Origin of the sequence: Pseudomonas sp. 37 R 15 (assembly GCF_900004865.1) — a bacterium.
Lineage (GTDB): Bacteria > Pseudomonadota > Gammaproteobacteria > Pseudomonadales > Pseudomonadaceae > Aquipseudomonas > Aquipseudomonas fluorescens_AM.
Genome location: NZ_CVTV01000046.1, coordinates 228,653 through 277,546 on the forward strand (window position 1 = coordinate 228,653; position 48,894 = coordinate 277,546).

A 48,894-nucleotide genomic window follows, 5' to 3' on the forward strand; every position below is an offset into this window, starting at 1 on the left:
TTATATGACGCAGCGCAAAATCATCCACGTCGACTGTGATTGCTTCTACGCCGCCATCGAGATGCGCGACGACCCGAGCCTGGCGCAAAAACCCTTGGCTGTCGGTGGCTCGGCAGATCGGCGGGGGGTGATCGCTACGTGCAATTACGAAGCGCGGGCTTACGGGGTGCGCTCGGCGATGTCATCGCGTCACGCGTTGAAGCTGTGCCCGGACCTGACGATCGTCAAGCCGCGTATGGATGCCTATAAAGAAGCGTCGAAGGAAATCCAGACGATCTTTCGCGACTACACCGACCTGATCGAGCCGTTGTCGCTGGATGAAGCCTACCTCGACGTCTCCGACAGCCCGCATTTTGGCGGCAGTGCCACGCGCATCGCCCAGGACATTCGCCGGCGTGTGTCCAATCAGTTGCACATCACCGTGTCTGCCGGCGTGGCGCCCAACAAGTTTCTGGCCAAGATCGCCAGCGATTGGAAGAAACCCAACGGCCTGTTTGTGATTACCCCGGACCAGATCGAAGATTTTGTCTCGCAGTTGCGGGTGAGTAAATTGCATGGAGTGGGCAAGGTCACCGCCGACAAGCTGGCGCGCCTGGGCATTGAGGATTGCCTGCAATTGCGTGAGTGGAACAAGCTGGCGCTGGTGCGCGAATTCGGCAGTTTCGGGGAGCGTCTCTGGAGCCTTGCCCGTGGGATCGATGACCGCGTGGTGCAGAACGACAGTCGGCGGCAATCTATCAGTGTCGAAAATACCTACGATGTGGACTTGCCGGATCTTTCCAGCTGTCTGGCCAAGCTGCCTGAGTTGATGGAAACCCTGGCTGGGCGCATGGCGCGTATCGACAGCAGCTACCGGGCAGGCAAGCCGTTCGTGAAGGTCAAGTTCCATGACTTCACCCAGACCACCCTGGAGCAGGCCGGGGCAGGTCGGGATCTGCAGAGTTATGAACAGCTGATGACCCAGGCGTTCAACCGTGGTGGGAAACCAGTGCGATTGTTGGGGATCGGGGTGAGGTTGCTGGATTTGAGCAGCGGCAACGAACAGCTCGAGTTGTCCTGGTAGAACCCCTGGTAGAACCCGGGATTAAAAAATGAGAGAGATCCAAATGTGGGAGGGGGCTTGCCCCCGATAGCGGGGTGTCAGTGTCAGATGTACTGACTGACACACTGCAATCGGCGGCAAGCCCCCTCCCACATTTGGATCTTTGAACGGTCTGAAAACTCAGCGTGGGCCAGGATCTGCGACGAGTCGCCCCGCATCCTTGGCCAGTGCCTGCAAAAACTCCTGCTGCAATTCCGGATCGTTGCGCGTCAGTTCAATCAGGCTTTGCTCAAGCTCGCTGGCTTCTTCTTCCAGGCCCAGCTCCGAGAGGCGCTTGACCCGGTGCACCCACTGGTTGACTTCGTCGTCTTCCAAATCGTCATAGATCAGGCCATGGGCTTCCAGCAATTTGCCGCGCAGGGTGTTGCTGATCGCCAGGGTCGAATCCGTGTGCACATCGTCCTGGCCGTCTTCCACGCTGATCTTCAAGGTGGTGACGCGGTTCAGGTCCTGCTCGGCAAACGGACTGTCCAACAGGTTCAGGCGCAGGACGCCGTCGCGGTCAGTGGTCAGTTCATGGGTCTGTTTGCCGGCGGTGACCTGTACCGGGCGTTCGCTCCAGGGCAGGCTCGAATATTCCAAGCGCTTGTCACGCTGCACTTCATCGATAGCCGCGAGGTTCTGCTGCGCACGACCGTGGGATTGCACGTTCATGAACGGGTTGATGCCGTCCACGCCGTAGCTCAGCCAATCGTGCGTCATGCTGGCAGGCAGGTTGCCGAGGGCGAAGATATTCGCCACATTGGCCCCCGCGCCGGCCACCAACGCAACGGCACCCAGTGGCATCTCATAGAGTTTGCGCCAGGGCTGGTAGGGCGTGTAGCGGTCGTAACGTCTTGTGACTTCGAATTCGGTGACCTCGAAAGTCTTTTGCTCGTGAATCCGAACCCGACGTTGCGGCAGCTCCAGCACTTTGGGCTCACCCACATCGATCTGCAGGCTGTGGTCGAGCAACTTGCGCTCGACCCGCTCCTCGTGCTCACTGCGTTGCGACATCTGGTTGGCGCAGCCGCTGACCAGCAGGGCGCCGCACAAGGCGGCGCCCCCCAGGGCTCTGGTGTTTCGCTTGAACATGACTTCTCTTGATCTGGTTTTCAGCGACGAATACGCGCCTGAAGGAAAGACAGCACGTCAGCCACCGGCAACGGTTGGGCATCGGCTTCGGTCCGGCTCTTGTATTCCAGATTGCCATCGGCCAGGCCGCGGTCACTGACCACGATCCGGTGCGGGATGCCAATCAACTCCATGTCGGCGAACTTGATGCCCGGGCTGGTTTTCTTGTCCCGGTCATCGAGCAGCACTTCAAAACCGGCGGCCGTCAGTTCGGCATACAGTTTGTCGGTGGCTTCGCGTACTTGCTCGGTTTCATAGCGCAACGGCACCAGCGCAACCTGGAACGGCGCCAGCGCGTCGCTCCAGATAATGCCTTTCTCGTCGTTGTTCTGCTCGATGGCAGCGGCGACCACACGGGAAACGCCAATGCCGTAGCAGCCCATGTCCAGGGTGATCGGCTTGCCGTTCTCGCCCAGTACTTCGCACTTCATCGCCTTGCTGTACTTGTTGCCCAGCTGGAAGATGTGCCCGACTTCGATGCCGCGCTTGATCTCCAGGGTGCCCTTGCCATCCGGGCTCGGGTCGCCGGCCACGACGTTACGCAGGTCAGCCACCGTCGGAACCGGCAGGTCGCGCTCCCAGTTCACGCCGAAGTAGTGCTTGTCGTCGATGTTGGCGCCGATACCGAAGTCGCTCATCAGCTCGACGGAACGGTCGATGATGATCGGCAGCGGCAGGTTCAGCGGGCCGAGGGAACCGGCGCCGGCGCCAATGGCGTCGCGCAGTTCGGCATCGGTGGCCATGACCAGCGGACTTGCCACGCCAGGCTGCTGGGCCGCCTTGATTTCGTTGAGCTCGTGGTCGCCACGGATCACCAGGGCGATCAGCTTGCCTTCTTCTTCGGCACGCACGATCAGGGTCTTGATGGTCTTTTCAATCGGCAGATTGAATTTTTCCACCAGGGCCGCGATGGTCTTGGTGTCCGGGGTATCGACCAGGCGCAGCTCTTCAGCCGGCGCCGGGCGCGAGGTTTCGCGCGGTACGGCTTCGGCTTTTTCGACGTTCGCCGCGTAGTCCGAACCATTGCTGAACGCAATGTCGTCTTCGCCGGATTCGGCCAGCACGTGGAACTCGTGGGAGCCGGCACCGCCGATGGAGCCGTTGTCCGCTTCAACCGGGCGGAATTTCAGGCCCAGGCGCGTGAAGATATTGCAGTAGGCCTGGTGCATGCGGTCGTAGGTCGCCTGCAACGACGCCTGGTCGGCATGGAACGAATAGGCGTCCTTCATGATGAATTCACGGCCGCGCATCAAACCGAAGCGTGGGCGGATCTCATCACGGAATTTGGTCTGGATCTGATACAGGTTCAGCGGCAATTGTTTATAGCTGCTCAACTCATTGCGCATCAGGTCGGTAATGACTTCTTCGTGGGTCGGGCCGGCGCAGAAATCGCGGCCATGACGGTCCTTGAAGCGCAGCAGCTCGGGGCCGTACTCTTCCCAGCGTCCGGATTCCTGCCACAGTTCAGCCGGTTGGGTGCTCGGCATCAACACTTCCAGAGAGCCGGCGGCGTTCATTTCTTCACGAACGATGGCTTCGACCTTGCGCATCACCTTCAAGCCCATGGGCAGCCAGGTGTACAGGCCCGAGGCCAGTTTGCGGATCATGCCGGCGCGCAGCATCAGCTGATGGCTGATCACAACCGCGTCGGAAGGCGTTTCTTTCTGTGTGGCGAGCAAATATTGACTGGTACGCATGGTAGGCCGTTGTCGGTTGCTTGGACTTGAAATGACTTGGGATTGTACGGGCGGTTGCTGCTGGAGTACAGGCGTGACATTGCGGGGGATCTGACTGACTGTAGAAGATCCGAATGTGGGAGGGGGCTTGCCCCCGATAGCGGTGTTTGAGCGACGAGATACTCAGCTGTCCCACCGCAATCGGGGGCAAGCCCCCTCCCACATTTCAGTCTTCTGCAGGTGGATTCAACCGGGCGCGGCGGTTTTCCTGGAACCAGTGCAGCGCAATCAGGAACAGCGTCGGCACCCCCAGCAGGCAGGTGATCATGAAGAAGTTGTGATAGCCGAACTTCTCCACCATCACCCCCGAATACCCGCCGATCAGGCGCGGCAGCAACAGCATGATCGAGCTGAGCAGGGCGTATTGGGTGGCGGAGAACTTGAGGTTGGTCAGGCTCGACAGGTAGGCGACAAATGCCGATGTGGCCAGGCCCGAGCTGAAGTTATCCAGGGAAATGGTGACAATCAGCATCTGCAGGTCGGGGCCCATGTCGGCGAGCATCACGAACAACAGATTGGTGCCGGCCGAGGCCACGCCGCCGATGAACAGGATCGGCAGGATACCGAACCGCACGATCAACAGGCCACCCATACCGGCGCCGATCAGGGTCATGATCAGGCCGAAGATCTTGCTGACCCCGGCAATCTGGTCCTTGGTGAAACCCTGGTCGATATAGAACACGTTGGCCATCACGCCCATGACGGTGTCGGACATGCGATAGGAGGCGATCAACCCGAGCAGCAGCAACGCCTGCCAGCGGTAGCGCAGGATAAAGTCGTTGACCGGCGTCAGCACCGGCGCCAGGCCGCGCCGGCCCATGGCGGAGAGACACATCGCAGTCAGCAGGATATAGAGGATGGCGCGCAGGAATGCGCGGTCTTCCATCAACAATTCCCACAGGCTCACGCCCTCGAACAGCACGCTGGCGAAGTCAGTGTTGTACAGCTGGGTAAACATCGCCGGCACGGACACCAGCAGCACGATCAGCACGAACACCGACACCAGCTGATGCGCGAAGCTGTAGCGCCCGGCCTGCAACTGGGTGCGCAGCGGCACGTTGGGTTCGCGCATGAACAAGGTGGTGAGCAGCGCCGGGACCATCAACACGCCGAACAGCACATAGGTGCCGGTCCAGGCCGAATGTTTATAGTTGAAACCGGTGGAACCGAAGCCCTCTGCAAAGAACAGCGCACCGGCCGTGGCCAGCAGGGCGGCGATGCGATAACCGGACATATAACTGGCGGCCAGGGCGGCCTGGCGGTTGTCGTCAGCGATTTCCAGGCGGTAGGCATCGACGGCGATGTCCTGGGTGGCCGACGCGAATGCAACGACGACGGCAATGGCGATCAACCAGGACAAGTGTTTTTGCGGGTCACAAAAGCCCATGCCGATCAATCCGAGGATCACCAGCGACTGGGAGAGCACCAGCCAGGAACGCCGGCGCCCGAGTTTTCCGAGCAATGGCAGGCGCCATTGGTCGAGCAGCGGCGACCAGACCCATTTGAAGGCGTAGGCCAGCCCGATCAGGCTTGCATAACCGATGGTCTCGCGGGCAACGCCTGCTTCGCGCAACCACACGGAAAGCGTCGAGAACACCAACATATAAGGCAGGCCGGCAGCGAAACCGAGCAACAACAGCACTAACGTCGAGGGGCTGGCATAGGCGGCGAGCGCGGCGCGCCAGGTTTTACGGGGCATGGGCTGGAGTCTGCCTCAGATTTGCGGAAACAAAGCGCGCACTCTAACCGCTGTGCTCTACCGGACGCCAGCCATGGCGCTGAATATCAACACGATTGTTCAGGATAGTGACGCCTTCGCTACGTAAACGCGCACGTTGCTCGTCACCGGATGCACTGCCCAGCGGCAGGCTTATCCGACCACCGGCACCCAGCACACGGTGCCAGGGCAATCGGGTATCTGCGGGGAGCTGGCTCAAGGTGCGTCCGACCCAGCGCGCGGCGCGCCCCAAGCCTGCCAGGTGCGCCAACTCGCCGTAACTGACCACGCAGCCTTCAGGCACCTGCGACAACGTCAGGTAAAGTGCGGTGCGGCGCATTTCGGCGGGGTTTTGCGGGGTGTCGGCGGGTTCATTCACTGCGAGGCTGTCCGTTGAGAACATCGGTGTTTTTGTGAGAAACGTCTGTAAGCTTGGCGTCGAGCATGGAACTCAATATAAATAGTTGAGTCAGTTCAGGCTATCTAACACGATAGCCTCTTCTTTTCGCCAACCCCGAGCCCCGTATCCGCTTATGTTGTCCAGAACCCTGCTGTGCCTCGCTGTCCTCAGTGCTTCCACGCCCCTGCTCGCCGATACCGTCTGGTTGAAAAACGGTGACCGCCTGACCGGCAAGATAAAAGTCTTCGACGGCGGCAAGCTGCTGATCCAGACCAGCTACGGCGGGGCGATCCCGGTGGACTGGAAGCAGGTGAAAACCCTGGAGAGCGATCAGGAGTTGCTGGTCAAGCAGGACGCCTACGACGGCGAAAAGGCCAAGTCCCTCAAGCCTGCAGAGGATGGCAAAGTCGTGCTGGCCAATGGCGAAGCGCCCAAGACTGTGGACTTGGCCAGCATCCAGCAGATCCTCAAGCCCAAGCCTGTGATCGAAGATCTGGTCTGGAAGGGCAACATCGACCTGGCGCTGGACTACAAGCGCGCCGACAAAGACACCAACGACTACGACATCGACTTCAAGACTTCAGCCCGTCACGGCCAGTGGCGCCACACGGGTAAGGGCGAATACAACCGCGAGTTCCAGGACGACGTCACCACCACCGACAACTGGGCGTTGGAATACGACCTGGACCGCTTTATCACCGAGCACTGGTTCTGGCAGGGTCGCCTGACCTACAAGCGAGACAAGGTCGAAGACCTGGCACGTCAACGCACCGTCGGTACGGGCCCTGGCTATCAGTTCTGGGACGATGAACTCGGCGCGTTCTCCCTCGGCTCGCTGGTCAACCGCACCGATTACGAATACGCCGATGGCGGCAAGGACAACTTCTACTCCCTGGCCATGAAGTGGAACTACAACCGCTACCTGGTGGGCAAGACCGTTGAGTTCTTCACCAACGGCGAGCTGGGCAAGCCGCTGGACGGTCCGGCCGACTATTCCCTGGATGCCGAGATGGGCCTGCGCTACAAAGTCACCGAGTGGGCGTCGCTCAATCTCAAGGCTGAACGCGATGTCATCAGCGGCGACTCCGACAGCAGCTTGAGCAAGACCCGCTACACCGCAGGCTTTGGTGTGGCCTGGTAAAGCGACACGCTGGCAACCTGCGTGGATATTGATTACCTTGTGTTGAGATCCATTCCCATATGCCATGGGCGGCGGAACAACCCAGGAGTCATACAGTGAGCGCGCACGTTGCCAGGAACGCCCGAGAGCTGTTGCTCAAGGAATACCGTGGGGCCTTGGCCACACTGTCCAAAGCCATGCCCGGTTTTCCCTTCGGTTCGGTCGTGCCGTACTGCCTCGACGCGCACGGCCAGCCGCTGATCCTGATCAGTCGCATCGCCCAGCACACGCACAATTTGCAGAACGACCCCAAGTGTTCGTTGCTGGTCGGTGAGCGCGAAGCCGACGATGTGCAGGCCGTCGGGCGCCTGACCTACCTGGCGCAAGCCGAAAAGCTGGAAGACGCCGCCAGCATCGAAGCCGCTGCCGAGCGCTACTACCGCTACTTCCCTGACTCGGCCAATTACCACCAGGCCCACGATTTCGATTTCTGGGTGCTCAAACCGGTGCGCCACCGTTATATCGGTGGGTTTGGCGCGATCCACTGGGTCGATCAACTGACCCTGGCCAATCCGTTCGCGGGCAAGGCCGAGCGCAGCATGATCGAACACATGAACAGCGATCACGCCAAGGCCATCGCCCATTACGTCGACCTCGCCGGTTTACCGACGACCGAGACTGCGCAACTGGCCGGCATCGACAGCGAAGGCATGCACCTGCGCATTGGCCAGTCCCTGCACTGGTTGCCGTTTGCCGAGTCTTGCAACACACCGACACAAGTACGCGAAGCCCTGGTTTCATTGGCTCACGCGCAGACCTGGCCGAAAAAATCAGACGTTCGCGCTTGAATTCACGAAAAGGCGACGTCATCTAAGGTGAACTAGCAAGGCATTCTTGCGTTGAGGAACCATTTGATGCGCCCTTTTTTGTTGCTTTTTCTATTGTTCCCGGTGCTGGAGCTGTTCGTATTCGTTCAAGTCAGCGGTGCGATCGGATTTTTCCCGGCACTGTTACTGATCATTCTCGGCTCGATGCTCGGCGTTCTGGTGCTGCGCGTCGCCGGCCTGGCGACGGCCCTGCGCGCCCGTGAAAGCCTGAACCGCGGTGAGCTGCCCGCCCAGACCATGCTTGAAGGCCTGATGATGGCCCTGGCCGGTGGCCTGTTGATCCTGCCGGGCTTTATCAGCGACGTGGTCGGTCTGGTGATGCTGCTGCCGGTCACGCGCAAACTGCTGGCCGGCAAGATGCGCCAGCGTGCCGAAGAAGCGGCCATGCGCCAGCGCGCGTTTGCCGAAGACCTGCAACCCCGTGGCGGTCCGGCCCCGCGCCAGCCCCTGGGGCGGGAAGGCGATGTGATCGAAGGCGAGTTCGAACACCGCGACAGCAAATAAAGACCTCACCGGCACGGCACCTTCGGGTGCCGTGTTGCATTCATTCCTGATCAACACACAAAAAAAATTCGTTCGCTGCCCCTTGTAATAAGCCTGGGCGCCCTTATGTAACGGTCACCGCAAGGTTTCTGGTGGTGACACTAGACAGACTTCCGCGGTTCGCCCAGCGAGCCGCGACCGGCACCGCCGGAATTTAACCCGCCGGAATTGATACCGGCCGATGAAAAACACAATTAGGAGAGATCGACAATGAGCAAGCTTCGTCCTCTGCACGACCGCGTCGTCATCCGTCGCAGCGAAGAAGAAAAGAAAACCGCCGGTGGGATCGTCCTGCCAGGTTCGGCTGCTGAGAAAGCCAACCACGGCGTGATCGTCGCTGCTGGCCCAGGCAAGACCCTGGAAAACGGTGAAGTACGTGCGCTGGCCGTGAAAGTGGGTGACAAGGTTGTTTTCGGCCCTTACTCCGGCAGCAACACTGTGAAAGTCGACGGCGAAGACCTGCTGGTAATGGCTGAGAACGAAATTCTCGCTGTACTGGAAGGCTGATTTTCCCGCTCATTTTCCCGTTACTACAAAGTATTTAAGGAATATCGATCATGGCTGCTAAAGAAGTTAAATTCGGCGATTCCGCCCGCAAGAAAATGCTCACCGGTGTCAACGTCCTGGCTGACGCAGTAAAAGCGACCCTGGGCCCGAAAGGCCGTAACGTGATCATCGAGAAAAGCTTCGGCGCTCCGACCATCACCAAGGATGGCGTTTCCGTAGCCAAGGAAATCGAACTGGAAGACCGTTTCGAGAACATGGGCGCGCAGCTGGTCAAAGACGTTGCCTCCCGTGCCAACGATGACGCCGGCGACGGCACCACCACCGCTACCGTCCTGGCTCAGGCCATCGTCAACGAAGGCTACAAGGCCGTCGCTGCCGGCATGAACCCGATGGACCTCAAGCGCGGTATCGACAAAGCGACCATCGCGATCGTTGCCGAGCTGAAAAACCTGTCCAAGCCATGCGCTGACACCAAGGCTATCGCTCAGGTAGGCACCATCTCCGCCAACTCCGACAGCTCCATCGGCGACATCATTGCCCAAGCCATGGAAAAAGTCGGCAAGGAAGGCGTGATCACCGTTGAAGAAGGCTCGGGCCTGGAAAACGAACTGTCGGTTGTAGAAGGCATGCAGTTCGACCGTGGCTACCTGTCCCCGTACTTCGTCAACAAGCCGGACACCATGGTTGCCGAGCTGGACAGCCCGCTGATCCTGCTGGTCGACAAAAAGATCTCCAACATCCGCGAAATGCTGCCTGTACTGGAAGCCGTTGCCAAAGCCGGCCGTCCGCTGCTGATCGTCTCCGAAGACGTTGAAGGCGAAGCCCTGGCGACCCTGGTTGTGAACAACATGCGTGGCATCGTCAAAGTCGCAGCCGTCAAGGCTCCAGGCTTCGGCGACCGTCGCAAGGCCATGCTGCAGGACATCGCCGTATTGACCGGCGGTACCGTTATCTCCGAAGAGATCGGCCTGAGCCTGGAAAGCGCCACCCTGGAAAACCTGGGTAGCGCCAAGCGCGTGACCATCTCCAAGGAAAACACCATCATCGTTGACGGTGCTGGCGTTGAAGGTGACATCGAATCGCGTATCGCTCAGATCCGTACCCAGGTTGCCGAGACTTCCTCGGACTACGACCGTGAAAAACTGCAAGAGCGTCTGGCCAAACTGTCCGGCGGCGTTGCAGTGATCAAGGTTGGCGCCGGTTCCGAAGTTGAAATGAAAGAGAAGAAGGCCCGCGTTGAAGACGCCCTGCACGCAACCCGTGCAGCCGTTGAAGAAGGCGTGGTACCTGGCGGTGGCGTTGCGCTGATCCGTGCTCTGGAAGCCCTGACCAATCTGACCGGCGACAACGCTGACCAGAATGTCGGTATCGCTGTACTGCGCCGTGCCGTTGAAGCACCGCTGCGCCAGATCGCTGCCAACTCCGGCGACGAGCCAAGCGTTGTGGTCAACGAAGTCAAGAACGGCAAAGGTAACTACGGTTACAACGCTGCGACTGGCGTCTACGGCGACATGATCGAAATGGGCATCCTGGACCCAACCAAGGTGACTCGTTCCGCACTGCAGGCAGCTGCTTCCATCGGCGGCCTGATCCTGACCACCGAAGCTGCCATCGCTGAGAAGCCAAAGGCTGAAGGCGCAGGTGGTGGCGGTATGCCAGACATGGGCGGCATGGGTGGCATGGGCGGCATGATGTAAGCCAGCCTCACCCGGCTACTGAAAAACCCCGCCTGCAGTGATGCAGGCGGGGTTTTTTGTTGTTTCGGCCTTCTGGCCGCCCCGTGAGGGGGGCCGGTGTACTCGGTTAAACAATGTGGGAGGGGGCTTGCCCCCGATGACGGTGGGTCAGTTAAACATTTATCAACTGACCTACCCTCATCGGGGGCAAGCCCCCTCCCACGTTGATCTTCATTTCAATGGGCGATGATTTTCCACGCACTGGCGTAGCGAGTCTGTGAAGTTATAGTGAAAATCTCGTTCAATATAAATATCGGTTGAAAACCTATATCGATGACCTGTGCAGGTCTATCCCTGAGCGACACTTGGCCTTAAGCTGCGCGAGCCAACACGGCTGTTACCGCGTACGGAGCACTGCCCATGCGAATTTTATTGGTTGAAGACAACCGCGATATTCTGGCCAACCTGGCCGATTACCTGGGGCTCAAAGGCTACACAGTGGATTGTGCGCAGGACGGTCTGTCGGGCCTGCACCTGGCGGCCACCGAGCACTACGACTTGATCGTGCTCGACATCATGCTGCCTGGCATCGATGGCTACACCCTGTGCAAACGCCTGCGCGAAGATGCGCGCCGCGACACGCCGGTGATCATGCTGACTGCCCGTGACCAGTTGGACGACCGGCTGCAGGGCTTCAAGTCCGGCGCCGATGACTACCTGCTCAAGCCGTTCGCCTTGTCGGAGCTGGCCGCCCGTATCGAAGCGGTGTTGCGCCGTGCCCAAGGTGGCGGGCGTCGTGCCCTGCAAGTGGGCGACCTGAATTATGACCTGGATACGCTGGAGGTGACCCGAGAAGGGCGCCTGCTGAAACTCAACCCGGTCGGCCTGAAGTTGCTGGCGGTGCTGATGCAGAAAAGCCCGCACGTATTGCGTCGGGAAATCCTCGAAGAAGCCTTGTGGGGCGACGATTGCCCGGACAGCGACAGCCTGCGCAGTCACGTTCACCAACTGCGCCAAGTGATCGACAAACCTTTCGCCAAGCCGTTGCTGCAAACGGTACACGGTGTGGGCTATCGCCTGGCCGAGGGCCGTGATGGAGTTTAAGCAAAGCCTTGCCCAGCGGATCATCATCGCCTTTGCCTTGATGAGTGCGTTGGTGGCGGGGGCCTTCGCCATGGGCATTGTCGCGACCGTGCACCTGGTGGAAGAGAAGTTGATTTCGGCAGGCCTGGGCGGCGACCTGCAACGTCTGCTGTTGATGGACAGCATGGAAGACTGGCGACATCGGCCCGAGCCTGACCAGTTGTTCTATTTCAGCGGCGGCCCCGGCGATTTCGAGCTGCCCAAGGATTTGCGGCATCTGGACCCGGGCTTTCATGAGGTGTTTCGCGAGTCGCTGTCCTACCATGCCATGGTCGAAGTGATCGATGGCCGGCGTTATGTGCTGCTGCAGGACCAAAGCGATTTCGAAGAGCGCGAGCGTGTGCTGTTTGCCGTGGTGCTGGTGGGCTTTGTGCTCAGCCTGGCACTGGCGGTGTTCCTGGGTTGGGTGCTGGCGCGCAAGGTGATGGCGCCGGTGGTGCGCCTGGCCCGCCAGGTGCGCCATCGCGACCAGTTGCTTGGACTTGCGCCACCGTTGGCGCCGGATTATGCGGCCGACGAAGTGGGCGAATTGGCGGTGGCGTTCGACGCCACCCTGGGTCGCTTGCGCCAGGCGCTGTCTCGCGAACAGTTGTTTACCAGCGATGTGAGCCATGAACTGCGTACACCCTTGATGGTGTTGGCCAGTTCCTGCGAATTGCTGCTGGAGAATCCGGCGATCGATCAGCGCGGGCGTAATCAGGTCCAGCGCATCGCCCGGGCCTGTGAAGAGATGCGCGAACTGGTGCAGACTTTTCTGATGCTGGCCCGCGCCAAGCATGACGATGCCGCCATGTCGGCCCAGGTCAACCTGACCCAGGTTGCCGAGGACCTGCTCGGAATCTGGCGCGGGCCCATCGAGCAAAAAGGCCTTGAGTTGATCTACTGCCCAGGTACCCCGCTGGAGACACGCTACAACACGACGTTCCTGCATGCGGTGATGGGCAATCTGTTGCGCAATGCACTGCATTACACCGAGCAAGGGTTTATCCGCCTGACCCTGGAGCCCAGCGGCTTTGTGGTGGAGGACACGGGTGTGGGCATTCCTGAAGACAAGCGCGAAGCGATGTTCGAGCCGTTCGTGCGTGGCAGCGAGAAGCGCGGCGAGGGTCTGGGGTTGGGCTTGTCACTGGTGCAGCGTATCTGTGAAAGCCAGGGCTGGAGCGTCACCCTGAGCACCATGGAGCCCAATGGCTGCCGTTTTCATGTGGAACTGGGTCAAGTCAGAACCTGACCGTTCAGTCTGTCAATTTGCTGCTGCACGACGCCTGCTTTTCGGCGAAGATGGCCCGATGCTACTGAATGTTTCTGTAAAGTCTTGAAATGTATGGGATTGGACAGGACAAGTTTTTCACAACGAGTTGACCTGTTGATCACAGTTCGCTGCTTAGGGTTGTAGGCATCAGTTACCGGAGACTCAAGATGCCTTCCCCGATCAAGTTGGAATTTTCAGAAAAGTACGACGATCAACACGCGCGGCAATACCTGCTCAAGCATCGGGACAATCTGGCTCGCCGGTTGTCCCACAAGCGCGATGAGCAACTGGCGCGTGGTGCGCTGGCCATGGCCGGTGAGCCGGGCCTGGTGTTGGACTTGCCGTGTGGTGCCGGACGCTTTTGGCCATTGCTGGCCGAGAAACCCAATCGTGTGATCATCGGGGCCGACAATTCGGCGTCGATGCTGAAGGTCGCCACGGCGGCCCAGCCGGCGGAAGTGGTAAAACGGGTACGCCCTTTGCAGACTTCCGCCTTTGATATCGATTTGCCAGACAACTCGGTCGACAGTATTTTCTGCATGCGCTTGATGCACCACATCGGTGACCCGGCGCACAGGATGACAATACTTCGGGAGTTTCAGCGGGTTAGCCGTGACAGCGTGATTATCTCGCTGTGGGTGGATGGCAATTTCAAGGCCTGGAAGCGTAGGCGCGCCGAGGTGCGGCGTCGTAAGAAAGGTGAGCAGGAAGGTTACCAAAACCGGTTTGTGTTACCGGCTGCTACTGTCGAGGCAGAATTCGAGCAGGCCGGTTTCCGAGTTCAGGAATCCCTGGACTTCATGCCGCTCTACGCCATGTGGCGAGTCTATGTATTGCGTAAGAGGTAACAGGATGGCAGTTGAGTGCGTAGTCGGCAGTCATATAGCTCCCGAAGAACGATTTGATTTTTTCTGGCGTCAGCAGGGTGAGTGGGTGGAAGAGCCCAACCGTCGGCGTGGCGGTGAAAGTGGCGTACAGCGGGTGATCAGTCCCAACGGGCGATTGCTCTATTGCAAACGCCAGACGGGTCATATCTACCGCAGTTGGTTGCATCCGTTTGGACGTCCGACCGTGTTGCGTGAGCGTGATGCCCTCAAGGGCCTGCGCTTGCTGGATGTACGGGTGCCGGAGTTGGTGTTCTGCGAGGCGCGACGCGACCCCGAGCATCAGTGGAAAGCATTGCTGGTCACCGCTTCGCTGGACGGTTTCGATGAAATCGAAAACTGGTACGCCGCCGGTGGCCGTGAGCAATATGGTGAGGCGGTCCACGAGCGCTTGCTCGAGGAATTGGCCGCTACCCTGGCGCGTATGCACAAAGGCCGCTGGCAGCATGGTTGCCTGTACATCAAGCACATCTTCGTCCGGGTAACCGGCGAGGGCGATGCGGTGAACGTTGAAGTGGCACTGCTGGACTTTGAAAAATGTCGCCAGCGTTTGACCGCTTATCGAGCCGCCTCCCATGACATGCTGCAATTGCGCCGCCATTCGTCGTGGAATGATACCGACTGGAAAAAACTCAGCTACTTTTACGAGACGGCGTTTGGCAGCGCTATCAAGGGTTTAACCAGATGAAGCTAGAAATAGCACGAGGTTTGTTCCTGGTCGGGGCGCTAGGGGTTACAGCCCTGGCCCTGGCTGCCTGGGAACAGCCTCGCACACAGGTACTCAGTGCGCCCCAAGGCGGTGGGCAATGCCTGCTGCCACGTGTGGCCAAGGTCAGTGTGGCGGCCAAACCCGATCATGAGTTGCTGTTATTCATGTTCGGGATGTCTCAAGCGATGAGGCCGCAGAGTTGAAACGATTGAAACCCCCGGAAAAGGCCTCGCGATGCGAGGCCTTTTTTTTGCGCTATCGGGTCAGTGCCCTGGTGGTGTTGTCCGCTTTGGTCAGTGTCGTGTACACCGTGGGCAGGACGAATAGGGTGAACAAGGTACCGATCGACATGCCGGTGGCGATCACCATGCCGATATCGAACCGACTGACCGCGCCCGCGCCGCTGGAGAAAATCAACGGCACGACACCCATGACGGTGGCCAGCGTGGTCATCAGAATCGGCCGCAGACGGATCGCGGCAGCTTGCTCGACCGCAGCCCGCGCGGACAGGCCTTGTTGCTTGCGCAGTTGATTGGCGAACTCGACGATCAGAATCCCGTGTTTGCTGATCAAACCGATTAACGTGACCAGGCCGATCTGCGTGTAGATATTCAGGGTGGACCACCCCAGAAACAGCGCGATCAATGCGCCGCCTATCGACAGCGGCACCGTCACCAGTATCACCAGGGAATCACGCAGGCTTTCAAACTGCGCCGCCAACACCAGCGCGATGATGGCAAGTGCCAGGCCGAACGTGCCCCATAGCGCATTGCCCTCCTGCACAAACTGGCGTGTAGCGTTGCGGTAATCGAAGGTGTAATCCGCTGGCGCTTCCTCCTGTGCGATGTTTTGCAAGGTCTGCAATGCGTTGCTCATGCCGACGATTGGAAACGCCGATACCGTGACTGAATTGAGCTGCTGGAACTGATTCAACCGCTGTGGCCGAACCTGAGGGCTGGACACGGTGACCAGCGTCGACAAGGGTAATAATTGGCCCTTGGCGTTTTTTACCGCGTACTGGTTCAGCCAGTCGGGGTTGTCTCGGTAGTCGCGCTCGACTTGCGCAATCACTTTGTAGAGATGACCGTCGATACTGAATCGATTGATTTCCGCTTCAGCCAGGAGGGTGGTCAGGGTCAGGTCCAGATCCTCCATGGATACGCCCATCTGGGCGGCCTTGGTCCGGTCAATTTCGACCATGACTTCAGGGCGGTCGAATGCCAGGTCGATATCCACGTAGGCAAACTTTCCCGAGTCGATCGCGCGTTGTTTGATGCGCTCGGCTACGCTCATCATCGAACTGTGGTCCTGCTGGGAACTGATGACAAAGCCAAAGGGCAGGCCTTCACCGGTACCCGGCAGGGAGGGCAAGTTGAATGCGAAAACTTGCAGGCCGGGGTTGTTGTCGAGTTTTTCGCGCAGTGGCTCCAGCACTTGCATCTGTGTGCGCTCACGTTCCCCCCAGGTTTTGAGCAGGAAGCCGCCGACGCCTGAATGTACGCCATCCAGCCCATTGATCTGGAAGGATGCCTGGTATTCGGGCAGGGTTTTGAACGGTTCGATAAAGTCCTGGGTGTAGCGGTTCAGGTAGGCCAGGTTTGTTGCCTGGGGGGCATTGGACAGGATGAAAATCAGGCCTTTGTCCTCGTCGGGCGCCAATTCCGAGAGGGTGAACGTGAGCATGGCCGGGATCAGGCAGAGCACCAGCGAGGCGAAAACCATTACCACCGACTGCGCTTGCATGATCTGGCGCAGGCGGCGCTGATAGCGTTTTTTCAAGGCATTGAAGAAGCGCTCCAGAACCCGCGACAGGCCCTTTGGCTGTTCTTCAGGCAGCAGCAAAATGGCGCACATCATCGGTGACAGCGTCAACGCCACGATCCCGGAAATCACTACAGCGCCAGCCAGTGTCAGGGCAAACTCCTTGAACAACGCCCCGGTCAAGCCCTGCATGAAGCCAATGGGTGCAAAAACCGCGGCCAGCGTGATGGTCATGGACACCACCGGAATGCAGACCTCTCTTGCCCCCTTGATCGCGGCTTCAAGCGGGGATTTGCCTTTTTCGATGTGCCGGTGAATGTTTTCCATCATCACGATGGCGTCGTCGACCACCAGGCCGATAGCCAGGACCATGGCCAGCAGCGTCAGCACGTTGATGGAATAGCCCAGCAGTTGCATGAGGAACAACGTGCCTAGCAGCGACAGTGGAATGGTGATGACTGGAATGATCACTGAGCGTAAGGAACCCAGGAACAAAAACACCACCAACACCACAATCAGTACGGCTTCGAGCAGGCTGGACAGCACCTGGTCGATCGAAGCGTTGATATACAGCGTCGAATCGTAAGCAATATCCGTGTGCAGGTCGGGTGGCACCTGCGTCTGCAATTGGGGCATCAATTGGCGGACGCGCTTGCCCAACTCCAGTGGGTTGGCATCGGGCGTGGCTTGAATGCTGATATAAACCGCCGGGATACCGTTGAACGTGCTGAAACTGTCGTAATTTCGCGAGCCCAATTCCACGCGCGCCACGTCTCCCAGACGTACCTGGTTGTCGCCGTCGGTTTTCACCGGGATCGCACTGAATCCCTCGGCCGATTGGAGTTCGGTGTTGGTGGTCGCGCTGGTGACGACATATTCGCCGGTCAGGTCCCCCGCGACAGGTTGTACGTTGTAGCGCCTGATGGCCTGGGTTACGTCACTGGCGCTCAGGCCAAACCCCGCGAGTTTTATCGGGTCGAGCCACAGGCGCATGGCGAAGTTCTGACTGCCGATAATCTGCGCTTGCGCCATGCCCGGCAGTGTCACCAGCCGAGGCTGGACGACCCGCTGCAGATAGTCGGTGATCTGCGCATTGTTCATGGTGTTGCTGGAAAAACTCAGGTACATCAGCGCAGTGCTATCCACTGCAACCTTGCTCAGTACCGGTTCTTCGATGCCACTGGGCAACTGGTTTCTGACTTCATTGGACTTGGCCAGCAGTTCGGTAAACAAGCGGTTGCTGTCGGCGCCGACCCGACTATAGATGGAGATGATCGATATATTCTGACGACTGGACGACGTCATATAGTCGATGCCTTGCGCGCTGGCCAGGCTTTGTTGCAAGGGTTGGGTGATGTAACTCTGGATGGTTTGCGCACTCAGGCCCGGGGCGACCGTGGTGACCGTGATCAGCGCGTTTTCCATTTGTGGAAACTGGCGCAGTTGCAGTTTCTTGTAAGCCTGGCATCCAAGCAGCACGATCAGCAGGCTGACGACCACCGCCAGTACCGGGCGACGAATGAACAGGTCGGTGAAGGTCATTGCGTGCCCTCCCGATCAGGCATCGGCCGCGGCCCATCCGCCTGGCTTCGGTCGATACTGATGCGCACAGGGGTGCCGTGTTTCAGTTTGAGCTGGCCGGCAGTGACCACCTGTTCGCCCTTGTTCAGCCCCTTGGAAACCACCACCAGGCCATGGCGACGCTCACCCGTTTCGATCAGGCGTTGCTCGGCGATCAGTGGCGGCGTATCGCTGGCATCGGCGGTCTGCGGCTCACCGTTGTTATCAGGTGTTATTACGAAAACGTACTGACCATAGGGGCTGAAGGCGATCGCACTTTCCTGGATGACGGTTTGTGCCGTCGGTTCGTCCAGCAGCACCCGTAGATTGGCGAACATTCCCGGTAGCAGATCGTCGCGAGGGTTGGGCAGCGTCGCACGTACCAGCACGTTTCGCGTGCTGTCATCGACGATCGGGTTGATGGCGCTCACCTTGGCGAGGCTGAAGTTGCCGGGGCGTGCCGAGACTTCAACCTGAACCGACTGCCCGATCCTGATCAGCTGAACGGCTTGCTCGGGCACATAAAAGTCAACATAAAGCTGGCGTCTGTCCTGCAAGCTGGCGATGACCTGGGTACTTTGCAGGTAATCGCCCACATTGACCTGGCGGATGCCAATGGTGCCGGTGAAGGGGGCAACGATGTGCTTCTTTTCCAGCGCTGTAGTGCGCTGTGCAACGACGGCAGTGTTTCGATTGAATTCAGCGCCGAGCCGATCGAATTCGCCTTTGGAGATGGCGCTGATCTCCACCAGTTTCTGGCCGCGCTCGAAGTTCTGACGGGCCAGGCGTTGGTCGGCCTTTGCCACGTCCAGCTCGGCCTGCTCGGTCTGGTGCTCAAGCTGCAGCAAGGGCTGTCCAGCTTCGACCATTTGCCCGGACTCAAAGTGCAGCTGTGTCACAACGCCGGGCACCTCAGTGCTCAGGTCGATACCTTGCAATGCCTTGAGCGTGCCCGCCGCCGGCATTTGGCGCTGCCAGGGTATTTCAAAGGCATTGGACGTCGCCACGCTGACCGGTGGTTTGGGCCCATGCAAAAGCTGCAACTGCTGATAAATCCAGTACGTCTTGTAGCCGGCAAGCATCAGGACGACTGAAAGAACGAGGCTGAGCATGATAATCATCCGGCGGGCCGGCATGGTCATAGTGGGGTCCTTGTGAGACGTGTGCAGATTGTGAACGGCGCGCGAGCACGCAAGAGCAAGCGGCGCGGCACGGAGCGCCGCAGTCTTGATCAGGACAAGGACGGGGATAAGTAGTCGTTTCGCAAGTTGTTGTGAGAATACTGGAAGGCGATTGAGAGACAGTTCTACAGATTGTGTGGGGGAATGTGCCAAGCAGCTGTCGGCGAATAGGCTCCTGGGTGTCAGCCCAGGAGCGTTGAGATCTAAGCGGGAGGTTACGTCATCAGATGCAGGTGGTTATCCCACAACCCTGCGGGCAAGGTCAGCGGCGTCGCTACTGGCTGTTTCTGGCGGCAATCGTAGAGGCGGCAGCGCCCCTGGCCCGAGGTCACGACAAACCCGTCCGCCACCGCGCCCACTCCGGCGCAATCGGGCAGCGGGCCGTCCAGGCGCAACTCGCCATTGTCCATGTCCCAGATAAAGAAGCGATTACCCCGCGGCGCCGTCAGCGCCACCAGCCGCAGCTCGCTGTGTACCGCAACACTGGCGGTGTAGTGCCCCATTGCCTGCCATTGTTCATCGGCCACCGGGAACGCCACGAAAGGCTGACCCGGACGCTTGATGGCGAGCAATTCGGAATGCTCCTGTGACGGTCCCATGAACTGTTGCCCGGTGAGGATGGTGCCATCGCTGGCGATCCCCATGTGGCGCACGCTGTTCATCTGCTGGCCCAGGGTTTCCTTGCTGATCAGGCTGCCGTCGCGGTGCATCAGCACCAGGCTCGGCTCCATGGCGTTGAGGTTCATCTCCACGCGGCTTTCGGCTTCGGTGCGGATGCCGCCGTTGGCCACCACCAGGGTTTCGCCATCGGGCATCCAGGACACCTGGTGCGGGCCGATGCCGTGGGTGGAGATCTCGCCGCTGTGCACCAGCCGCTCGCCTTCGAACTTATACACACCCAACAGGCCACGGCCGGGGTCGGAGGTGTCGTTCTCGGTGGCATACAGCCAGTCGCCGCTCTTGTGGATCACCGCGTGGCCATAGAAGTGGCGATTGGCGTTCGAGGTGATGGTTTGCAGGAGCGCGCCGTCACGCAGGTCGATCAGGTAGCTCTCGGTGCCCGGGCGGCGGGCGACAAACAACGCAATCGGCAGCGTCGGGTGGTTGATGATGTCGTGGCAGCGCTGGCCGACCTGGGTGGCGAACACCTGCTTGCCGTCCAGGCGATAACCGACGGCGTAGTGCCTGCCGTCTGCGTCATCGCGCGCCGACAGCAGCAGCGGGCTCTTGTCCTTGTGCTTGAACAGCGTCCAGCCGCCCAAGGTGAGTGCGCTGAGCAGTGCGCTGCCAACCGCCAAAGCCTGTCGCCTGAGCATCATCAGTCACCGTCGTTGGCGTTGAAGCCCAGCTGGATGCCCAGCGCCTTGGCCAGCTCGCCTTCGTGCAGGCGATGGACCACGTTGAGGCTGTCGTAGAGGTCGTTGAGCTGCTGGCGCCCGGCGTCGTCGTTCAACAGTTCGTTGAGGGTACGCTGGTTGCTGGCAAACAGTTTGAGAGACGCGGCATAGGCGGCGTCGATCTTGTCGGCCAGGGCTTTCTGATCGGCCGGCAACAGCCCGCGCAGGCCTTTGTTGTCAACGCCCACCCACACGGTCTGGGCCGCCGCGAGGCTGGCTTCCAGGCTTTGCAGGGACGACTGGCTGCGCCATGCATCGGCCTGGAACGGCTGCGGGATGCCCTTGGTCTGGCGACCCATCGGCGTGCCGAGTTTTTTCTTCAGGGTATCCAGGGCGGTCACTTGCACGCGCAGCAGATCAGCGATGGCTTCGTGGGAGTCGGCGTAACGCTGGTTCGGGAACTTGGTCATCTGCGCAAGCATGCCGTCAGTGCTGTTCCAGCTCGCCAGGATCTCTTCGGCCAGGGCTTTCTGGCGTTCGCCGATGGCCATCAACAGCGGGCAGTAACGGGCTTTCTGGGCCGCGTCGGCAACGTCGGGCTTGGCGTCGTAGAGGATATATTCGTAGGCCGACAGGCCTTGCACCACCACGCTGGATTTGGCGAGGGCGGCCGCATCGATCTGCGGCTGGGCGCTGACCAGTTGCTCGACCTGACGACCCACCAGGTTTTTCTTGTCCGGCCAGAACTGGATCTGCCAGGCGCGGTTGCCTTCGGCCAGCGGGCCGATCAGCAGCGGTTGCAACTCGGCCCAGGCTTTTTGCGCGTGGAGGAAGTCGGCACGGGCGGTGTCCAGGCTTTCTTTATCCTGGCAATAGGCGAGGGCGCTGACGGCCAACTGACGGTCGGCCTCGACCCACCGGCTGTAGGTCGGCAAGATGACTTGCTTGGCGATGGCGGCCGAGGTCACCGCTTGCGGGTCCTGGGGCGAGCAGGCACCGAGGGCAAGGGCGGCCAGGCTGGTGAACAACAACTTGGGACGGAACATGTCGAGCTCCCTTCTGTAATTGGGGCAAAGCTTATAGAGAATTCAGGAATGCCAGCAACGCGGCACGCTGCTCGGCGTTGAACGACAACACATGCTGCTGCGCCGCTTGCGCTTGCCCGCCATGCCAGAGCACGGCTTCAAGCAGGTTGCGGGCGCGGCCGTCATGCAGAAACTGGGTGTGACCACTCACGGTTTGCGTCAGGCCGATGCCCCACAACGGCGGGGTACGCCAGTCGCGGCCACCGGCCTTGAATTCAGTACGGTTGTCGGCGAGGCCTTCGCCCATGTCGTGCAGCAGCAAGTCGCTGTAGGGGCGGATCACCTGATTGGCCAGTTCGGGTTCGGAGGCGTTGGCCGCCGTGGTGAACGTTGGCTTGTGACAGCCCTGGCAACCGGCCTGGTAAAACAGGTTCTTGCCGGCCAGCACCTGTGGCGCGTTGACGTCGCGGCGCAGCGGCACGGCGAGGTTACGCGTATAGAACAGCACCAGGCGCAGAATGTTGTCGCTGACTTCCGGCTCGCCCTCGGGGCCGTTGCCGTTGGGTGCCTGTTTGCAGGCCACCTGGGCGTCGGTGCAGTCATCGAAGGGTCTCAGGGAAGTGGTGAGGCCCATATCACCCGAAAATGCGTGAACATTTTGTTGATTGAGGTTGGGTTGCCCGGCTTTCCAGCCAAAGCGCCCTAAAACAGTCTTTTGCTCGGCGTCATCCCATACCTGGTTCGCCCGGCCGATGATGGCTTCGCTGTCGGCGGTTTTCGGGTCGGTGTTGCGCAGGATGTCGGCGTCGCTGATGGCTTCAAGCAAACCCAGGCCAATCATCGGCGGTGCGATGCGCGCAGAAAAGCGGGTGTCGGGGTGCATCGGGCCATAGCCAAGCTGGGTGATCTGCAGCGCGGGCTTGCGCAACTCGACCACCGTGCCGTCCGTGAACCTGACGTTGACCGGCGTGTAGTCGACGCGCACCTTGCCCTCCGGTGCCACGCCCGGCACGGCCATGTCCTGCAGTTGGCCGCCGTACACTGGCTCGGGCACCACGCCAAGCTGTTCGATGAGTTTGGCGTAAGGCGCCAGCTCTGCATCTGGGGGGGAGATGGACAGGCGCACCAGCATCGACACGGCATTGGGCGCATCGGCCAGCGGTGGGTGGCCCCGGCCGTCCTTGATATGACAGTTCTGGCAGGCGTTGGTATTGAACAGCGGGCCCAGGCCGTCACGCGCAGTGGTGGTCGAGGGCGCGATCACCCAGGGGCTGCGAAAGAAACTGTTGCCGACGCTGAAGTCCAGGCGGCGGGTAGGCGCCAGATTGGCCGAGGGCAGGGAAAACGCGTTCTGGTCGCGCTTGTTCACGGTCGCCGCGCCGCCGGCCCGCGCTTCCCCCGGCTCAGCCTGGGTAAACCTTGGGGCGTCGTCGCAGGCAGTCAGGCCCAGGGCCATCAATGCTGCGCACAGGCGTAGTAGCGAACGGAACATCGAGTTTCCTGAACGAAGGCGAAAAATCCGGTGGCAAAGTCTAACAGGGCAGGGCAGTTTGAATAAGAGCAATTATCGTTTGGTGGCATCCCGATGCATTCCGCTAGAATGACCGCACATTTTTTTCTGGAGGTGGCCAATGCAGGCTCTCGACGCTTTGCTCAACCGTGTTTCCGTGCCGCGCTTGCTGGAACCGGCACCGACCCAGGAGCAGCGCGACGTGCTGTTCGCCGCCGCCATGCGCGCGCCCGACCACGGCCAGTTACGCCCGTGGCGTTTCCTCACCGTGGAAGGCCCGGCCCGTGAGCGCATGGGCACGCTGTTGGCCGAAGCGGCGCGTTTGCAGGATGCGGATGCCCCGCAAGCGGCTATCGACAAGGCCCAGAACGGCCCGTTGCGGGCGCCGCTGGTGGTGGTGGTGATCGCCCGCCTGCAGGAGCATTTCAAAGTGCCGAAGTCCGAACAATTGCTGGCAGCCGCCTGCGCGGCCCATGGCATTCTGTTGGCGGCTTATGCGCAAGGGATCGGCGCGGTGTGGCGCACGGGCGAGTTGTCTTACTCGGCTCATGTGGCCAAAGGGCTGGGGCTGACCGCAGATGAAGAAGTGATCGGCTTCCTGTACCTGGGCACGCCGCAGAACCCGCCGCGTACGGCGCCCAAGGAAGATGTTGCGGCGTTCGTCCAGGCCTGGACCGGTCTTTAAGCGGTGCGCGGTCAAAATGTGGGAGGGGGCTTGCCCCCGATAGCGGTAAAGTCAGCTACAGATAAGTGACTGACACTCTGCCATCGGGGGCAGGCCCCCTCCCATATTGGACCTGCAGTGTGTCTTAAACCCTGAACTGATCCATCAACTTCATCTGCTGGCTGGCCAGGGCATTGAGCTGGCTGCTGATGGCCGCCGACTCGGTGGCCTGGCCGGTGAGGGTTTCGGTCACGGTGCGGATCGCCGAGACGTTGCGATTGACCTCTTCGGCCACCGCGCTCTGCTCTTCGGCGGCGCTGGCGATCTGCAGGTTCATGTCGCTGATCACGGTCACGGCGTCGCTGATCTTGCCCAGGGCCTGCACCGCTTGATGGATCTGCCCGGCATTGCTTTGGGCCTGTTGTTGGCTGGAATGCATGGTCGCCACCACGTCCCGGGTGCCGCTCTGGATCCGTTCGATCACCAGACGAATTTCCTCTACCGAATCCTGGGTGCGTTTGGCCAGGTTGCGCACCTCATCGGCCACCACCGCAAAACCGCGTCCGCTTTCCCCGGCACGCGCCGCTTCGATCGCCGCGTTCAACGCCAGCAGGTTGGTCTGTTCGGCAATGCTGCGAATCACTTCCAGGACTGAACCGATCTGTTCGCTATTGACGGCCAACGCCTCGACTTCGCCGACGGCCTTGCTGACTTCCTGGGCAAGCGAGGTGATATCGCGGGTGCTTTGCTCGATGATCGACATGCCTTCGCGCGCCGACTGATCCGCGCCGCGTGCCGCGCTGGCGGCATTGGAGGCGCTGTTGGCGACGTCATGGGCGGTGGCGCTCATTTCATTGGACGCGGTGGCCACCTGGTCGATCTCGCGAAATTGCACCTGCATGCCTTCACTGGTCTGGCGCGCGATGGCCGAGGACTGGTCGGCCGTGCCGCGCGCCTCGGTGATGCTTTGCTTGATCTGCGCGATGGTCGGTTGCAGTTTGTCGAGGAAGCGGTTGAACCAGTTCACCAGCTCGCCCAGTTCGTCTTTTTTGGCATAGGCCAGGCGCTGGGTGAGGTCGCCGTCGCCGCTGGCGATGTCCTTGAGCATGGCGGCCACACTGTTGATCGGACGCGTTACGCCGGTGGCGGTCAGCCAGATCAGCAGCAGGCCCAGCAGGGCCGCGGCGGCGGCGACCAGCAAGGCTTTGAGGGTGCCTGTCGCCTGGGCTTGGTCAAGCACAGCTTGCAGTTTCACGTTATCGGCCAGCATCACCGATTTGGGCAGCTTGATCACCACGCCCCAGGATTTGGCGTCGGCAATCGGCTTGACGGGGTATACGGCACGAATGGTCTCGCCCTGTTCGCGGATCATCGGGCGATCATCGGCGAGCAGTTGCACGATCTCTTTGCCCTCGGCGCCAAGCGTGTCGATCAGGTTCTTGCCCACTTTGGCCGGCTCACCGCTGTAGGCGGCGATCACCCCGGTGCTGGACAGAACCTCCACGTGTGCGGCGCCGTTGAACACGCCCTTCTGCGCCGCATCGGTGTCGGCTTGCAGGGCGTTGAGGGCGATATCGACACCGACGACGCCGATCACCTTGTTATCGACGATCAAAGGCAGGGAGATGGTGGTCATCAGCACGGGCTTGCCGGCCACGGTGTCTTCGTACGGGTCCAGCAGGCACGTAGTGCGCGTGTCGCGCGGGCAGGTGTACCAAATGTTGTAGGGCGTACCGCTGAGGTTGAGGGTGGTCTTGGTCAGGTCAGCCTCGACCATGACCGTGTTCAGGCCTTCGCCGCCGGCCCGGCTCCAGTAACTGGAAAAACGGCCTTTTTCGTTGGAGACGCGGGCCTTGTCGTCGATGAACTCGCTGTCCTTGCCGTCCAGTGCGTTGGGTTCGAACGACAGCCAGATGCCCAGCACCTTGGTGTTACGGTCGAAAGCGGTTTTGACGCTCTGGTTGAGTTCTTCGCGCAGGGCGCCGGCTTCCAGGGAACGCTTGGCCCCGAGGTTGCGCAGGTCTTTGATCTGGTCGGCGAGGGCGGTGACCGCCAGCAGGTTTTCGTTGAAGGTTTTCTGCAACTGCACGGCCTGTTCGGCCGCCTTGGCTTGCAGCAACTGTTCCACGCCGGCAGTCAGCATGCGTGAGCTTGAGTCACTGACCAGTTGATCGTTCTGGTTGGTGTTGTAGATGTTGATGCCGACCACCAGTGCAATGACCCCTACCAGGCAGAGGCCGGACAGCAGCACGATTTTCAGGCGGATGGAGAGGGTGTCGAACATAGGTTCACTCACGAATGGACTTGTTGAGATGCGCGCAGCAGAGCCAAGTCCATTCGGCGCCATGTCTGAAACATCGGCTTAACAAATCAATTCATGAGCGACAGACGATGAGCGGTAGGAAAACGCCTACGCGCATTGTTACACGGGCGGTGCAAGCTGCTCGGGGCGAGACCAGATCCACAGATTGCCCAGGCCCATGCCGGCGATTGCCAGGTAGATCGGCCAGCCGTGATCGAGCATCACCAGCATCAGGACGGCGCACAGCAGCATGCTGACGGTGGCGCTGACTTTGGCCCGACGCGCGATGATCTTGCCGTTGCGCCAGTTAAACAGGATCGGCCCGAACAGGCGGTGGTTTTCCAGCCAGGCGCTCAGGCGCGGCGAGCTTTTAGTCGCGGCCCAGGCGGCCAGCAGGATGAATTCGGTGGTGGGCAAACCCGGTATGACAATCGCCACCAGGCCGATCCCCAGGCTGACGTAGGCCAGCAGGCCGTAGAGGATCTGCGCGATTCTGGAGGTGGATTGGGTTTTGCCGGTCATAGGTAGGGTTATCACAGAAAAACAATGTGAAATGCGTTCCAACTGTGGGAGGAGGCTTGCCCCCGATAGCGGTGTATCAGTCAATAAATTCTTTGCTGACACACGGCATCGGGGGCAAGCCCCCTCCCACTTGATTGCATTTCAATCAGTAGGTCAGGCCAATTCAGGGGCCGTAGCGTACGCCTGTTCCAGCAATACGGTGAAGCGTACAAACGCATCGATTGCGCCTTTTTCTACCGCGGCTTCTTCTTCGGCGCTGAACGGCAGGCCGTCGAGAATGCGGGTGAAGCGCTTCCAGCCTTCGGCGCGTCCACCGACCGGCTCGGCCAGGTGGCGCGCGCCGAAGGTCTCGCTCAGGCCCAGGCCCACGGCCCGTTTGATCAGGAAGGCAGCGCCCAGTTTGGAGCCTTCCGAGACGAACAGCCAGCCCAGGGCTTCGGCCTGGCTCGGGTTGCTCACGGCACCGGCGACCGGCGCGGGTACGTCGGTGTCGAGGTCACCCAGATCGAGCCTGGCTGCTTCTGCGCGGCAGCGCTCGGCCAGGTCCGGGATGATCCGGTTCAGTTCGGCATCGTTGTACAGCGCGACCAACTCCGATTGGAACAGGTACTGCGCCACCACGAAGCGGGCGAAGTTGGCCTGGGTCTCAAACGGGGCGTGCGCCTTGACCAGTGCGTCGAGCTTGGTGTGCGGCTCGTTGGTGATCTGGTTCAGGCGCTGGGAGCGCAGGCCTGGACGTTCTGCAGTAGGAGAAGCGGTCATGACAAAATCCTTGAGGGGGGAGCGCCTTGTGGCTCTAAAGAGAGCCGTTATCAACTAGACGAACAGGAAGACGCGGCACAGTAAAAAATCCTCACCTCGCCGCACGATCATTGCGGCGAGGTGCGGCAGGGCGCGTCAGATGTCCCAGATCAGGTTGATCGCGAAGTTGCGCCCCGGCTGGGTCAGTCGATCGAGGTTGGCCGGGCCGGTCACTGCGGCTTCGCCGACGCTGTCGTAGCTGCGCACGTCATCCCAGTTCCAGTACTTTTTGTCGGTGAGGTTGTAGAGGCCGCCGTTGACGGTCACGTCGTGGGTGACCTTGTAGTAGGCGGTCAGATCAAGAATGCCGAAGCCCGGCGTCTTGAACGGGCCGCGGGTGTCGCCGTCGGGGGCGTGGAAGGTGCTGCTGTCGACGCGGTTCTGTTTCTTCACCAGGGTCCAGCTCACCAGGCCCCCGTAGTTGTCCTGGTCGTAGCCCAGGCCGAATACGCCCTTGAGCGGGTTGACGCTGTTGAGCGGCTCGCCGTTGTCGTCGTTGCGGCCATGGGCGTAGGAGACCGCGCCTTGGGTATAGAGACCTTGCGGCGCGCCGAACGCATCCAGGTTCAGCCGGCCCTTGGCCTCGGCGCCCTTGATGGTGGCGCGTTTGATATTCACCGCCTGGAACTGCTCGACGGTGCCACCGACCACTGCGTTGTCCTCGTCGATGAAGTCGCGGTATTTGTTGTAGAACACGGCGATTTCGAACGAGCCTTCGTCGAACTTGCCGCGCAGCCCGGTTTCGATGCCCTTGCTGGTTTCCGGCTTGAGGTCGGGGTTGGGCTCCACGGTGTAGCCCAGGTTGAGGTTTTCGAAGCGGCCATACAGCGCTTTGGCGGACGGTGTGCGGAAACCCTCGGCGTACTGGCCGAACCAGGTGTATTGATCGGTCAGGGCATAGGTCAGGCCGAACTTGGGCGTGACGCGGTGCCAGGTTTTGTCCTTGCCGTCGACCGCGTACTCTCCGGTGGGGTTCACGGTGCTGAGGAATTCCTCGGTCAGCTTGGGCTTGAGCCGGGTGTAGTCGTAGCGCACGGCGGGCAGGAAGGTCCAGTTGTCCCAGGTGATCTGGTCCTGGGCGAACAGCGAATAGGTGTTGATGGTCGGGTCGGGGAAGTCGCTGGATTTCTTCACGCTGTCGCTGGCCGATGGGCTGGGCGCGCCGATGGCGGTGCAGCCGCTGCCGACCGCCAGGCAGGTGGCGCCGCCTTCACGCGAACCGGTGACTTTCTGCTGCTTGAGGGTGGTGCCGTAGGTCACCTGGTGATCGGTGGCACCGAGGCTGAAGGCCTTGTCCAGCTGTGCATCGAAGACCCACTGTTTTTCTTCGTACAGCGTGTCGCGGGTGCGCAATACACGGCGGCCGGACTGATAGATTTCGGCGGTCGTCTGGTCGGTCTTGGCGATCTGGTAATTGAGGCTGGTCTTGATGCGGTCGGCGATCGGCGACTCGAGGGCAAAGCTGTTTTCCAGGCCGAAGCGTTCACGGGTGATGGTGTCGTTGCCGCGACGGTCACGGTACAGGTTGAAACCACGGCCACCGATGAACGGGCCGCCCACCGCATTCTTGAGGTTGACGTCGCGATCATCCTTGTACTTCTCGTAGGTCAGGCCCAGACGGTTGTCGTCCCCGTAATTCCAACCCAGTTTGGCCAGCACGTTGGTGGTGCGGGCGTCTTCCGGGTTGGCGCCGGTGCGGGCGAGGCCAGTGGCGTTGTTGCCATCATAGGATTCGGTTTCGTGGCCGTTGCGCTGGCTCAAGTGCAGCAAGCCGTCGACATCCTGCACGCGGCCGGCGACGGTGGCGGAGGTCAGCCAGCTTTCGTCGGCGGAGCTGTAGCCGGTTTTCAGGCGTGCGCCAACGTCCTGGCCGGGCTTGATGATGTCATCCGGGTCGAGGGTGAAGTAACTCACCGCACCACCGATGGCGCTGCTGCCGTACAGGGCCGAGGCCGGGCCGCGCAGGATCTCCACGCGCTTGACGATTTCCGGGTCGACGTAGTTGCGCCGGGTCTTGGCGTAGGGGCCGTTGAAGAAATTGTCCGGCACTTCCACGCCATCGACCTGGGTAAGAATGCGGTCGCCGTCGATCCCGCGAATGTTATAGCCCGCGTTGCCCGAGCGGGTGCCGGCGCCGCCCACGGACACGCCCGGTTCGTAACGCACCAGCTCACGGGTGTTGTTGACGTTCTGGCGGTCCAGTTCCTGGCGGTCGTGCACGCTGACCATGCTCGGTACGCTGTCGACAGCCTGCTCGGTGCGGGTGGCGCTGATGGTCACTGGCTGCAGGTTGAGGGCGCTGCCGGCGGCACGTTTCTCCAGGACGATGGTGTTGTTGCCCAGTTTGCGGTAGCTCAGGTTGGTCCCCACCAACAGCCGCTCCAGCGCCTTCTCCGGCGACAACGCCCCGCGCACGCCCGGCGACGACACACCCTGGCCCAGCTCGGCCGGCAGGCCGACTTGCCAGCCGGTCACGCCGGTGAACGCGTTCAGCGCCGCCACCAGCGGCTGCTGTTCGATGCTGAAGTTGTAGTTGCCGTGGCTGCGCGGCGCGGGTTCCGCGGCGGTTGCGGCCATTGCCGCCGGCACGCCGGCCATCAGTATGGCAGCGGTCAGCAAGGACAGAACGGGCGAACAAGACCGGCGGTTGAAACGAGAGGACATCGAGAGCGCTCCGGAAATACGAATCTTATAGTTGCGAACCGAAATCAAATAGGAATCAGTTGCATTGGCTATAACGAGACGTATCGCCGGTTAATATCGAGTAAAAATATTTCTCATTCAGTTCAAAATCACCAGCGCCGGGTATTCCGACAGCTTGGCCGAGGTGATGTGGGCCAGGGAACGCACCACGTCCAATGGTTGGTCGAGGCGGTAGTTACCGGTGACGGCGACGCTGGCGAGCTTGTCGTTGGTGTTGACGATCCAGCCCGGATAATAGCGGCGCAACTCCGCCAGCACTTCGCTCATCGGGCAGTTTTCGAACACCAGCCGGCCCTGGACCCAGGCCAGGTCCTTGCCGGCGTCCAGCTTGGCCGGCTGGCCGAAGCCCCTGGGGCCGATGCGGATGCTTTCGCCGGCACTCAGGCGCACCCGGGCGTCGTCGAAGGTATTGCTCAGGTCGACATCACCGCGTTGCACTTGCACCTGGGCTTCGCCGTTGAGATAGCGCACGGCAAACGCAGTGTCGCGCACGCTGGCGCGCACCGGGCCGGCGTCGATTTCCAGCGGCAGGCCACGGGCGGGGGCGATGTCGAAAAACGCTTCGCCCTGGTAGAGGCGGGCGATGCGCTGGTGGTCTTGGATGCGGCTGGAAAACGCCGAATGGGTGTTCAGCAGGACATGGGAGCCGTCATCCAGTTGCAGACGCTGGCGCTCACCGACCACAGTGAGGTGGTCGGCCTGCAGGCGTACCGGCAGGTCGCTGAAGCTGAACAGACCGAGCAGCAGCACGGCAGCGGTGGCCAGGGGTTTCCAATGCGGTTTGACCCGGCGCCAGGCGCTCGGTCTGCGCGGCGCGGCCAACGCCACGGCGGCGCTGTGCACCGGCGCGCCACCCCAGGCGGACTGGGCCTTGCTGAACGCGTGGGCATGCGCCGGGTCCTGCGCCAGCCAGGCCTGGAAGGCGGCTTGTTGGCCGGGTTGCGGGCACTGCAAGGCGATCAGCCAATCGAGCGCTTGGTCCATGGCCGTGTCTTGCAGCACCTCATGAGCCAGCTCATGGGGGCGCAGTCTATTCGGGTCCGTCACGGTGTTCCTCGGGTCTTCGCCACGTTTTATTCATTATTTCCTACAGGCTGGATCGATAACCTCTGTCTGATGGAGCTTAAGGCTGATCCAACCGCTCGGCTACACCTACACAGATGGCCATGATCAATTTCAGTTCCTTCTGCACCGTGCTCAAGGACACTTGCAACTGATCGGCAATCTCCTGGTAGCTGCAACCGTGCAGGCGGCTGAGGATGAAGATCCGTTGCTGGCGCGCGCTCAACTGGCCCAGGCTGACGCTCAGGTGCTCAAGCAATTGCTCGGCCTGGGTGGCGTCTTCGGGCGTGCTGATGGGGGCGGCGACGCTTTGCAGGATATCCAGCGGGACATCTTCCTGCAGGGTGCGGGCCTGGATCCTGCGCGAACGCAAATGGTCCAGCGCCAGGTTGCGCGCGGTCTGGTAGACGAAGGGTTCAAGGTGGTCGATCGGCCGCTCACTCAAGGCCCGAGTCACCCGCAGGTAGGTTTCCTGCAACAGGTCCTCGGCGGTGCTGTGGTTATTCACCATGCGCTGCAGCGTGCGCAGCAGGATCACCCGTTGGGCGAGAAAGACGTGGTTGAAGCGAGATAGGCTCACAGTGATACCAGATCGACATGCAGTTAATGATAATGCTTATCATCAACTGAAATGGCAAGTGGCACTTTGCTAAGCGTTAATCCTGTAGGAGCGAGCTCGCTCGCGAAGGTCGTCAACGATAACGCTGGCAGCCTGAATGAACGCGGTGTTTATGCGTTCTTCGCGAGCAAGCTCGCTCCTACAGTCCGAGGATTACTCGGCGTTACACAGCGCCAGGCAGTTATCCAGCATCCGGTTCGAGAAGCCCCACTCGTTGTCATACCACGCCAGTACCTTGAGCAGCTTACCGCTGACCTTGGTGTGGTTGGCATCGAAGATCGACGACAGCGGGTTATGGTTGAAGTCACTGGAAACCAGCGGCAGGGTGTTGTAGCCGAGGATTTTCGAGTGCTGGCTGGCCTGCTTCAACAGTGCGTTGACTTCGTCGGCGGTGGCTTCTTTTTTCAGCTGTACGGTGAGGTCCACCAGCGACACGTTGATCACCGGCACGCGCACGGCCATGCCGGTCAGCTTGCCCGCCAGCTCCGGCAATACCAGGCCGACGGCTTCGGCGGCGCCGGTCTTGCTCGGGATCATGTTCTGGGTGGCCGAACGCGCGCGGTACGGGTCGGTGTGGTAGACGTCGGTCAGGTTCTGGTCGTTGGTATAGGCGTGAATAGTGGTCATCAGGCCGCTTTCGATGCCCAGCTCCCGGTGCAGCACCTGGGCGACGGGTGCCAGGCAGTTGGTGGTGCACGAAGCGTTGGAGATGATCTGGTGCGATTGACGCAGAATGTCATGGTTTACGCCATAGACCACGGTCGCGTCCGCGCCCTTGGCCGGTGCGGAGATGATCACCTTGCGCGCGCCGGCGCTGATATGCGCGGCAGCCTTGTCACGGTCGGTGAACAGGCCGGTGCATTCGAACACCACGTCGATCTTGTGCGCGGCCCACGGCAGGTCGGCCGGGTTGCGAATGGCACTCACGGCAATCCGGTCACCGTTGACGGTCAGGCTTTCCTGATCGTGGGCGACCTCTGCGTCGAATGTGCCATGTACGGTGTCGTATTTGAGCAGGTGGGCATTGATCGAACTGTCGCCCAGGTCGTTGATGGCGACGATCTGCAGATCCTGGCGATAGCCTTGGGTATACAGTGCGCGCAGGACATTACGGCCGATACGGCCAAAACCATTGATTGCGATACGTAGAGTCATTGGAAAAGTGCCTGTCGTCGATTTGTTGTAAGAATTACAAGATTATTCGCATAAAAATAGAAAACAAGCCTTTTTAGTGGCAATATTTTGTTCAATCTACAACGAGTGACCTGAATCAACTGGTCCGATGATTCAAACGACCCCCTGCCATCCCATGAGCCGTGGGCGTTTGATCAGCATAGACTCTCAGGTCGCCACATCCGTTAGCCTGGAGTTCTATACATGCATCCCCGCGTTCTTGAGGTCACCGAACGGCTTATCGCCCGCAGCCGCGCCACCCGCGAGGCCTACCTTGCGCTCATTCGCGGCGCCGCCAGCGACGGTCCGATGCGCGGCAAGCTGCAATGCGCCAACTTCGCCCATGGCGTGGCCGGTTGCGGCACCGAGGACAAAAACAGCCTGCGCATGATGAATGCCGCCAACGTGGCAATTGTTTCTTCATATAACGACATGCTCTCGGCGCATCAGCCGTACGAACATTTCCCTGAACAAATCAAGAAAGCCCTGCGCGAAGTCGGCTCGGTCGGCCAGTTCGCCGGCGGCACGCCCGCCATGTGCGACGGCGTCACCCAGGGCGAGCCGGGCATGGAGCTGAGCCTGCTCAGCCGTGAAGTCATCGCCATGTCCACGGCGGTAGCGCTGTCCCACAACATGTTCGACGCCGCGTTGATGCTGGGCATCTGCGACAAAATTGTTCCCGGCCTGATGATGGGCGCGCTGCGCTATGGTCACCTGCCAATGATCTTCGTGCCCGGCGGGCCGATGCCGTCGGGTATCTCCAACAAGCAGAAGGCCGATGTGCGCCAGCGCTACGCCGAAGGCAAGGCCAGCCGCGAAGAGTTGCTGGAGTCGGAGATGAAGTCCTATCACAGCCCCGGCACCTGCACCTTCTACGGCACCGCCAACACCAACCAACTGTTGATGGAAGTCATGGGCCTGCACCTGCCTGGCGCTTCGTTCGTCAACCCGTACACGCCGCTGCGTGACGCATTGACCCGCGAGGCCGCGCACCAGGTCACGCGCCTGACCAAGGCCAACGGCAACTTCACGCCCATCGGCGAGATCGTCGACGAAAAATCCATCGTCAACTCCATCGTCGCCCTCAACGCCACGGGCGGGTCCACCAACCACACCCTGCACATGCCGGCCATCGCCATGTCGGCGGGTATCATCCTGACCTGGCAGGACATGGCCGACCTCTCCGAGGTGGTGCCGACCCTGTCTCACGTGTACCCGAACGGCAAGGCTGACATCAACCACTTCCAGGCGGCGGGCGGCATGTCGTTCCTGATCCGCGAACTGCTCGAAGCCGGCCTGCTCCACGAAGACGTCAACACCGTGGCGGGTAAAGGCTTGAGCCGCTACACCCAGGAGCCGTTCCTGGTCGATGGCGAACTGATCTGGCGCGACGGCCCCATCGAAAGCCTCGACGAAACCATCCTGCGCCCCGTGGCCCGTGCGTTTTCGCCGGAAGGCGGCTTGCGTGTGATGGAAGGCAACCTTGGCCGTGGCGTGATGAAAGTGTCTGCGGTCGCACCGGAGCATCAGGTGGTCGAAGCGCCGGCGGTGGTGTTCCAGGATCAACAGGACCTGGCCGATGCCTTCAAGGCGGGCCTGCTGGAAAAAGACTTCGTTGCGGTGATGCGCTTCCAGGGCCCGCGTTCCAACGGCATGCCGGAATTGCACAAGATGACCCCGTTTCTCGGCGTGTTGCAGGACCGTGGTTTCAAAGTGGCGTTGGTAACAGACGGGCGCATGTCCGGCGCCTCGGGTAAGATTCCCGCCGCGATCCACGTCAACCCCGAAGCCCAGAGCGGCGGGCCGCTGGCACGGGTCCGGGATGGCGATATCATTCGCGTCGATGGCGTGACCGGCACCCTGGAGCTTAAGGTGGATGCCGACGTATTTGCAGCGCGCACGCCTGCCACTGGCCTGTTGGGCAATAACGTGGGCGCTGGTCGCGAGTTGTTTGCATTCATGCGCTTGGCCGCAAGCTCCGCAGAGCAGGGCGCCAGCGCCTTTACCTCTGCCTTGGAGACGCTTAAGTGAAGTTAGCGCTGGTCGGTGATATCGGGGGTACCAACGCCCGTTTTGCGTTGTGGCGGGATCAGGCACTGCACTCGATTCGTGTGCATGCCACGGCGGACTACCCCAGCCCTGAAGACGCGATCAGGTTCTATCTGGCGGAAGAAGGCTTGAATATCGGCGATATCGGGGCAGTTTGCCTGTCGGTTGCCGGGCCGGTGAGCGGCGATGAATTCAAGTTCACCAATAATCACTGGCGCCTGAGCAAGACGGCGTTTTGCCAGGCGTTGCAGGTGGACGAACTGCTGCTGGTCAACGATTTTTCGGCCATGGCCCTGGGCATGACCCGCCTGCAGCCCGACGAATTCCGGGTAGTCTGCGAAGGCACCCCGGAGCTGTTGCGCCCGGCAGTGGTGATCGGCCCCGGCACCGGCCTGGGCGTCGGTACCCTGCTGGACCTTGGCGCAGGGCGCTTTGCGGCATTGCCGGGGGAGGGTGGCCATGTTGACCTGCCCCTGGGCAGCCCGCGCGAAACCCAGTTGTGGCAGCACATCCACAGCGAGATCGGCCATGTCAGCGCCGAAACCGCCTTGAGCGGCGGCGGCTTGCCGCGCCTGTACCGGGCGATCTGCGCGGTGGACGGGCACACACCGGTGCTGGACACGCCCGAGGCCATCACGGCAGCGGGCCTGGCGGGCGATCCGGTGGCGATGGAAGTCCTGAACCAGTTCAGCATCTGGCTGGGCCGCGTGGCGGGCAACAACGTGCTGACCACCGGCGGGCGTGGTGGCGTGTACATCGTGGGCGGGGTGATACCGAGGTTTGCCGACTTCTTTATCAACAGCGGTTTTGCCAAGAGCTTTGCCGATAAAGGCTGCATGAGCGACTATTTCAAAGGGATTCCGGTGTGGCTGGTGACCGCGCCGTATTCCGGGTTGACCGGGGCGGGTGTGGCGCTTGAGCAGGCATTTGCTTAGGCTGTGATGGCCTCATCGGGGGCAAGCCCCTCCCACCTATCGATTTGTGAATACCTTCAAATGTGGGAGGGGGCTTGCCCCCGATGAGGCCCTCAAGAACACCCCACAACAACAAGGAGGCCCCGTGAGCGTAATCAGTAAATCCATTCTCCTCGTCGACGACGACCAGGAAATCCGCGAATTGCTGCAGACCTACCTCAGTCGCGCCGGCTTCCAGGTGCGTGGCGTGGCCGATGGCGCGGGGTTCCGCCAGGCGATGGGCGAGGCGCCGTGCGACCTGGTGATCCTCGATGTGATGTTGCCGGACGAAGACGGTTTCAGCCTCTGCCGCTGGGTTCGCCAGCACCCGCGCCAGGCGCAGGTGCCGATCATCATGCTCACCGCCAGTTCCGACGAAGCCGACCGCGTGATCGGCCTGGAGCTGGGCGCCGATGACTATATCGGCAAGCCGTTCAGCCCCCGCGAATTGCAGGCGCGGATCAAGGCGCTGTTGCGTCGTTGTCAGTTCGGCCAGGAGCGCAGCGGTGCCGGCGAGGTGCTGGTGTTCGACGAATGGCGCCTGGATACGGTCAGCCACCGTCTGTTTCATGTGGACGGCGAAGAGGTGATCCTCTCCGGTGCCGACTTTGCCTTGCTCAAGCTGTTTCTCGACCACCCGCAACAGATCCTCGACCGCGACACCATCGGCAATGCCACCCGTGGCCGCGACCTGATGCCGCTGGACCGCATCGTCGACATGGCCGTCAGCCGCCTGCGCCAACGCCTGCGCGATACCGAGAAACCTCCGCGGCTGATCCGCACCGTGCGCGGCAGCGGCTATCAACTGGCAGCCAGCGTGGTTGCCGGCAATGCCCACTGAACACCTGAGCGAACGCCGCCGCCGTTTCCCCGTGCCACGCTCGCTGCTGGGGCGCATGTTGCTGCTGACCTTGCTCGCCGTGTTGTTCGCCCAGGCGCTGTCCAGCGTGATCTGGGTCTCGCAGCTGCGCGCCACGCAGTTGGAAGGCCTGGTCACCAGCGCCCGTAGCCTGGCGCATTCGATGACCGCCAGCGTGAGTTACTTCCGTTCATTGCCGGTGGCCTATCGCCCACTGGTGCTCGACCAGTTGCGCAGTATGGGCGGCACGCGTTTTGTGGTGACCCTCAATGATCGTCCGCTGGACATGCAGGTATTGCCCGAAACCCCGCGCAAGCAGGCGGTGCTGGTGGCTGTGGACGACGTGTTGCGCCAGACCCTCGGCGCCGATGTGCATATCTCGGTGGAGTTCGTCAGCGCCGAAGACCTGCGCATCTTCAATGCCGGCCTCAAGCTCGACGAACTGCCGCGCTCCTGGGCCCACTACGCGTTGACCCTGGAGCCGGTCAACCCACCGGTACTGGTCACCCAGATTCAGCTGGCGCCGGGTGAATGGCTGTACATCGCCTCGCTGTTGCCCGAACCCTACACCAGCCTTGAAGAGCAGGGCCTGCCGGCCCAGCAGGTGTGGTTTATCGTGTTGACCAGCGGCTTCCTGCTGCTGTTTATCGGCCTGCTGGTGCATTGGCAAAGCCGACCGCTCAAGCGCCTGGCGCGGGCGGCGCGGGACATGTCCCTGGGGGCGGACGTGGAACCGGTTGCCGAGGGCGGCGGCAGTGAAGTGGTGGAAGTGGGGCGTGCGTTCAATGCCATGCGTGAGCGCATCAGCCGCTACCTGACCGAGCGCAGCCAGCTGTTCAGCGCGATCTCCCACGACCTGCGCACCCCCATCACGCGCCTGCGCCTGCGCGTGGAATTGCTCGACGATGAGAACCTGCAAAACAAATTCGGGCGTGACCTGGATGAGCTGGAATTGCTGGTCAAGGGCGCGCTGCAGTGCGTGAAAGACACCGATATCCACGAGAACATCCAGCCGGTGGACCTCAACCACGTGCTCGAATGCCTGGTGGAACCCTACCTTGCGCCCAACGGCAACGGACGAGTGACCCAGCATGGGCAGGCCCTGGCCACCTATCCGGGCAAGCCGCTGGCGCTCAAGCGCTGCATCGGCAACCTGATCGACAATGCGTTGAAATACGGACAGAACGCGCATTTGCACATCGAGGACGATGGCGCCGAGTTCATCCTGCACGTGGACGACGAAGGCCCCGGCGTGCCGGAACAGCGCCTGGAGCAGGTGTTCGAGCCACACTTTCGCCTGGCCGGGCAGCAGCAGGGCTACGGTTTGGGATTGGGCATTGCGCGCAATATCGCCCATAGCCATGGGGGCGAAGTGAGTTTGCAGAACCTGCGCGAAGGCGGCCTGCGCGTTACCTTGCAGCTACCGCGCGGATTGGACTGACCGGATACGGACCAATGTGGGAGGGGGCTTGCCCCCGATAGCGGTGTATCAGTCAGCTCATTTGCAACTGGCCCACCGCAATCGGGGGCAAGCCCCCTCCCACATTTTGAAACTCATTGAGTCAGATGCTTTGGCGCAAGCGGGCCAAGTCGCGTAAAGGCGGCGCGCCAAACAACCGGCTGTACTCCCGGCTGAACTGCGACGGGCTTTCATACCCCACCCGATACCCCGCCGCCGAGGCCTCCAGCCCTTCGGCAATCATCAGCCGCCGCGCTTCCTGCAGGCGCAGTTGTTTCTGGTACTGCAGCGGGCTCATGGCGGTGATCGCCTTGAAGCGGTGATGCAAGGTCGACACGCTCAGGTTCACTTCCCGGGCCAGGTCATCGATGCGCAGCGGCTGTTCGTAGTTGCCGTTCAACCACTTGATCGCCTGGCTCACCCGGTGACTCTGGCTGTTGGCGACGGCGATTTCATACAGGCGATAGCCTTGGGGACCACGCAACAAGCGGTAGAGAATTTCGCGGTTGATCAGCGGCGCAAGCATCGCGATGTCTTTGGGCGTGTCCAGCAGGCGGCTCAGGCGCAGCACGGCATCGAGCAGTTGATTGTCGATGCGGTCGACGTACATGCCACGGGACGTAGGACGCGACGGCACGCCCATCGGGCCGGCTTCGGCAATCAGTGCGGTGAGTTGGGCCGGGTCGATATTGATGCGCACCGACAGGTTGGGGTCTTCCGGGGTGGCGTCGATAATCCGCCCGGCCACCGGCATGGCCACCGAGAACACCAGATAGTTGAGCGGGTCATAGGCGAAGATTTCGTCGGCGAGGCGCACTTCCTTGCTGCCACTGGCGAGGATGCACAATGCCGGTTCCACCAGCACCGGCATGAAGTCGCGCGGCGTGTTGTGGCGGTTCAGGTACAGCGAAGTGATCGCCGTACCGTAGGAACCGTCTTCCCAGGTATGGCGGTGCACGATGCTGGCCAGTTCGGCACGCTGCTTTTCCATCTCGGCATCGAGGGGAGTGGGCTTGAGGTCAGGCGACGACATGAGGCGTCCTCTACACGCAGGTTTGATGGGGCTCAGCTTAGCGGTGGAGTTTCAAACAGTGTTATGTCAATTCTGCACAATCCTTGCCTGATCCTGCGCCCTGTCGTGAATCAGGCAAGCAAAGCCGCTGTCATCTCCCTGAAACACGCCGCTTGGGCGTGGAATAAAACGGCTGCGCGAACGTCCTGCCTACGCTTCTGGCAGGATTGTGCAAGAAGCCTGCAGGAATCGACTAACCGCGCCCAACCCTGCGCCGCTATCTTTGATCCTGTGGCAACACGCCCTCACCGTGGTTGCCGAGCATCACTTCTCAACGGGAGAGTCGAACATGTCCACCCCCATTCCCGCGAGCCATATGGCCTTTATCCGTGCCCGTACCGGGTGCAGCACCGAGCTGGGTGCACGCTTGAGCAGTTTGATCGAACCGGGCCGACAGGCTCAGGGTTGCCTGCAATTTTCGTTGCAGCATTCCCAGGTCGACCCCGATGTGTGGTTGGTCACGGGTGTATGGAGCAGCGAGCAGGCGATGAGCGCCTACTTCAATTCCCCGGCCCTGATGATCTTCACCGAGTTGTTGAACGACAGGGTCGTGCGCAGCATGGACTTCCAGACCTTCACCGACGCATCCGCCGTCAACGCCTACGGCGAGTACCTGCAACTGGCCGGTTAGGGGTTAGAATGGCCGACTTTTCATTGGCCAGGACCTGCAACATGGCACGTAAACAATTTGCCCACCACGAAGCCGTTTCCGCCGTCGTACCGGGAGAGAGTGGCTACAGCGCCGCCGTTGCCGTCAAGGCACTCGATGGCATGGGCGCTCCGCGATTTCACAAGATCCTGGACGGTCAGACGTTCAAGACCGCGTCCGATGCCGATGATGCGGCGGCTGTGCAGCTTGAGTGCCTGGTTGATGTGGATGCAGACGGCCAACTGGTTTGGGCGCCTGCCGCTGACTAAATGGGTGAGGGGGCTTGCCGCCGATAGCGGTGGGTCAGCCAGCAAATTTGCAGCTGATACACAGTCATCGGGGGCAAGCCCCCTCCCACATGTTTGATTGCATTTCAGTCAGGGTTTTGTGGCGCCTGGCCGGTACATCTTGAACAGCGCTTCAGGGCCTAACTGGAAATAATCCGCCGGGCCGCCACCGCGCAGAATCGGCTCGGCGGCGGCCGTGTCGTAGATCCCATCCTTGAGCAGCCATTTGGCGATGTGCACCGCGACCACTTCGCCCAGCACCAGCCAGCTGGGGACCAACTGCTGGTCGGCGCGTTGCAGCTGGATAATCTGCGTCACCTTGCATTCGAACGACACCGGGCTCTCGCCCACCCGCGGGACGCCGACGATTTTCGAAGCCATCGGCGTCAGGCCGGCCAACTCGAATTCATTCACGTCCGGCGAAACAGCCGCGCAACTCTGGTTCATCTGCTCGGCCAGCGGGCGGGTCGCCAGGTTCCACACGAACTCGCCGGTCTGTTCGATATTGTTCAGGCTGTCTTTGCGCCCGACGCTGGAAAACCCAATGATCGGCGGAATGTAGTTGAACGCGTTGAAGAAGCTGTAGGGCGCCAGGTTCAGGCGACCTTCGCGGTCGTGTGACGAGATCCAGCCGATCGGGCGCGGGCCGACGATGGCATTGAACGGATCATGGGGCAGGCCGTGGCCGTTGGCGGGTTCGTAGAAGTGGATATCGTCGGACATAGCCTGTCTGCTCTCAATTCTGGAGCCCACATCATATCCAATGTGGGAGGGGGCTTGCCCCCGATATCGGTGGTTCAGTCACTGTATAGATGACGGATACACCGCTATCGGGGGCAAGCCCCCTCCCACATTTTTAGTCGGTGGTAATCCGCGAATGCTTGCGGGTGTCCTTCATGGTCACATAGACCAGCAACGACACCGCGATACACGCGGTCACGTACCAGTAATAACCGGTCTCCATGCCGATGCTCTTGAACCACAGGGCAATGTATTCAGCGGTACCGCCGAAGATCGACACGGTCAGGGCATACGGCAGGCCCACGCCGAGGGCGCGGATTTCAGTCGGGAACAGCTCGGCTTTGACCACCGCATTGATCGAGGTATAGCCGCTGACGATGATCAGCGCGGCCATGATCAGGAAGAACGCGCCCCACCAGGTCTGGATGGTGTGCAGGGTGGTGAGGATCGGCACGGTAAACAGCGTGCCGAGGACGCCGAAGGCGATCAGGATCGGGCGCCGACCAATCTTGTCCGACAGGCCGCCCACCAGGGGTTGCAGGCACATGAACAGAAACAGCGTCGCCGCCGAGATGGTGGTGGAGTCGGAGATGCTCATGCCGACGGTGTTCACCAGGTATTTCTGCATGTAAGTGGTGTAGGTGTAGAAGGCCAGGGTGCCGCCCATGGTCAGGCCCACCACGGTGAGCAGTTCCTTGGGGTGGCGCATCAAGGTGCGCATCGCGCTTTCCTTGGCTTTTTCCTTTTTGGTGAACGACTCGGTTTCTTCCATGCCGCGACGCAGATAGAGCGCAACCACTGCGCACAGGGCGCCGATGGCGAACGGAATGCGCCAGCCCCAGGCGTACAGTTGCTCGGTGGTCAGCAGTTGTTGCAGCACGATCAGCACCGCCAGCGCGATGAGCTGGCCGGAGATCAGGGTCACGTACTGGAAGCTGGAGTAGAAACCGCGACGTTCCTTGGTCGCCATCTCGCTGAGGTACGTGGCGGAGGTGCCGTATTCGCCACCGACCGACAGCCCCTGCAGCAACCGGGCAAACACCAGCAGGATGGGTGCACCGATACCGATGAGTTCATAGCTTGGGCTCAGGGCAATCAACAGTGAGCCGAAGCACATCAGGTAGACCGAGGCCATCAGGGCTTTTTTACGCCCGACTTTGTCGGCGTAAAGGCCCATCAGCCAGCCGCCGATAGGACGCATCAAAAAGCCCACGGCGAAGATCGCGGCGGTGTTGAGCAATTGGGCGGTGGTGTCGCCTTTGGGGAAGAAGGTTTTGGCGAAGTACAGCGAGAATGCGGCATAGACGTACCAGTCATACCACTCGACCATGTTGCCGACGGAGCCGCTGAAGATCGATTTGATCCGGCTGGAGGTCGTGCGTTCTTTCGCCGGCGCAGCTGCCGACCCCAGAGGCAAGGTATTGGAGTTATCCATTGAAGGATCCTTCATCTAGTTGTTTTTATGGAGCGTGCTTGAGCACTGCCTGACTTGGGCTATAGCAGAAGCTGTGCCAGGTGGATGAAGGCCCGGGGTAGAAGGGTTTCAAGGTTTTTTTGAGCGGAAAATTGCTGATGGTTCTGGGGTGATGAGCGGAAATCCGCTTATGGCTGCGGGCGTCATCGGGGGCAAGCCCCCTCCCACATTTTGATTTGTGAACACATCCAAGTGTGGGAGGGGGCTTGCCCCCGATAGCGATCGGAAGGCCGCTAAAGAAACATCTCCCTTGCCAACCCATGCCGTTGCATCTTTTCATTGAAGGTGCGGCGGGGCAGTTGCAGTTCCGCCAGCACCGCCTTGATATCGCCTTTATGTCGGGTCAGCGCAGCTTTCAGGCAATGCGCCTCGAAGGCTTCCTGTTGCGCCGCCAACGATTGCCCGACCTCGACACCCTCAGGTTCAGGCTCTCCAAGCCCCAGTACCTGGCGTTCAGCGACGTTGGCCAGTTCACGCACATTGCCCGGCCAGTCATGGCTGAGCAGGCGCCCCAACTGCGGCCCGCTCAAGGGTTCGACCTGGCGGCCCAAACGCTCGGCGGCGCTTTGCGCAAAATGCTCGTACAGCAACGGGATGTCTTCGCGCCGCTCGCGCAACGGTGGCAAGCGCAGTTGCGCGACGTTCAGGCGATACGCCAGGTCTTCGCGAAAACGCCCGGCACGGGCCTCTTCCAGCAGGTCCGGCTTGGTGGCGGCAATGATGCGTAAATCCACCTGGATACTTTGATTGGAACCCAACCGCTCAAGCTTCTGCTCCTGCAGCACCCGCAACAATTTCACCTGTTGGGCCAGGGGCATGCTTTCGATTTCATCAAGGAACAGCGTGCCGCCGTGGGCATATTCCAGCTTGCCGATACGCTTGCCCTGGGCGCCGGTGAACGCGCCGCTTTCATGGCCGAACAACTCGGCCTCGAACAGCTGTTCGGGAATGGCCGCGCAATTGAGCGCGACAAACGGTTTCTTCGCCCGCAGGCCGAAATCATGCAGGCAGCGGGCCACCAGTTCCTTGCCGCTGCCGGTCTCGCCACGGATCAACACATTGACCGGCAGCGCTGCCAGGTCCAGCACCTGGCGGCGCAGGTGCTGCAAACTGCGGGACACCCCCAGCAGGCTGGATTCCAGTTGGGCGCGGTGATCGGCCTGCTGATGCAGGCGGCGGTTTTCCAGGACCAGGCCGCGTTTGTCGAGCGCTCGACGCAGGCTATTGAGCAGGGTATCCGGGCTGAAAGGTTTTTCCAGAAAGTCGTAGGCGCCGTCGCGCATGGCTTCGACGGCCATTGGCACGTCGCCATGGCCGGTGAGTAAAATCACTGGCAAGTCGGCATCACGACGCTGCACTTCGGCCAGCAACTCCAGGCCGCTGAGCCCGGGCATGCGCACGTCGCTCAGGATCACGCCGGGGAAGTCCCTGGGCAACTGCGCCAGGCATTCTTCGGCACGGCTGAACAATTGCACCGCGAAACCCGACAGGCTCAACCATTGTTCGACGGCCGTGCGAATGCTGGCTTCGTCATCCACCACAATCACCGCGTTCAACATAGGTCGGGCGTCTCCAGCGCGACGGGTAAGGTCAAGGTAAACACTGCGCCGTCGCCCCGGTTGCCGGCGATCAGGCGTCCGCCCAGTTCATGCACGATAGCGTAGGACACCGCCAACCCCAAGCCGAGCCCGTCACCCACTGGCTTGGTGGTGAAGAAGGGGTCGAATACGTTGTTCAAGTGTTCTTCGGCAATCCCGCCGCCGCTGTCGCTGACGCTTAACTGCCAGAGCTGCTGGTCGGCGTGCAAACGGATCTCCAGGCGTTTGCGCGGTTTGTCGGCCATGGCATCCAGGGCGTTACGCAGCAGGTTGATCAACACTTGTTCGAGGCGAATCGCGTCGCCCCGTACCCAGGCAGGGCGGGTCAGGTCCAGCGCTACGCCGATGTGTTCATCGCGCAGGCGCGCATCGAGCAGATGCAGGGACTGGTCGACCACGGTGGCCAGGTCCAGGCGTTCGCGCAGGCCGCTGGGGCTTTTTCGGGCGAAGGTCTTGAGGTGGCCCGTCAGCGCCGCCATGCGCGTGAGCATGTCATCCAGCGGTGTGAGTGCCTTGTAGGCATCGTCCACGCGGCCGTGGTCGAGCAACAGTCGCAGCGTCGCCAATTGCATGCGTTGCGCGGTCAGTGGTTGGTTGATTTCGTGGGCAAGGGCGGCGGACATCTGCCCCAGTGCCGCCAGTTTGGCCGACTGCACCAGGCCATCCTGAGCGGTGCGCAGGGCCCGGGTGCGCTCCTCCACCAATTGTTCGAGCTCTTCGCGGCTGCGTTGACGCAGGCGCGCCAGGCGCCAGCGTTGGCTCAGGAACAGCACAAGGAACACCAGGGCCAGCCAGGACCCGGCGGCGGCCAGGCCGGCATTGCGCTGGTCTTCAAACGGGAACTGGGGTTTGCGCAGCAGGTGCAGGGTCCAGCCTTCGGCTTTGAGCGGCAGCGACTCCCAGATGTAGTTGGCACTGCCGTCGGGGCCGTTGACGCGCATTAAATGGCTGTTGTCGTCAAAGCGTTGCAGGGTGCTGGTCTCCAGCGGCTGCAGTTGCTTCTTGTCGTATTGACGAGTGGCCTTGAGTTCAGCCAGGTCGCTCCCTGACAGCGGCCGCAGGTTGCGATAGCGCCAGCCCGGCTGGTTGGCGATGAACACAATGCCGCGTGCATCGCTGACCAGCAGCAAGTCATTGCCCTGGGCCCATTCGCGTTCCAGTTCGGGAAACTCCAGCTTGACCACCATGGCGCCGAGGAACTGCTCGTGTTCATCGACCACTGCGCTGGAAAGGAAGTAGCCCGGGATGCCGGTAGTCACCCCCACGGCATAAAAGCGCCCGGTGCCCTGGCTCAAGGTCTGGCTGAAATAGGGGCGAAAGGCGTAGTTGTGCCCCACGTAACTGCTGGGCAGCTTCCAGTTGCTGGCGGCCACGGCCAGGCCGGTGCGGTCCATCAGTTCCAGGGTGGACGACTGCGCGGCGCTGTTGATGCGTTCCAGCTTGCGGTTGAGCAGGTCCTGGGTGCTGGCATCCAGCGGGCCTTTCAAGGCGTTGATCATCTCCGAGTCCAGGGCCAGCACGGCGGGCAGGGCGCGGTAGCGTTCGATCAGGGTGTGCAGCGAGTTGGCATACAGCGCGAGCTGCTGGTTGGCGCGGGCGGCATCGTCCACCAAAGCCTGGCGTTCGGCATGGCGCGTAGCCAGGGCGGCAGCCAGTACTGCACCGGCGATGATCAGCAGCGAATAGAAGGTCAGGCGCAGGGAGCGAGGGATCGCGATCATACGATGATCAACAGGCCGGTAAGGGGCGAGCACCATACCATGAGCCATTGGGTAGTGCAGTCAGAGGACTGGTGTGGGAGGGGGCTTGCTCCCGATAGAGGTATGCCAGTCAGCCTATCTGGAACTGACTAACCGCTATCGGGAGCAAGCCCCCTCCCACATTTGGCTGCACTCATCATGAAAAAAGGCGACTGGGACGTGGGGCCGCAGTCGCCTTTATCCTTGGAGGGAGGTGCTTACTGCACTTCCACCGCGAGGCTCTCACTGATCTTCTTCTGCCAGATGGCAGGACCGGTGATGTGTACCGACTCGCCGTTGCTGTCCACCGCAACGGTGACCGGCATGTCCTTCACGTCGAACTCGTAGATCGCTTCCATGCCCAGTTCGGCGAAAGCGACGACGCGCGATTGCTTGATGGCTTGCGCCACCAGGTACGCGGCGCCGCCCACGGCCATCAGGTACACGGCCTTGTGGTCCTTGATCGCTTCGATGGCGGTGGGGCCGCGCTCGGATTTGCCGATCATGCCCAACAGGCCGGTTTGTTCGAGGATCTGACGGGTGAACTTGTCCATCCGCGTCGCGGTGGTCGGGCCTGCCGGGCCCACCACTTCTTCACGCACCGGATCAACCGGGCCGACGTAGTAGATGAAGCGACCCTTGAGGTCCACCGGCAGGGTTTCGCCCTTGTTCAGCATCTCGACCATGCGCTTGTGCGCGGCGTCGCGACCGGTGAGCATCTTGCCGTTGAGCAACACGGTTTCGCCCGGCTTCCAGCTCTGCACTTCTTGCGGAGTCAAGGTGTCGAGGTTGACGCGACGGGCCGATGGGCCGGCTTCCCAGACGATTTCCGGGTAGGCGTCCAGCGGTGGCGCTTCCAGCGATGCCGGGCCCGAACCGTCGAGCACGAAATGCGCATGGCGGGTGGCGGCGCAGTTGGGGATCATGCACACCGGCAGGGAAGCGGCGTGAGTCGGGTAGTCCATGATCTTCACGTCGAGTACGGTGGTCAGGCCACCCAGGCCCTGGGCGCCGATGCCCAGTTGGTTGACCTTCTCGAACAGCTCCAGGCGCATCTCTTCGATACGGTTCTGCGGGCCGCGCTTCTTCAGCTCATGGATGTCGATGGATTCCATCAACACTTCCTTGGCCATCACCGCGGCCTTCTCGGCGGTGCCGCCGATGCCGATACCCAGCATGCCCGGTGGGCACCAGCCGGCACCCATGGTCGGAACGGTCTTGAGCACCCAGTCGACGATCGAGTCGGACGGGTTGAGCATGGCCATTTTCGACTTGTTTTCGGAACCACCGCCCTTGGCGGCCACGTCCACTTCCACGGTGTTACCCGGGACGATGGAGTAGTGGATCACGGCCGGGGTGTTGTCCTTGGTGTTTTTACGCGCGCCTGCCGGATCGGCGAGGATGGAGGCGCGCAGCACGTTTTCCGGCAGGTTGTAGGCGCGACGCACGCCTTCGTTGATCATGTCGTCCAGGCCCATGGTGGCGCCATCCCAACGGACATCCATACCCACGCGCACGAACACGGTGACGATACCGGTGTCCTGGCAGATCGGGCGATGGCCGGTGGCGCACATGCGCGAGTTGATCAGGATCTGGGCGATGGAATCACGGGCGGCCGGCGATTCTTCGCGCAGGTAGGCTTCGTGCATCGCCTGGATGAAATCAACCGGGTGGTAGTAGGAAATGAATTGCAGGGCGTCGGCAACGCTCTGAATCAGGTCGTCTTGCTTGATCACGGTCATGAGTCGCGCTCCTCTATAAGGGAACATTCAATAAAGGTGGCTTCAGTGTTGCATCGGTCGGCTGAAGCCACCTTCCACAGGCACGCCATTGGTGCAGGCGCGACGCTAAAAAGGCGCGGCAGTATAACCCGTGGCGGTGGCCGATACACCCGACTATGGTCAAACTGTCGCAGGCATGATTCCCTGTGCACGTCCCTTCTGATAGAGCCTTTATATGCCTGAACTGCACGTCGGCGAACGCCACTGGTCGGTCGCCACCGGCAGCAACCTGCTGGATGCCTTGAACCAGGCAGGTGTGGCCGTGCCCTACAGTTGCCGCGCCGGCAGTTGCCATGCCTGCCTGGTACGTTGCCAGGGCGAGGTTCAGGACAAGCAACCTGAAGCGTTGAGCCCGGAGCAACGCCAGCACGGTTGGCGCCTGGCGTGCCAGTGCCAGGTGGTTGGCGATCTGCAGGTCGAAGCCTTTGATCCTGTGCGCGACGGTTTGGCGGCGCAGGTGGTGGGGGCCGATTGGCTGACGGCATCGGTGCTGCGTCTGCGCCTGCAACCGGAGCGCGGCCTGCGGTACAGGGCGGGGCAGCACCTGGTGTTATGGGCGGGGCAGGTGGCGCGGCCGTATTCCCTGGCGAGTTTGCCGCAGGAGGAGCCATACCTGGAGTTTCATCTGGATTGCCGTTTACCCGGCGAATTCAGCGATGCGGCGCGACAGTTGAACAGCGGTGATTGTCTGCGCCTGGGCGAGTTGCGGGGCGGGGCGCTGCATTACGATCCGGACTGGCAGATGCGACCGCTGTGGCTGCTCGCTTCCGGCACTGGACTGGGGCCGTTGTGGGGGGTATTGCGTGAAGCGTTGCGCCAGGATCACCAAGGCGCCATTCGCGTGATTCACCTGGCCCATGATGCTGACGGGCATTATCTGGCCGGGCCCTTGGCAGAGCTCGCCGCGCAGCATTCCAACCTGACGGTGGAGCTGTGGACGGCGGCGCAGTTGGACCAGGCATTGGTGCAACTGCGGCTTGTTTCGCGGCAAACGCTGGCTTTACTGTGCGGGCACCCTGGCAGCGTCGAGGTGTTCGCCAAGCGTTTGTTTTTGGCGGGGCTGCCGCGTAATCAGCTGCTGGCTGATGTGTTTGTGCCTCGTGGTTGAGGGGGGGGCGCGATTAACTGTGGGAGGGGGCTTGCTCCCGATGGCGGCCTCTGGGCCGACCAGGATTTTGTGTCGATCCTGGCCCAAATGTGGGAGGGGGCTTGCTCCCGATGGCG

41 protein-coding genes and 1 pseudogene are annotated in these 48,894 nt (G+C 61.2%); 19 read left to right on the forward strand and 23 right to left on the reverse strand.

Annotated elements, in window-relative coordinates:
* The first annotated feature begins 4 nt into the window (after window positions 1–4).
* Window positions 5–1,063 (forward strand): DNA polymerase IV, encoded by a 1,059-nt coding sequence (gene dinB / locus BFQ04_RS13885; protein WP_065951311.1) that lies wholly within the window; start codon window positions 5–7, stop codon window positions 1,061–1,063.
* Window positions 1,064–1,222: 159 nt separating this feature from the next.
* Here the strand turns inward: dinB and BFQ04_RS13890 are convergent, their stop codons facing one another.
* The 4 genes from BFQ04_RS13890 to BFQ04_RS13905 all read right to left on the reverse strand — a co-directional run bounded on the left by BFQ04_RS13890 (window position 1,223) and on the right by BFQ04_RS13905 (window position 6,071).
* Window positions 1,223–2,176 (reverse strand): hypothetical protein, encoded by a 954-nt coding sequence (locus BFQ04_RS13890; RefSeq protein ID WP_065951312.1) that lies wholly within the window; start codon window positions 2,174–2,176, stop codon window positions 1,223–1,225.
* Window positions 2,177–2,196: 20 nt separating this feature from the next.
* Window positions 2,197–3,912 carry a proline--tRNA ligase gene (locus tag BFQ04_RS13895; RefSeq protein WP_065951313.1) on the reverse strand — a complete coding sequence of 572 codons (1,716 nt, stop codon included), beginning with the start codon at window positions 3,910–3,912 and terminating at the stop codon, window positions 2,197–2,199.
* A gap of 205 nt (window positions 3,913–4,117) precedes the next feature.
* Window positions 4,118–5,650 carry an AmpG family muropeptide MFS transporter gene (locus BFQ04_RS13900; RefSeq protein WP_065951314.1) on the reverse strand — a complete coding sequence of 511 codons (1,533 nt, stop codon included), beginning with the start codon at window positions 5,648–5,650 and terminating at the stop codon, window positions 4,118–4,120.
* A gap of 43 nt (window positions 5,651–5,693) precedes the next feature.
* Window positions 5,694–6,071: an MGMT family protein gene (locus BFQ04_RS13905; protein ID WP_065951315.1), complete on the reverse strand. Its 378-nt coding sequence runs from the start codon at window positions 6,069–6,071 to the stop codon at window positions 5,694–5,696.
* A 130-nt stretch (window positions 6,072–6,201) separates the two neighbouring features.
* Between BFQ04_RS13905 and BFQ04_RS13910 the strand changes: the two genes are divergently transcribed.
* The 10 genes from BFQ04_RS13910 (at window position 6,202) to BFQ04_RS13955 (ending at window position 14,992) form a co-directional block, all read left to right on the forward strand.
* A complete protein-coding gene (locus tag BFQ04_RS13910) occupies window positions 6,202–7,209 on the forward strand; it encodes a DUF481 domain-containing protein (RefSeq protein ID WP_065951316.1) in 1,008 nt (335 codons plus the stop codon).
* A 95-nt stretch (window positions 7,210–7,304) separates the two neighbouring features.
* Window positions 7,305–8,036 carry a HugZ family pyridoxamine 5'-phosphate oxidase gene (locus BFQ04_RS13915; protein ID WP_065951317.1) on the forward strand — a complete coding sequence of 244 codons (732 nt, stop codon included), beginning with the start codon at window positions 7,305–7,307 and terminating at the stop codon, window positions 8,034–8,036.
* A 66-nt stretch (window positions 8,037–8,102) separates the two neighbouring features.
* Complete coding sequence (locus BFQ04_RS13920) at window positions 8,103–8,579, forward strand: FxsA family protein (protein WP_065951318.1); 477 nt, start codon at window positions 8,103–8,105, stop codon at window positions 8,577–8,579.
* A gap of 249 nt (window positions 8,580–8,828) precedes the next feature.
* Window positions 8,829–9,125 carry a co-chaperone GroES gene (gene groES, locus BFQ04_RS13925; RefSeq protein WP_017846112.1) on the forward strand — a complete coding sequence of 99 codons (297 nt, stop codon included), beginning with the start codon at window positions 8,829–8,831 and terminating at the stop codon, window positions 9,123–9,125.
* Window positions 9,126–9,175: 50 nt separating this feature from the next.
* Complete coding sequence (gene groL / locus BFQ04_RS13930) at window positions 9,176–10,822, forward strand: chaperonin GroEL (RefSeq protein WP_065951319.1); 1,647 nt, start codon at window positions 9,176–9,178, stop codon at window positions 10,820–10,822.
* A gap of 399 nt (window positions 10,823–11,221) precedes the next feature.
* Entirely contained in the window at window positions 11,222–11,905 is a 684-nt protein-coding gene (colR, locus tag BFQ04_RS13935; RefSeq protein ID WP_003208587.1) for a two-component system response regulator ColR, read from the forward strand.
* Window positions 11,895–13,175, forward strand: coding sequence for a sensor histidine kinase (locus tag BFQ04_RS13940; protein WP_065951320.1), 1,281 nt, complete (start codon window positions 11,895–11,897; stop codon window positions 13,173–13,175). Before colR ends, BFQ04_RS13940 begins: the two co-directional genes overlap by 11 nt.
* A 188-nt stretch (window positions 13,176–13,363) precedes the next feature.
* A complete protein-coding gene (locus tag BFQ04_RS13945) occupies window positions 13,364–14,044 on the forward strand; it encodes a class I SAM-dependent methyltransferase (RefSeq protein WP_065951321.1) in 681 nt (226 codons plus the stop codon).
* A gap of 4 nt (window positions 14,045–14,048) precedes the next feature.
* Window positions 14,049–14,768 (forward strand): lipopolysaccharide kinase InaA family protein, encoded by a 720-nt coding sequence (locus BFQ04_RS13950; RefSeq protein ID WP_065951322.1) that lies wholly within the window; start codon window positions 14,049–14,051, stop codon window positions 14,766–14,768.
* On the forward strand, window positions 14,765–14,992 hold the full coding sequence (locus BFQ04_RS13955) for a hypothetical protein (RefSeq protein ID WP_065951323.1): 228 nt from the start codon (window positions 14,765–14,767) through the stop codon (window positions 14,990–14,992). Before BFQ04_RS13950 ends, BFQ04_RS13955 begins: the two co-directional genes overlap by 4 nt.
* Window positions 14,993–15,044: 52 nt before the next feature.
* Here BFQ04_RS13955 and BFQ04_RS13960 read toward each other — a convergent pair whose 3' ends face one another.
* The 5 genes from BFQ04_RS13960 to BFQ04_RS13980 form a co-directional block, all read right to left on the reverse strand.
* The gene (locus BFQ04_RS13960; RefSeq protein ID WP_065951324.1) at window positions 15,045–18,092 is read right to left on the reverse strand and encodes a multidrug efflux RND transporter permease subunit; all 3,048 of its coding nucleotides are present in this window, start codon (window positions 18,090–18,092) and stop codon (window positions 15,045–15,047) included.
* Window positions 18,089–19,246 (reverse strand): efflux RND transporter periplasmic adaptor subunit, encoded by a 1,158-nt coding sequence (locus tag BFQ04_RS13965; protein ID WP_065951351.1) that lies wholly within the window; start codon window positions 19,244–19,246, stop codon window positions 18,089–18,091. Before BFQ04_RS13965 ends, BFQ04_RS13960 begins: the two co-directional genes overlap by 4 nt.
* A 260-nt stretch (window positions 19,247–19,506) precedes the next feature.
* Window positions 19,507–20,607, reverse strand: coding sequence for a DUF1513 domain-containing protein (locus tag BFQ04_RS13970; protein WP_065951352.1), 1,101 nt, complete (start codon window positions 20,605–20,607; stop codon window positions 19,507–19,509).
* 2 nt (window positions 20,608–20,609) lie between these two features.
* Entirely contained in the window at window positions 20,610–21,674 is a 1,065-nt protein-coding gene (locus tag BFQ04_RS13975) for an imelysin family protein (RefSeq protein WP_065951325.1), read from the reverse strand.
* 31 nt (window positions 21,675–21,705) lie between these two features.
* The gene (locus BFQ04_RS13980; protein WP_065951326.1) at window positions 21,706–23,145 is read right to left on the reverse strand and encodes a di-heme oxidoreductase family protein; all 1,440 of its coding nucleotides are present in this window, start codon (window positions 23,143–23,145) and stop codon (window positions 21,706–21,708) included.
* A gap of 139 nt (window positions 23,146–23,284) precedes the next feature.
* Here BFQ04_RS13980 and BFQ04_RS13985 point away from each other — a divergent pair, with 139 nt between their 5' ends.
* Window positions 23,285–23,848: an NAD(P)H nitroreductase gene (locus BFQ04_RS13985; RefSeq protein ID WP_065951327.1), complete on the forward strand. Its 564-nt coding sequence runs from the start codon at window positions 23,285–23,287 to the stop codon at window positions 23,846–23,848.
* Window positions 23,849–23,972: 124 nt separating this feature from the next.
* Here the strand turns inward: BFQ04_RS13985 and BFQ04_RS30425 are convergent, their stop codons facing one another.
* From BFQ04_RS30425 to gap, 8 genes and pseudogenes are all read right to left on the reverse strand, one after another.
* Complete coding sequence (locus BFQ04_RS30425) at window positions 23,973–24,728, reverse strand: methyl-accepting chemotaxis protein (protein WP_371914504.1); 756 nt, start codon at window positions 24,726–24,728, stop codon at window positions 23,973–23,975.
* 102 nt (window positions 24,729–24,830) lie between these two features.
* Window positions 24,831–26,174, reverse strand: a pseudogene (locus tag BFQ04_RS30430) (HAMP domain-containing protein); the annotation flags it as partial.
* A 75-nt stretch (window positions 26,175–26,249) separates the two neighbouring features.
* The gene (locus BFQ04_RS13995; RefSeq protein WP_065951329.1) at window positions 26,250–26,651 is read right to left on the reverse strand and encodes a YbaN family protein; all 402 of its coding nucleotides are present in this window, start codon (window positions 26,649–26,651) and stop codon (window positions 26,250–26,252) included.
* A 153-nt stretch (window positions 26,652–26,804) separates the two neighbouring features.
* Complete coding sequence (locus BFQ04_RS14000; protein ID WP_065951330.1) at window positions 26,805–27,413, reverse strand: biliverdin-producing heme oxygenase; 609 nt, start codon at window positions 27,411–27,413, stop codon at window positions 26,805–26,807.
* 135 nt (window positions 27,414–27,548) lie between these two features.
* Window positions 27,549–30,116 carry a TonB-dependent receptor gene (locus BFQ04_RS14005; protein ID WP_065951331.1) on the reverse strand — a complete coding sequence of 856 codons (2,568 nt, stop codon included), beginning with the start codon at window positions 30,114–30,116 and terminating at the stop codon, window positions 27,549–27,551.
* Between the two features lie 117 nt (window positions 30,117–30,233).
* Window positions 30,234–31,202, reverse strand: a complete 969-nt coding sequence (locus tag BFQ04_RS14010) for a FecR family protein (protein ID WP_065951332.1) — start codon at window positions 31,200–31,202, stop codon at window positions 30,234–30,236.
* Between the two features lie 76 nt (window positions 31,203–31,278).
* The gene (locus BFQ04_RS14015) at window positions 31,279–31,797 is read right to left on the reverse strand and encodes an RNA polymerase sigma factor (protein WP_065951333.1); all 519 of its coding nucleotides are present in this window, start codon (window positions 31,795–31,797) and stop codon (window positions 31,279–31,281) included.
* Between the two features lie 192 nt (window positions 31,798–31,989).
* Window positions 31,990–32,991: a type I glyceraldehyde-3-phosphate dehydrogenase gene (gene gap, locus BFQ04_RS14020; protein WP_057704386.1), complete on the reverse strand. Its 1,002-nt coding sequence runs from the start codon at window positions 32,989–32,991 to the stop codon at window positions 31,990–31,992.
* A 222-nt stretch (window positions 32,992–33,213) separates the two neighbouring features.
* On the opposite strand from gap, the gene edd reads away from it, so the two are divergent.
* The 4 genes from edd to BFQ04_RS14040 all read left to right on the forward strand — a co-directional run bounded on the left by edd (window position 33,214) and on the right by BFQ04_RS14040 (window position 38,311).
* Window positions 33,214–35,040: a phosphogluconate dehydratase gene (gene edd / locus BFQ04_RS14025; protein ID WP_065951334.1), complete on the forward strand. Its 1,827-nt coding sequence runs from the start codon at window positions 33,214–33,216 to the stop codon at window positions 35,038–35,040.
* Window positions 35,037–35,993 carry a glucokinase gene (locus tag BFQ04_RS14030; RefSeq protein WP_065951335.1) on the forward strand — a complete coding sequence of 319 codons (957 nt, stop codon included), beginning with the start codon at window positions 35,037–35,039 and terminating at the stop codon, window positions 35,991–35,993. Before edd ends, BFQ04_RS14030 begins: the two co-directional genes overlap by 4 nt.
* A 124-nt stretch (window positions 35,994–36,117) precedes the next feature.
* The gene (locus BFQ04_RS14035) at window positions 36,118–36,852 is read left to right on the forward strand and encodes a response regulator (RefSeq protein WP_065951336.1); all 735 of its coding nucleotides are present in this window, start codon (window positions 36,118–36,120) and stop codon (window positions 36,850–36,852) included.
* Window positions 36,842–38,311 carry an ATP-binding protein gene (locus tag BFQ04_RS14040; RefSeq protein ID WP_065951337.1) on the forward strand — a complete coding sequence of 490 codons (1,470 nt, stop codon included), beginning with the start codon at window positions 36,842–36,844 and terminating at the stop codon, window positions 38,309–38,311. The genes BFQ04_RS14035 and BFQ04_RS14040 overlap by 11 nt, the downstream gene beginning before the upstream one ends.
* Window positions 38,312–38,432: 121 nt before the next feature.
* On the opposite strand, the gene BFQ04_RS14045 is transcribed toward BFQ04_RS14040, so the two are convergent.
* A complete protein-coding gene (locus BFQ04_RS14045) occupies window positions 38,433–39,362 on the reverse strand; it encodes an AraC family transcriptional regulator (protein ID WP_065951338.1) in 930 nt (309 codons plus the stop codon).
* Between the two features lie 328 nt (window positions 39,363–39,690).
* Here BFQ04_RS14045 and BFQ04_RS14050 point away from each other — a divergent pair, with 328 nt between their 5' ends.
* Together BFQ04_RS14050 and BFQ04_RS14055 are read left to right on the forward strand one after the other, a co-directional pair.
* A complete protein-coding gene (locus tag BFQ04_RS14050) occupies window positions 39,691–40,032 on the forward strand; it encodes an antibiotic biosynthesis monooxygenase family protein (protein ID WP_065951339.1) in 342 nt (113 codons plus the stop codon).
* A gap of 41 nt (window positions 40,033–40,073) precedes the next feature.
* Complete coding sequence (locus BFQ04_RS14055) at window positions 40,074–40,319, forward strand: hypothetical protein (RefSeq protein ID WP_065951340.1); 246 nt, start codon at window positions 40,074–40,076, stop codon at window positions 40,317–40,319.
* 108 nt (window positions 40,320–40,427) lie between these two features.
* Here BFQ04_RS14055 and BFQ04_RS14060 read toward each other — a convergent pair whose 3' ends face one another.
* The 5 genes from BFQ04_RS14060 to BFQ04_RS14080 all read right to left on the reverse strand — a co-directional run bounded on the left by BFQ04_RS14060 (window position 40,428) and on the right by BFQ04_RS14080 (window position 47,631).
* On the reverse strand, window positions 40,428–41,060 hold the full coding sequence (locus BFQ04_RS14060) for a flavin reductase family protein (RefSeq protein ID WP_065951341.1): 633 nt from the start codon (window positions 41,058–41,060) through the stop codon (window positions 40,428–40,430).
* A gap of 133 nt (window positions 41,061–41,193) precedes the next feature.
* Complete coding sequence (locus BFQ04_RS14065) at window positions 41,194–42,513, reverse strand: MFS transporter (RefSeq protein WP_065951342.1); 1,320 nt, start codon at window positions 42,511–42,513, stop codon at window positions 41,194–41,196.
* 272 nt (window positions 42,514–42,785) lie between these two features.
* Entirely contained in the window at window positions 42,786–44,111 is a 1,326-nt protein-coding gene (locus tag BFQ04_RS14070; RefSeq protein WP_065951343.1) for a sigma-54-dependent transcriptional regulator, read from the reverse strand.
* Window positions 44,105–45,871: an ATP-binding protein gene (locus tag BFQ04_RS14075; RefSeq protein WP_065951344.1), complete on the reverse strand. Its 1,767-nt coding sequence runs from the start codon at window positions 45,869–45,871 to the stop codon at window positions 44,105–44,107. Before BFQ04_RS14075 ends, BFQ04_RS14070 begins: the two co-directional genes overlap by 7 nt.
* Window positions 45,872–46,107: 236 nt before the next feature.
* Window positions 46,108–47,631, reverse strand: a complete 1,524-nt coding sequence (locus BFQ04_RS14080; protein WP_065951345.1) for a fumarate hydratase — start codon at window positions 47,629–47,631, stop codon at window positions 46,108–46,110.
* Window positions 47,632–47,845: 214 nt separating this feature from the next.
* Here BFQ04_RS14080 and BFQ04_RS14085 point away from each other — a divergent pair, with 214 nt between their 5' ends.
* Window positions 47,846–48,778 carry an iron-sulfur-binding ferredoxin reductase gene (locus BFQ04_RS14085; RefSeq protein WP_065951346.1) on the forward strand — a complete coding sequence of 311 codons (933 nt, stop codon included), beginning with the start codon at window positions 47,846–47,848 and terminating at the stop codon, window positions 48,776–48,778.
* The last annotated feature ends 116 nt before the right edge of the window (window positions 48,779–48,894 follow it).

Excerpts from the sequence above, each read along its gene's own strand:
- dinB (WP_065951311.1), top strand. The coding sequence starts at position 5 with ATGACGCAGCGCAAAATCATCCACGTCGACTGTGATTGCTTCTACGCC.
- BFQ04_RS13890 (WP_065951312.1), bottom strand. The coding sequence starts at position 2,176 with ATGTTCAAGCGAAACACCAGAGCCCTGGGGGGCGCCGCCTTGTGCGGC.
- BFQ04_RS13895 (WP_065951313.1), bottom strand. The coding sequence starts at position 3,912 with ATGCGTACCAGTCAATATTTGCTCGCCACACAGAAAGAAACGCCTTCC.
- BFQ04_RS13900 (WP_065951314.1), bottom strand. The coding sequence starts at position 5,650 with ATGCCCCGTAAAACCTGGCGCGCCGCGCTCGCCGCCTATGCCAGCCCC.
- BFQ04_RS13905 (WP_065951315.1), bottom strand. The coding sequence starts at position 6,071 with ATGTTCTCAACGGACAGCCTCGCAGTGAATGAACCCGCCGACACCCCG.
- BFQ04_RS13910 (WP_065951316.1), top strand. The coding sequence starts at position 6,202 with ATGTTGTCCAGAACCCTGCTGTGCCTCGCTGTCCTCAGTGCTTCCACG.
- BFQ04_RS13920 (WP_065951318.1), top strand. The coding sequence starts at position 8,103 with ATGCGCCCTTTTTTGTTGCTTTTTCTATTGTTCCCGGTGCTGGAGCTG.
- groES (WP_017846112.1), top strand. The coding sequence starts at position 8,829 with ATGAGCAAGCTTCGTCCTCTGCACGACCGCGTCGTCATCCGTCGCAGC.
- groL (WP_065951319.1), top strand. The coding sequence starts at position 9,176 with ATGGCTGCTAAAGAAGTTAAATTCGGCGATTCCGCCCGCAAGAAAATG.
- colR (WP_003208587.1), top strand. The coding sequence starts at position 11,222 with ATGCGAATTTTATTGGTTGAAGACAACCGCGATATTCTGGCCAACCTG.
- BFQ04_RS13940 (WP_065951320.1), top strand. The coding sequence starts at position 11,895 with ATGGAGTTTAAGCAAAGCCTTGCCCAGCGGATCATCATCGCCTTTGCC.
- BFQ04_RS13945 (WP_065951321.1), top strand. The coding sequence starts at position 13,364 with ATGCCTTCCCCGATCAAGTTGGAATTTTCAGAAAAGTACGACGATCAA.
- BFQ04_RS13950 (WP_065951322.1), top strand. The coding sequence starts at position 14,049 with ATGGCAGTTGAGTGCGTAGTCGGCAGTCATATAGCTCCCGAAGAACGA.
- BFQ04_RS13955 (WP_065951323.1), top strand. The coding sequence starts at position 14,765 with ATGAAGCTAGAAATAGCACGAGGTTTGTTCCTGGTCGGGGCGCTAGGG.
- BFQ04_RS13960 (WP_065951324.1), bottom strand. The coding sequence starts at position 18,092 with ATGACCTTCACCGACCTGTTCATTCGTCGCCCGGTACTGGCGGTGGTC.
- BFQ04_RS13965 (WP_065951351.1), bottom strand. The coding sequence starts at position 19,246 with ATGCCGGCCCGCCGGATGATTATCATGCTCAGCCTCGTTCTTTCAGTC.
- BFQ04_RS13970 (WP_065951352.1), bottom strand. The coding sequence starts at position 20,607 with ATGCTCAGGCGACAGGCTTTGGCGGTTGGCAGCGCACTGCTCAGCGCA.
- BFQ04_RS13975 (WP_065951325.1), bottom strand. The coding sequence starts at position 21,674 with ATGTTCCGTCCCAAGTTGTTGTTCACCAGCCTGGCCGCCCTTGCCCTC.
- BFQ04_RS13980 (WP_065951326.1), bottom strand. The coding sequence starts at position 23,145 with ATGTTCCGTTCGCTACTACGCCTGTGCGCAGCATTGATGGCCCTGGGC.
- BFQ04_RS13985 (WP_065951327.1), top strand. The coding sequence starts at position 23,285 with ATGCAGGCTCTCGACGCTTTGCTCAACCGTGTTTCCGTGCCGCGCTTG.
- BFQ04_RS30425 (WP_371914504.1), bottom strand. The coding sequence starts at position 24,728 with ATGCAGGTGCAATTTCGCGAGATCGACCAGGTGGCCACCGCGTCCAAT.
- BFQ04_RS13995 (WP_065951329.1), bottom strand. The coding sequence starts at position 26,651 with ATGACCGGCAAAACCCAATCCACCTCCAGAATCGCGCAGATCCTCTAC.
- BFQ04_RS14000 (WP_065951330.1), bottom strand. The coding sequence starts at position 27,413 with ATGACCGCTTCTCCTACTGCAGAACGTCCAGGCCTGCGCTCCCAGCGC.
- BFQ04_RS14005 (WP_065951331.1), bottom strand. The coding sequence starts at position 30,116 with ATGTCCTCTCGTTTCAACCGCCGGTCTTGTTCGCCCGTTCTGTCCTTG.
- gap (WP_057704386.1), bottom strand. The coding sequence starts at position 32,991 with ATGACTCTACGTATCGCAATCAATGGTTTTGGCCGTATCGGCCGTAAT.
- edd (WP_065951334.1), top strand. The coding sequence starts at position 33,214 with ATGCATCCCCGCGTTCTTGAGGTCACCGAACGGCTTATCGCCCGCAGC.
- BFQ04_RS14040 (WP_065951337.1), top strand. The coding sequence starts at position 36,842 with ATGCCCACTGAACACCTGAGCGAACGCCGCCGCCGTTTCCCCGTGCCA.
- BFQ04_RS14045 (WP_065951338.1), bottom strand. The coding sequence starts at position 39,362 with ATGTCGTCGCCTGACCTCAAGCCCACTCCCCTCGATGCCGAGATGGAA.
- BFQ04_RS14050 (WP_065951339.1), top strand. The coding sequence starts at position 39,691 with ATGTCCACCCCCATTCCCGCGAGCCATATGGCCTTTATCCGTGCCCGT.
- BFQ04_RS14055 (WP_065951340.1), top strand. The coding sequence starts at position 40,074 with ATGGCACGTAAACAATTTGCCCACCACGAAGCCGTTTCCGCCGTCGTA.
- BFQ04_RS14060 (WP_065951341.1), bottom strand. The coding sequence starts at position 41,060 with ATGTCCGACGATATCCACTTCTACGAACCCGCCAACGGCCACGGCCTG.
- BFQ04_RS14065 (WP_065951342.1), bottom strand. The coding sequence starts at position 42,513 with ATGGATAACTCCAATACCTTGCCTCTGGGGTCGGCAGCTGCGCCGGCG.
- BFQ04_RS14070 (WP_065951343.1), bottom strand. The coding sequence starts at position 44,111 with ATGTTGAACGCGGTGATTGTGGTGGATGACGAAGCCAGCATTCGCACG.
- BFQ04_RS14075 (WP_065951344.1), bottom strand. The coding sequence starts at position 45,871 with ATGATCGCGATCCCTCGCTCCCTGCGCCTGACCTTCTATTCGCTGCTG.
- BFQ04_RS14080 (WP_065951345.1), bottom strand. The coding sequence starts at position 47,631 with ATGACCGTGATCAAGCAAGACGACCTGATTCAGAGCGTTGCCGACGCC.
- BFQ04_RS14085 (WP_065951346.1), top strand. The coding sequence starts at position 47,846 with ATGCCTGAACTGCACGTCGGCGAACGCCACTGGTCGGTCGCCACCGGC.